Origin of the sequence: Streptomyces sp. NPDC002619, assembly GCF_042889305.1 — a bacterium.
Taxonomy (GTDB): domain Bacteria; phylum Actinomycetota; class Actinomycetes; order Streptomycetales; family Streptomycetaceae; genus Streptomyces.
Genome location: NZ_JBIAQV010000043.1, coordinates 1 through 52,943 on the forward strand (window position 1 = coordinate 1; position 52,943 = coordinate 52,943).

Annotated in this window: 38 protein-coding genes and 5 pseudogenes; 22 read left to right on the forward strand and 21 right to left on the reverse strand. The window is 68.2% G+C overall.

The genetic code is table 11. The features are described from left to right. The first annotated feature begins 435 nt into the window (after nucleotides 1-435). Nucleotides 436-2,304 carry a glycoside hydrolase family 3 protein gene (locus ACFYXB_RS37350; protein WP_389589454.1) on the forward strand — a complete coding sequence of 623 codons (1,869 nt, stop codon included), beginning with the start codon at nucleotides 436-438 and terminating at the stop codon, nucleotides 2,302-2,304. A gap of 276 nt (nucleotides 2,305-2,580) precedes the next feature. On the opposite strand, the gene ACFYXB_RS37355 is transcribed toward ACFYXB_RS37350, so the two are convergent. The 6 genes from ACFYXB_RS37355 to ACFYXB_RS37380 all read right to left on the reverse strand — a co-directional run bounded on the left by ACFYXB_RS37355 (nucleotide 2,581) and on the right by ACFYXB_RS37380 (nucleotide 10,795). After that, nucleotides 2,581-4,563: a glycosyl hydrolase family 28-related protein gene (locus tag ACFYXB_RS37355; protein WP_388507226.1), complete on the reverse strand. Its 1,983-nt coding sequence runs from the start codon at nucleotides 4,561-4,563 to the stop codon at nucleotides 2,581-2,583. A gap of 170 nt (nucleotides 4,564-4,733) precedes the next feature. Continuing rightward, nucleotides 4,734-6,335 carry a glycoside hydrolase family 13 protein gene (locus ACFYXB_RS37360; RefSeq protein ID WP_389589455.1) on the reverse strand — a complete coding sequence of 534 codons (1,602 nt, stop codon included), beginning with the start codon at nucleotides 6,333-6,335 and terminating at the stop codon, nucleotides 4,734-4,736. A 26-nt stretch (nucleotides 6,336-6,361) separates the two neighbouring features. Continuing rightward, nucleotides 6,362-7,228, reverse strand: coding sequence for a carbohydrate ABC transporter permease (locus ACFYXB_RS37365; protein WP_351365568.1), 867 nt, complete (start codon nucleotides 7,226-7,228; stop codon nucleotides 6,362-6,364). Further along, nucleotides 7,225-8,166, reverse strand: a complete 942-nt coding sequence (locus ACFYXB_RS37370; RefSeq protein ID WP_351365565.1) for a sugar ABC transporter permease — start codon at nucleotides 8,164-8,166, stop codon at nucleotides 7,225-7,227. The genes ACFYXB_RS37365 and ACFYXB_RS37370 overlap by 4 nt, the downstream gene beginning before the upstream one ends. A 51-nt stretch (nucleotides 8,167-8,217) precedes the next feature. Further along, nucleotides 8,218-9,576: an extracellular solute-binding protein gene (locus tag ACFYXB_RS37375; protein ID WP_389589456.1), complete on the reverse strand. Its 1,359-nt coding sequence runs from the start codon at nucleotides 9,574-9,576 to the stop codon at nucleotides 8,218-8,220. Nucleotides 9,577-9,775: 199 nt separating this feature from the next. Next, nucleotides 9,776-10,795 (reverse strand): LacI family DNA-binding transcriptional regulator, encoded by a 1,020-nt coding sequence (locus ACFYXB_RS37380; RefSeq protein WP_389589457.1) that lies wholly within the window; start codon nucleotides 10,793-10,795, stop codon nucleotides 9,776-9,778. Between the two features lie 452 nt (nucleotides 10,796-11,247). Between ACFYXB_RS37380 and ACFYXB_RS37385 the strand changes: the two are divergent. From ACFYXB_RS37385 to ACFYXB_RS37395, 3 genes and pseudogenes are all read left to right on the forward strand, one after another. Then, a pseudogene (locus ACFYXB_RS37385) lies at nucleotides 11,248-11,783 on the forward strand (coagulation factor 5/8 type domain-containing protein); the annotation flags it as partial. Next, nucleotides 11,784-12,362 (forward strand): glycosyl hydrolase family 28-related protein, encoded by a 579-nt coding sequence (locus ACFYXB_RS37390; protein WP_389589488.1) that lies wholly within the window; start codon nucleotides 11,784-11,786, stop codon nucleotides 12,360-12,362. Continuing rightward, nucleotides 12,338-12,476: pseudogene (locus tag ACFYXB_RS37395) on the forward strand (IS5/IS1182 family transposase); the annotation flags it as partial. The gene ACFYXB_RS37390 and the pseudogene ACFYXB_RS37395, both read left to right, overlap by 25 nt. A gap of 159 nt (nucleotides 12,477-12,635) precedes the next feature. On the opposite strand, the gene ACFYXB_RS37400 reads toward ACFYXB_RS37395, so the two are convergent. Together ACFYXB_RS37400 and ACFYXB_RS37405 are read right to left on the reverse strand one after the other, a co-directional pair. Then, nucleotides 12,636-15,776, reverse strand: coding sequence for a discoidin domain-containing protein (locus ACFYXB_RS37400; protein WP_389589458.1), 3,141 nt, complete (start codon nucleotides 15,774-15,776; stop codon nucleotides 12,636-12,638). A 235-nt stretch (nucleotides 15,777-16,011) separates the two neighbouring features. Then, nucleotides 16,012-19,623: a discoidin domain-containing protein gene (locus ACFYXB_RS37405; protein ID WP_389589459.1), complete on the reverse strand. Its 3,612-nt coding sequence runs from the start codon at nucleotides 19,621-19,623 to the stop codon at nucleotides 16,012-16,014. A gap of 432 nt (nucleotides 19,624-20,055) precedes the next feature. Here ACFYXB_RS37405 and ACFYXB_RS37410 point away from each other — a divergent pair. The 10 genes and pseudogenes from ACFYXB_RS37410 to ACFYXB_RS37455 form a co-directional block, all read left to right on the forward strand. Then, nucleotides 20,056-20,846, forward strand: a pseudogene (locus ACFYXB_RS37410) (integrase core domain-containing protein); the annotation flags it as partial. A 5-nt stretch (nucleotides 20,847-20,851) separates the two neighbouring features. Next, nucleotides 20,852-21,178, forward strand: a complete 327-nt coding sequence (locus tag ACFYXB_RS37415; RefSeq protein ID WP_389589460.1) for a hypothetical protein — start codon at nucleotides 20,852-20,854, stop codon at nucleotides 21,176-21,178. 206 nt (nucleotides 21,179-21,384) lie between these two features. Further along, complete coding sequence (locus ACFYXB_RS37420) at nucleotides 21,385-22,275, forward strand: ABC transporter substrate-binding protein (protein WP_389589461.1); 891 nt, start codon at nucleotides 21,385-21,387, stop codon at nucleotides 22,273-22,275. Further along, the gene (locus ACFYXB_RS37425) at nucleotides 22,275-23,879 is read left to right on the forward strand and encodes an amino acid ABC transporter permease/ATP-binding protein (RefSeq protein WP_389589462.1); all 1,605 of its coding nucleotides are present in this window, start codon (nucleotides 22,275-22,277) and stop codon (nucleotides 23,877-23,879) included. Before ACFYXB_RS37420 ends, ACFYXB_RS37425 begins: the two co-directional genes overlap by 1 nt. Beyond that, complete coding sequence (locus ACFYXB_RS37430; RefSeq protein WP_389589463.1) at nucleotides 23,876-24,307, forward strand: RidA family protein; 432 nt, start codon at nucleotides 23,876-23,878, stop codon at nucleotides 24,305-24,307. The genes ACFYXB_RS37425 and ACFYXB_RS37430 overlap by 4 nt, the downstream gene beginning before the upstream one ends. Continuing rightward, complete coding sequence (locus ACFYXB_RS37435; protein WP_389589464.1) at nucleotides 24,304-25,419, forward strand: acetamidase/formamidase family protein; 1,116 nt, start codon at nucleotides 24,304-24,306, stop codon at nucleotides 25,417-25,419. Before ACFYXB_RS37430 ends, ACFYXB_RS37435 begins: the two co-directional genes overlap by 4 nt. Nucleotides 25,420-25,529: 110 nt before the next feature. Beyond that, nucleotides 25,530-26,261: a FadR/GntR family transcriptional regulator gene (locus ACFYXB_RS37440; protein ID WP_389589465.1), complete on the forward strand. Its 732-nt coding sequence runs from the start codon at nucleotides 25,530-25,532 to the stop codon at nucleotides 26,259-26,261. A 175-nt stretch (nucleotides 26,262-26,436) separates the two neighbouring features. Beyond that, entirely contained in the window at nucleotides 26,437-27,831 is a 1,395-nt protein-coding gene (locus ACFYXB_RS37445; protein ID WP_389589466.1) for an acetamidase/formamidase family protein, read from the forward strand. Nucleotides 27,832-28,029: 198 nt separating this feature from the next. Next, nucleotides 28,030-29,688, forward strand: a complete 1,659-nt coding sequence (locus tag ACFYXB_RS37450) for an amidase family protein (RefSeq protein WP_389589467.1) — start codon at nucleotides 28,030-28,032, stop codon at nucleotides 29,686-29,688. A 363-nt stretch (nucleotides 29,689-30,051) separates the two neighbouring features. Then, a pseudogene (locus ACFYXB_RS37455) lies at nucleotides 30,052-30,189 on the forward strand (aldo/keto reductase); the annotation flags it as partial. A 161-nt stretch (nucleotides 30,190-30,350) separates the two neighbouring features. Here ACFYXB_RS37455 and ACFYXB_RS37460 read toward each other — a convergent pair. From ACFYXB_RS37460 to ACFYXB_RS37475, 4 genes are all read right to left on the reverse strand, one after another. After that, complete coding sequence (locus ACFYXB_RS37460; RefSeq protein WP_389589468.1) at nucleotides 30,351-31,136, reverse strand: fumarylacetoacetate hydrolase family protein; 786 nt, start codon at nucleotides 31,134-31,136, stop codon at nucleotides 30,351-30,353. Nucleotides 31,137-31,277: 141 nt separating this feature from the next. Continuing rightward, nucleotides 31,278-32,573: an MFS transporter gene (locus tag ACFYXB_RS37465; protein WP_389589469.1), complete on the reverse strand. Its 1,296-nt coding sequence runs from the start codon at nucleotides 32,571-32,573 to the stop codon at nucleotides 31,278-31,280. Between the two features lie 287 nt (nucleotides 32,574-32,860). Then, the gene (locus ACFYXB_RS37470; RefSeq protein ID WP_389589470.1) at nucleotides 32,861-35,791 is read right to left on the reverse strand and encodes an FAD-binding and (Fe-S)-binding domain-containing protein; all 2,931 of its coding nucleotides are present in this window, start codon (nucleotides 35,789-35,791) and stop codon (nucleotides 32,861-32,863) included. A gap of 34 nt (nucleotides 35,792-35,825) precedes the next feature. Next, complete coding sequence (locus ACFYXB_RS37475) at nucleotides 35,826-36,992, reverse strand: pyridoxal-phosphate-dependent aminotransferase family protein (RefSeq protein ID WP_389589471.1); 1,167 nt, start codon at nucleotides 36,990-36,992, stop codon at nucleotides 35,826-35,828. Nucleotides 36,993-37,081: 89 nt separating this feature from the next. Between ACFYXB_RS37475 and ACFYXB_RS37480 the strand changes: the two genes are divergently transcribed. Beyond that, entirely contained in the window at nucleotides 37,082-37,858 is a 777-nt protein-coding gene (locus ACFYXB_RS37480) for an IclR family transcriptional regulator (protein ID WP_389589472.1), read from the forward strand. A gap of 360 nt (nucleotides 37,859-38,218) precedes the next feature. Further along, entirely contained in the window at nucleotides 38,219-38,470 is a 252-nt protein-coding gene (locus tag ACFYXB_RS37485; protein ID WP_389589473.1) for a CoA transferase, read from the forward strand. 92 nt (nucleotides 38,471-38,562) lie between these two features. On the opposite strand, the gene ACFYXB_RS37490 is transcribed toward ACFYXB_RS37485, so the two are convergent. Both ACFYXB_RS37490 and ACFYXB_RS37495 read right to left on the reverse strand, forming a co-directional pair. After that, nucleotides 38,563-38,739, reverse strand: coding sequence for a hypothetical protein (locus ACFYXB_RS37490; protein WP_389589474.1), 177 nt, complete (start codon nucleotides 38,737-38,739; stop codon nucleotides 38,563-38,565). A 1,156-nt stretch (nucleotides 38,740-39,895) separates the two neighbouring features. Further along, a complete protein-coding gene (locus tag ACFYXB_RS37495) occupies nucleotides 39,896-40,168 on the reverse strand; it encodes a hypothetical protein (RefSeq protein ID WP_389589475.1) in 273 nt (90 codons plus the stop codon). 155 nt (nucleotides 40,169-40,323) lie between these two features. Between ACFYXB_RS37495 and ACFYXB_RS37500 the strand changes: the two genes are divergently transcribed. Further along, a complete protein-coding gene (locus ACFYXB_RS37500) occupies nucleotides 40,324-40,593 on the forward strand; it encodes a GntR family transcriptional regulator (protein WP_389589476.1) in 270 nt (89 codons plus the stop codon). Between the two features lie 201 nt (nucleotides 40,594-40,794). Here the strand turns inward: ACFYXB_RS37500 and ACFYXB_RS37505 are convergent, their stop codons facing one another. Then, complete coding sequence (locus ACFYXB_RS37505) at nucleotides 40,795-41,727, reverse strand: hypothetical protein (RefSeq protein ID WP_389589477.1); 933 nt, start codon at nucleotides 41,725-41,727, stop codon at nucleotides 40,795-40,797. 69 nt (nucleotides 41,728-41,796) lie between these two features. Beyond that, nucleotides 41,797-41,967: a hypothetical protein gene (locus ACFYXB_RS37510; RefSeq protein WP_389589478.1), complete on the reverse strand. Its 171-nt coding sequence runs from the start codon at nucleotides 41,965-41,967 to the stop codon at nucleotides 41,797-41,799. 43 nt (nucleotides 41,968-42,010) lie between these two features. On the opposite strand from ACFYXB_RS37510, the gene ACFYXB_RS37515 reads away from it, so the two are divergent. The 4 genes and pseudogenes from ACFYXB_RS37515 to ACFYXB_RS37530 all read left to right on the forward strand — a co-directional run. Further along, on the forward strand, nucleotides 42,011-43,255 hold the full coding sequence (locus ACFYXB_RS37515; RefSeq protein ID WP_389589479.1) for a DUF6880 family protein: 1,245 nt from the start codon (nucleotides 42,011-42,013) through the stop codon (nucleotides 43,253-43,255). A 169-nt stretch (nucleotides 43,256-43,424) separates the two neighbouring features. Further along, nucleotides 43,425-44,123, forward strand: a complete 699-nt coding sequence (locus ACFYXB_RS37520; protein ID WP_389589480.1) for a UPF0158 family protein — start codon at nucleotides 43,425-43,427, stop codon at nucleotides 44,121-44,123. A gap of 360 nt (nucleotides 44,124-44,483) precedes the next feature. Next, nucleotides 44,484-45,944, forward strand: a complete 1,461-nt coding sequence (locus ACFYXB_RS37525) for a recombinase family protein (protein ID WP_389589481.1) — start codon at nucleotides 44,484-44,486, stop codon at nucleotides 45,942-45,944. 53 nt (nucleotides 45,945-45,997) lie between these two features. After that, nucleotides 45,998-46,354: pseudogene (locus tag ACFYXB_RS37530) on the forward strand (integrase); the annotation flags it as partial. 73 nt (nucleotides 46,355-46,427) lie between these two features. Here ACFYXB_RS37530 and ACFYXB_RS37535 read toward each other — a convergent pair. Next, a complete protein-coding gene (locus tag ACFYXB_RS37535) occupies nucleotides 46,428-46,790 on the reverse strand; it encodes a hypothetical protein (protein ID WP_389589482.1) in 363 nt (120 codons plus the stop codon). 440 nt (nucleotides 46,791-47,230) lie between these two features. On the opposite strand from ACFYXB_RS37535, the gene ACFYXB_RS37540 reads away from it, so the two are divergent. Further along, the gene (locus ACFYXB_RS37540; RefSeq protein WP_389589483.1) at nucleotides 47,231-47,908 is read left to right on the forward strand and encodes a cupin domain-containing protein; all 678 of its coding nucleotides are present in this window, start codon (nucleotides 47,231-47,233) and stop codon (nucleotides 47,906-47,908) included. Nucleotides 47,909-48,027: 119 nt separating this feature from the next. Here ACFYXB_RS37540 and ACFYXB_RS37545 read toward each other — a convergent pair whose 3' ends face one another. The 4 genes from ACFYXB_RS37545 to ACFYXB_RS37560 form a co-directional block, all read right to left on the reverse strand. After that, complete coding sequence (locus ACFYXB_RS37545; protein ID WP_389589484.1) at nucleotides 48,028-48,594, reverse strand: integrase core domain-containing protein; 567 nt, start codon at nucleotides 48,592-48,594, stop codon at nucleotides 48,028-48,030. After that, nucleotides 48,560-49,819, reverse strand: coding sequence for a PP2C family protein-serine/threonine phosphatase (locus tag ACFYXB_RS37550; protein WP_389589485.1), 1,260 nt, complete (start codon nucleotides 49,817-49,819; stop codon nucleotides 48,560-48,562). Before ACFYXB_RS37550 ends, ACFYXB_RS37545 begins: the two co-directional genes overlap by 35 nt. Before the next feature lie 198 nt (nucleotides 49,820-50,017). After that, a complete protein-coding gene (locus tag ACFYXB_RS37555; RefSeq protein ID WP_389589486.1) occupies nucleotides 50,018-51,658 on the reverse strand; it encodes a SpoIIE family protein phosphatase in 1,641 nt (546 codons plus the stop codon). Nucleotides 51,659-51,832: 174 nt separating this feature from the next. Then, a complete protein-coding gene (locus tag ACFYXB_RS37560) occupies nucleotides 51,833-52,258 on the reverse strand; it encodes a Fur family transcriptional regulator (RefSeq protein WP_389589487.1) in 426 nt (141 codons plus the stop codon). Between the last annotated feature and the right edge of the window lie 685 nt (nucleotides 52,259-52,943).

The window sequence follows — 52,943 nt, forward strand, 5'->3', positions numbered from 1 at the left end:
CTTCCCGGTGACGCCCGCGACGCTGCTGGCATGGCACCGCAGACTGGTCGCGCGCAACTGGGACTACAGCAAGCACCGAAGGAGGCCCGGGAGACCGTCGACCCACGAGTCCCGCGACACCACCTGACGAAGATCGCGGCCGGGAGGTGAACGCCAAGATCAGCACATGTGCGGGCCTTTTGGCGCCCCACAGGCTCGTCATCGGGACGGGCGGCCACGTGGTCGGCATGCAGCGCCTCCCCTCAGCAATCCGCCGCCGATCCGAGTAGCGCACACACGATCACGGGCCAATCCCTACAGACGAGCTACACCCAAAAGACCTTTCCCGCGAGGACGAGACGGTCGAAGTTATTGACGCGGGCATGCCGGTGAGCGACAACGTCTGTACGAGTTCTGAACGTTCCCTGACGTCTTCCCGGGACGGAGACCAGCAAGGTGACGCTTCCCGCCCTACGGGGAGCCGGCCGGACGCCACACCGCCGTGCTCTCCTGCTCAGCGCGCTTCTCGTCCTCACCGCCGGCCTGCTCACGGCCGCGCCCACCCCACCCGCCGCGCATGCCGCCGCGGGCTGCACGTCCACCGCGGACTGCCTGTCCAAGATGACGCTGGCCGAGAAGGCCGGGCAGATGACGCAGGCCGCCAACTCCTACATCGTCAACAAGCAGGACATCGCCACATACGGCCTCGGCTCGGTGCTCAGCGGCGGAGGCGGCGGCCCGAACGGCGCGGGCGGCACCGCCACCCAGTGGGCCGACATGGTCGACAGCTATCAGAGCTACGCCCTCAGCAGCCGGCTCGGGATACCGCTGCTGTACGGCGTGGATGCCGTCCACGGCCACAACAACGTACAGGGCGCCACCCTGTTCCCCCACCACATCGGCATGGGGGCCACCCGCGACGCGGCGCTCGTCCAGCGCGTCGAGGACATCACCCGCCAGGAAGTCCTGGGTACCGGGATCCGCTGGTCCTTCGCACCCTGCGTGTGCGTCGCCCGCGACGACCGCTGGGGCCGCACGTACGAGAGTTACGGTGAGGACCCGTCGGTCGTCTCACCGCTCGCCTCGGCGGCCGTCACAGGTTTCCAGGGCACTGCGATCGGCCCGACCTCGGTCCTGGCCACGGCCAAGCACTACATCGGCGACGGCGGCACCACCTACGGCACCGGCAGCAGCGGCTACCTCATCGACCAGGGCAACACGCAGATCAGCGAGAGCGAGCTGCGCGCCGTCCACCTGCCGCCCTACCAGTCGGCGATCACGGCGGGCGTGGGGTCGGTCATGGTGTCGTACAGCAGTTGGAACGGCACCAAGATGCACGGCGACAAGTACCTGATCACCGACGTCCTCAAGACCGAACTCGGCTTCTCCGGCTTCGTGGTCAGCGACTGGGCAGGCATCAAGCAGCTCCCTGACGCCACGTACGCCGACCAGGTCGCGCACGCCGTCAACGCCGGTCTCGACATGATCATGGTGCCGGACGACTACGTGGGCACCATCAACGCCATCGTCACCGACGTGAACAACGGCAAGATCCCGCAGTCGCGGGTCGACGACGCGGTGACCCGTATCCTCAACGCCAAGTTCGCGCTCGACCTGTTCGACCGCCCTTACACCGATCGCAGTTACACCCCGCAGGTCGGTTCGCAGGCCCACCGGGACGTCGCCCGGCAGGCGGTCCGCGAGTCGCTGACCCTGCTGAAGAACGACAGCAGCGCGCTGCCGCTGCCGAAGACCGGCACGTACAAGATCGTGGTGGGCGGGAAATCGGCCAACGACCTCGGCAACCAGACCGGCGGCTGGTCGATCAGCTGGCAGGGCTCCAGCGGCACGCACACCACGGGCACCACCTTCTGGCAGGCACTCCAGCAAACCACCGCCGGCACCGGCATCACCCTGCAGAACGTCGGCACCCGCACCAAGGGCAACTACAGCGCGGATGTCGGCATCTGGGTGGGCGGCGAGACCCCGTACGCGGAAGGCAAGGGGGACTCCTCCACCCTCGCCTTCGGCAACGACAACTCCACCCAGCTCAGCGACATCTGCTCACGCGTGAAGACCTGCATCGCGATCCTCTACTCCGGGCGCCCACTGATCATCGGCAACCAACTCCCGAAGGCGCAGGCGTTCATCGCTGCCTGGCTGCCCGGCACGGAAGGCGCGGGGATCACCGACGCTCTCTTCGGCGCGGGTTTCTCCGGCAAGCTTCCAGTCACCTGGCCCACGGCGGTCACCGACGAGCCCATCAACAGTGGCGACGGCAAAACGCCCCTCTTCCCCCTCGGTTACGGCATCACGCCCTACTGACCCGGTCGGGCCGATCCGCACCGACGGCCTGAGACCGCCCCCGAAGGCCACCCGCCCCCCGCAGCCGGTGGCCTTCGGGCGGCCTCCTCGGGCCGACCCACCGGGAACCCGCTCACGCGCGTCCTCGCCGCCGCCCCGGGCCGGCAGCGACTCGGCGAGCCGGTGACGGACCCGGGCCGAGTCGTACGGGCGGTCCAGGGTCTCGCAGCCGGCCGCCCCGACCCCCGGAGCCTGGAGACCCGGGCAGGTGACCATCACATGGGATCCTCTGGACTCCTACGGCCAGGGGCTGGGTGCCGGTGGGGGCACCACCGCAGGCCGGTCGTCGCAGGTGATGGTGTTGGGCAGTTCCCACGGGACGAGCCAGGACCCGTTGCCGCCGCGGTCGGAGACGGAGAACTCCGAACCGGCAGGGGTGAAGTGGAAGGACCCGCAGTTGTTGACGCTCACCGCGCCGACGTTGCGGGCCTGCACGTCCTCGAAACTGGCCGACCCCGCGGCGCGGGCGCTGACCACGGACGTGCCCGTACCGTCGACCTTGATGTCCTTGAAGTGCACGTTGGTGATCGAGTACTTGTCCTTGACCGGCCAGTCGGCGACGAACATCACCGCGTTGTAGGTGTTGTCGAGGAAGGAGTCGCCCACCACCTCGACGTCCGCGCTGATGTCCTTCTCCAGGGCGTAGAACCAGATCGCCCCGAGCCCGATGTTCCAGTTGAGCTCGTAGGTGCCGGCACGCACCGTGGTGTTGTCGGTGATCCACAGGTGGCCGGTGAAGGCTTCGGCGCCGAAACGGGAGCCGACCTGGATACCGCTGCCCTCCCGGATGGGGTCCGCGACGAGGTTGCCGGAGACGGTGTTGTCCGTTCCGCCGTACAGCGCGATGCCGTTGGCCAGCACCGGGGTCTGCACGGTGTTGTGGTCGAAGACGTCGCCCGCGTCCTCCGTCTTCTCCGACCACATGGCCAGCCCGTCGTCGCCGGTGTTCCGGATGAAGTTGTTGGAGACGAGGGAGTCGGTCACTCCGGTGTGGAAGTTGATGCCGTCGGCGATCTGGTCAGCGATCTGGTTGCCGGTGATCCGCAGGTTGCTCATGGGTCCGTCGAACCACATGCCCACCTTGGTGTGGTGGATGTACAGGCCCTCGATGGTCGAGTCGCTCAGTGCCCCGCCGATGCCGTTCACCTGATCGGTGTCGATCCGTTCGCGCACGTCGCCCTCGATGGCGAAGCCCGACAGGTGCACGTGGTGGCTGCCGCCCGTCGCAGCGTCCTTGCCGTAGAAGCCGACGCCGGTGTGGACCGAGCCGTCCGGGGCGGGTGCCGCGAGGGTGACCTGGTGGCCCTTGATGATCGTGTACCAGCTGCCGGCGCCTTCGATCGTGATGTCGTCGACGATGATGTGGCGGCTGACCTGGTACGTCCCCGGGGGGATGTAGACCTTCCGGTGTGCTCGTCTGGCGAAGGCGATGGCCTTGTCGACAGCGTCGGCGGAGTCACGCCGTCCGCTGGGGTCCGCTCCGAAGGCCAGCACGTTGGCCGCGGATGGGTCCGCCTTCGGCGGAGCGACGAGTTGGGAGTCCATCAGGTCGATCACGGTGGTCGCGGCCTCGCTGCGCTGCGGCACGCGCAGCCGCATGTGTGCACCGGCCGGATAGGTACGGCCGAGCAGCAGCCGCTGCTCGTCGTAGAAGTGGTTCGGCCGGAACGGCTTGGGAATCACCGGCGCCGGGGTGGTGGCGTTGGGGACGCAGCCGCACTCGGTGATCCACCAGTCGGGGTGCAGCACGTCGGCGGTGGGGTCGTTGGTGAAGGGATACAGGTTGTACAGCCAGGCGTACTGCGAGGTCAGCGTCATGGTGCTGCGGTGGCGTCCGTTCACGCTGACGTCGAGCGGGGCGGTGATCCCGCCGCCGGTCGGGGCGTCCGGGATGCTGTAGCGCACGGTGATGGCGTTGGCGGCACGCGGCAGCGTGAACTCGACGTACTGGCCGGGCGCGAGACTGACCGCACTGCGGCCTGAAGCCTCGGCGGCAAGCGTGTACGCGGTGCGACCCGGCCCGATGACGGTGCCGTCGGTCGGGGCGTGCTCCGCCTCCTGCTCCAGGAAGCCGAGGTCGGCTCCGCGACCGGCGACCAGGGCGGGGTCGAGCCCGGCGCGGGTCACCGGCGCAGCCTGGGTCTCCTTGGCGGCACCGGCCGCCGCGGCATCGCCGGCCGGCACGGCGGTGAGGCCGACCGTCGCTGTCACGGCCGCCAGGGCTGCGGCAGCTCTTCGCCGCGCGCCGGCACGTCTGCTTGTGCGGTTCACTGCGCCTCGATTCTGTGGTGGAGGGCGATGGATCCTCGCGGAAGCCGTGGGAAGGGGCGGGCCGCGCCGCTCACCTCCAGGAGCGGCGCGGCCCGGGTGCGGTCGGTGCCGCGTCCGGGTCAGGGCAGGCGCAGCCAGACCGCGGTATCGGTGGGCAGTTGCCCGTCCGTCAGCGGTGCGCTACTCAGCAGGACCTGCCGGTGCGGTGGCAGCGGTGCCGGCTCCGGGCCCAGGTTGACGACGCAGCCGAAGCCGGCGTCGCGGGTGAAGGAGAGGACCTGGGGGCCGCTGGGAAGCCAGGTCATCTGCCCGTCGCCGAGTGCGGTCTCGCTCCGGCGCAGGCGCAGCGCCGTGCGGTACAGCCTCAGCATGCTGTCCCGGTCCGCCGCCTGCTGCTCCGCCGTCATCGCCGACCAGTGGCGAGGCTGGGGCAGCCAGGGCTGAGTGCCCTCGGGGCCGAAGCCGAACGGCGGGGCGTCGCCGCTCCACGGCAGCGGCACGCGGCAGCCGTCCCGGCCGGGGTCGGCTCCTCCGGTGCGGTGGAACATCGGGTCTTCGATGACCGAGTGCGGCAGGTCCTCGACCTCGGGCAGGCCGAGCTCCTCGCCCTGGTAGAGGTAGACGGAGCCGGGCAGGGCCAGGCTCAGCAGCGCTGCCGCCCGGGCGCGCCGGGTGCCCAGTGCGAGGTCGGTGGGGGTGTCGTGGGCTTTGGCCGCGAAGTCGAAGCCGGTGTCGGCACGCCCGTAGCGGGTGACGGTCCGGGTCACGTCGTGGTTGGCCAGCACCCAGGTGGCGGGCGCGCCGACGGGCGAGTGCACGGCCAGCGTGGTCGTGATTGCCTCGCGCAGCCGCGCGGCGTCCCAAGGGCAGGTGAGGAAGCCGAAGTTGAAGGCTGTGTGGAGTTCGTCGGGGCGCAGGTAGCGGGCGAAGCGCTCGGGGTCGGGCAGCCAGACCTCGCCGATCAGGGCGCGTGGCGGGGTGTAGGACTCGGCGACCTTGCGCCAGTCCCGGTACACGTCGTGGATCTCGTCGCGGTCCAGGTAGGGGTGCGGGTCCGCGCCGTCCACCAGGTCGGGAAGCGCCGGGTCCTTGATGACCTCGGCGGCGGAGTCGATGCGGACTCCGGCCGCGCCCCGGTCGAACCAGAAACGCAGCACCTCCTCGTGCTCCCGGCGCACCTCGGGGTGCTGCCAGTTCAGGTCGGGCTGGGCGGAGGCGAAGCGGTGCAGGTACCACTGGCCGTCCGGGACGCGGGTCCAGGCGCTGCCACCGAACTGCGACATCCAGTTGTTGGGAGGAAGTTCACCCCGCTCGCCTCGGCCCTCACGGAACCAGAACCGATCGCGCTCCGGCGAGCCGGGGCCTGCGGCGAGCGCGTCCTGGAACCAGCGGTGCCGGTCGGAGACGTGGTTGGGGACGATGTCGACGATGGTGCGGATACCCGACGCCAGTGCCTCGGCGATCAGCTTCTCGGCCTCCCCCAGGCTGCCGAAGGCCGGGTGGATGGCCCGGTAGTCGGCCACGTCGTAGCCGCCGTCGGCCATCGGTGAGGCGTACCAGGGGGTGAACCAGAGCGCGTCGACACCTAGTTCGGCGAGATACGGCAACCGGGACCGGACGCCCGCCAGGTCGCCCACCCCGTCGCCGTCCGCGTCGGCGAAGCTGCGTACGTAGATCTGGTAGATCGCGGCGCCACGCCACCACTCGTGGGGTTGGTGCACGGTAGAAGTCTCCTCGGGAGATGGTGTCAGCCCTTGAGGCTGCCGGCGGTGAGCCCGGACATGATGTTGCGTTGGAAGATCAGGAAGAAGATCACCGTCGGCACGGCGGAGATGGCCGAGGCGGCGATCAGCACGTTCTCCGGCACGCCCAGTGAGAGCGAGTAGATGCCGGCGTTGAGCGTCTGCCTGGTCGGGTCGGGCTCGGCCAGCAGCGGCCAGAGGAAGTCCTTCCACACGTTGACCAGGGCGAAGATGGACACCACGCCGATGATCGGCCGGGACATGGGCAGCACGATGGAGAGCAGTGTGCGCAGCGGTCCGGCGCCGTCGATGGCGGCGGAATCGAGCAGTTCCTGGGGCACCGAGTCGAAGAAGCGCTTCAGCAGGTAGATGTTGAAGGCGTTGGCCACCGACGGGAGCCAGATCGCCCAGGGGGAGTTGAGCAGGTTCTGGTGGATCAGCGGCAGGTCCAGCACCGTCAGGTACTGCGGGACGACCAGCACCATGGCCGGGATCATCAGGGTAGCCAGCATCAGGCCGAGGATCGCGTTGCCCAGCACCGGCCGTAGTTTGGACAGCGAGTAGGCCGCGGCGACGTCCAGGACGAGCTGGAAGGCGAGCGCCCCGAAGGCGTACCAGAGCGTGTTGAACAGCAGGTGGGCGATGTTGAGGCGAGTCCACGCGTCGCTGTAGTTGGAGGCCTCGATGTGGTGCGGGTAGAAGGTGGGCGGGGTCTGGATGGACTCGGTGGTGTCCTTGAGCCCGCCCGACACAAGCAGGTAGAGGGGGCCCAGGAAGACCAGCGTGAAGGCGACGACGATCAGGATCAGCGTCACCTGGTAGAGCGTGCGGTTGAGCTGGGCCGGATTGACCAAGGTGCGGGTGTCGCTCATGACTCCAGCCTCCGGTTGAGTCGCACGTAGATCACCGAGAACCCGGCGAGCACCAGCAGCAGGAGCAGCCCGAGGGCGCAGGCGGCGCCGTAGTTGGAGAAGTTGAAGGCGTACTGGTAGATCAGGTAGACGACGGTGGTGGTCGAACCCTCCACCCCCTGGCCGCCGTTGGTGAGGATGAAGGGCTCGACGAAGACCTGCATGGTGGCGACGATCTGAAGCATCAGCATCAGCGAGAGGATGAGCCGGGTCTGCGGGATCGTCACGTGCCAGACGCGCCGCAGCAGTCCGGCTCCGTCCAGTTCGGCGGCCTCGTAGAGCTCACCGGGTATGTTCTGCAGCGCCGCCAGGTAGATCAGCGTGGCGCTGCCCATGTTCATCCAGGTGGAGGCGATGACGACGGCGAGCATCGCCGTGTCCGGGGACTGCAGCCAGCCGGAGGTGGGCAGGTGCAGCAGCTGCAGTGACCGGTTGATCAGCCCGTATTCGGGGTTGTACAGGTACTTGAACAGCAGCAGTGAGGACACCGGCGGGAGCATCACCGGGAGGTACACCAGGATCCTCAGGTAGCCGCGCGCGTGCCGCAGTTCGTTCATCACCACGGCCGTGACGAACGGCAGCGCGAAGCCGAACAGCAGGGCCAGTCCGGTGAACTGGGCTGTGTTCCGCCAGGCCGGCCAGAAGCTGGGGTCGTTCACGATCTGGTTGAGGTTGTGCAGGCCGACCCAGGTGGTCCTGCCCGCCTTCGCCTTCTGGAAGCTCATGATCACTTCGCGGACCATGGGATACCACTGGAAGCAGGCGAAGCAGAGCACCGCGCCGATCAGGAAGCCGTGTGCGGCGAGGTTGCGCCGTACGGATGTGCGCAGTGCCCCGGCCCGACCAGCCGCCGTGGCGGGCGGCGAGTCGGTTCCGGAGGATGCGGTCGCGACCGCCATCGTCGATCTCCTTGGGAGGCTGCTCGTCCCGGGGCCTGGCGCCCCTTGCGGCTACTGGGCGTTGGCGAGGACCTGGTTGACCTGCTGCTCAGCGGTGTCCAGCAGCTTCTGCAGGTCGGCGTTGGAGTTCGTCAGCGTGGACGCCATCGTGGTGTCGAGGATCTTGTAGATGGCCTGGGCGTTGGCGGGCTCGGTGACGCCGGTGACGTTGGCCTTCACGAAGGGCTCGAAGGCCTTCACCGACATGGTGGCGTTGGCGGCCTTGAGCTGGGTGTCCTTGGCGGCGGTGGCGCCCTGGAACAGCTGCGGCTGGGGCAGTCCGACCGCCTGGCCGGAGGCCTTGGAGCGGGGGTAGTTGTACTGCTGGCCCTGGCCCTCCGTCAGCCAGAGGTAGCTGAGCAACTGGATCCCGGCCTTGATCTGCTCGGGGGTGTCCTTGACGTTGAACATGTAGTTGTCGCCGCCGGTGAGGCTGCCGACGCCGGGTCCGTTCTGGCCGGGGATCGGGCCCATGCCGAAGTCCTCGTAGTGGGCGCCGAGGCTCTGCACCATGTAGGTGATGTCGTCAGGGGCGGCGATGTACATCCCCAACTTGCCCGCGGCCATCTGCTTCTGGAGGTCGCCCCACTTGTAGAGCTGGGTGGTGCCCATGACGTTGTCGTTGAAGCGGAGCTTGTGCAGGTTCTGCAGCACGGCCAGGCCCTGGGGGTTGTTGAAGGCCGCCTTGGTGCCGTCGTCGCTCACCATCCGGCCGCCCTGGGCGTAGATCTCGGCGGTGAAGTGCCAGCCGCCGTTGTTTCCCGCGCTGTAGTCGCCGTAGCCCGCGATGCCCTTGCCCAGGGCGGCGATCTTCTTGGCGTCGGCCGCGACCTCGGCCCAGGTCTGCGGGGGCTGGTCGGGGTTGAGTCCGGCCTGCTGGAAGAGCTTCCGGTTGATGATCATGCCCATGGTGTAGTTGGTGCGCGGAATGCCGTAGATCTTCCCGTCGGCCTTCTGGGTGTCCCACACCGAGGACATGATGTCGTCCTTGACCGGCAGGTTCTCAGAGGTGACGTACTTCGTGATGTCGGCCGCCTGGCCGGCGTCCAGGACCTGCTGCTTGTCCGTGAAGTAGGTGTAGAAGACGTTGGGCTGAGTGCCGCCCTTGAGCGCGGCCGTGAACAGTTCAGGGGTCTCGCACGGGAACGTGTCGATGCTCTTCACCGTGATGTTCGGGTGCAGCTTCTCGAAGGCCGCGATGTCGTCGGCCCACTGCTTGCGCTGCGTTGGGCGGCTTTTCGGCGGGGCGCAGTCGATGGAGATCGTGACCTTGCCGTTGGTCGGCTTGTCACCGCCGGTGGAGGAGCTGGAACAGGCGGCAGCGGACAGGGTGAGAGCGCCGGCGATCAGCAGCGCTGCGGATCTGCGCATGGGTAGGAGACCCCTTCATGGGCGGGAGTGCGTGGGATGTGGCGCACCTCACTTAAGCACCGACCCGTCGGCACCGCAATATCTCGACGGTATTTTGCAAGAAGTCAACGCGGAACCGTGATGCGGCGAGCCACGAACAACGCAAGGGCCGCACCCCATAGGGGTACGGCCCTTGCCGGCGCTGCGAGTTGGCCCTCCGTCAGTGGCTGGGATCTTTCCATGCCAGACCGGTCGATCCGCGCACCACGAGCTCCGGCTCGAAGAGCAGCTCGTCGTGGGTGACCTTGGCGCCGGCCAGCTCTCCCACGAGCAGCTTCACGGCGGCGCGACCCATCGCCTCGATGGGCTGACGGATGGTGGTCAGCGGCGGATCGGTGCAGGTCATGAAGGAGGAATCGTCGTAGCCGATGATCGACACATCCCGAGGCACATCGAGCCGGCGCCTGCGGGCAGCGCGCACCGCCCCCAGGGCCAGCGGGTCCGAGGCGCAGATGATGCCGGTGACACCGCGCTGCAGCAGGCGCGCAGCCGCGGCCTGGCCACCCTCGAGGGAGAACAGCGCGTGTGCGACGTCCGCCTCCTCGAGCTCCAGCCCGGCCCTCTCCAGTACCGTGCGAGCCGCCGCCAGCTTGCGCCGCGACGGCATGTGATCGGGCGGGCCGAGCACCAGGCCGATCCGCCGGTGGCCCAGCGACAGCAAGTGCCCGGCGCCCTGTTCCACCGCGACCGCGTCGTCACAACTGACCTGCGGGAAGTCCAGGTCGGGTATGGCGGCGTTCATCAGCACCGTCGGCAGACCGCGGCGGTACAGCCGCTCGTAGTGCTCGTGCGGGGACTCGGCCTGGGCGTACAAGCCACCGAAGAAGATCACGCCCGAGACCTGCTGCTGGAGCAGCAGTTCCACGTAGTCGGCTTCGGAGACACCGCCCGCCGTCTGCGTGCACAGCACCGGCGTGAAGCCCTGCTGCGCCAGTGCACTGCTGACCACCTCGGCGAAGGCGGGGAAGATGGGGTTCTGCAGCTCCGGCAGGACCAGCCCGACCAGCCTCGAGCGCTCGCCCCGCAGCTGGGTGGGACGCTCGTAGCCGAGCACGTCCAGGGCGGTCAGCACGGCCTCGCGGGTCTGCTCGGAGACACCGGGCTTGCCGTTGAGCACCCGGCTGACCGTCGCCTCGCTGACCCCGACTTTCCTGGCCACCTCGGCAAGTCGTCGTGTCATGGCTCAACCCTAAGGCATGATCCGCAATCCACTTACAGCTCTGCGTAAAAATTCGTCAGTCTTTGCAGCAAGAACGTCGGGACAGCCACGGCAAGAAGGCTCCACCCCGGGGGGACGATCCGACGCCGGGGACAGAGGCGCCCCACCCAGGGGCGCAGGCCTTCTCCATATGCCGACGCGACCACGATGCTCGAGTTCGAGAACTTACAAGAAAAAGTAAGTTTGAAACAAGGCTTGGTCCGAATATTGCTCGTGTCTGTCCGAGCCAATACGGTGCTGCACGCGCCGCCGCCTGTGATCGGATCTCCCTCTCCACCTGTTCGTACCTGCTCCACCTTGCCCGGCCACGAAGGGCCGGCGAAGCGCTGCGTCGTGCCCAAGGGCACCTGACCTCGGGCACCCCACCCGACGGCGGCACGCCTCACGCCGGCTTCGGTCCCAAGGAGCAACCCTTGTTACAGTCCCTCCGCACACTCAGACGCGCGGTCGCCCTAGGCGGCAGTACCGCACTGCTGGTCGCCACGGGCGTCCTCCTGACGGCGTCCTCGGCATGGGCCGCCGCCACCGGCGGCAACGGTGCCGCCCTGCCCTATGTCGAGGTCCAGCCGGAGAACGCCGCCACCAACGGCAGCGCCATCGGTCCCAGCTACACCCAGGGCCAGCTGGCCGACGAAGCCTCCTACCGCAAGGCCGTGACGCTGCAGCGGGCGGGCAAGTACGTCACCTTCACCACCCCGGTGGCCCGAACTCGATCAACTTCCGGTACAGCATCCCGGACAGCTCGAACGGGACGGTCTACAACGCGCCGCTGTCCCTGAACATCAACGGCACCAAGCAGAGCAACTTCACCCTGACCAACGCATACAGCTGGTTCTACGGCAGCTACCCCTTCACCAACAGCCCAGGCAGCAACCCGCACCACTTCTTCGACGAGGCCCATCCCCTCTTCACGCAGACCTATCCGGCCGGGACCACCTTCACGCTACAGGTGGACCCCGAGGACACCGCATCGTCCTACACCATCGACTTCGCCGACTTCGAGCAGGTCGGTGCCCCGCTGACGCAGCCGGCCGGCTCGGTGTCGGTGACCAGCAAGGGCGCGGACGCGACGGGAGTCAACGACTCGACCAGCGCCTTCAACTCGGCCATCAGCGCCGCAGGCGCCGGTGAGACAGTGTGGATCCCGCCGAGCACGTACAAGATCCCAGGCCACATCGCGGTGAACAACGTGACGATCGCCGGCGCCGGCATGTGGTACTCGACGGTCACCGGGTCGGCGCCGGGCTTCTACGGCAACTCCGCGCCGTCGCCGAGCACCGGCGTGCACCTGGAGAACTTCGCGATCTTCGATGACGTCCAGGACCGCAACGACGGCGCGCAGGTGAACGGCATCGGCGGCGCGATGAGCAACTCCACCGTGTCCAACGTGTGGATCGAGCACGAGAAGGTCGGCGCCTGGGTGGACGGGCCGATGGACGGCCTGACGGGCACAGGTCATAGCGATCATGTGGTTGAGACGCTCTGTGATCACCAAGGGGGCCTGTGCCCGCGCTGCCATCATGGCTGACCGAACCACTCTGGGACCGATTCGCGGCGCTGCTGCCAGATCGGCCGGCGTTCCACCCGGACCATCCGCTCGTCTGCCATCGTCGGCGCATCAGCGACCGGATCATCTTCGACAAGCTGCTGCAGCTGCTGCGCTTGGGCTGTTCGAGATACGACGGAGCCACCGACTCGGCGGCATCCTCCACGAGTACCAACATTCGGCCTGAACTGGGCGGATGAGGTTTTCGGCAGGCGCAGGCACCATCAGGGACGTACCGGTGAGGTACCGGTCAGGTCAGGAGTTCCAGACCTGGAACTCCGAGATCTGTCCGGCCGGCCACCCGGTGTTCGCCGTAATGTTCACCCGGAAGTAGCGCTGGGCGGTGGCGGGGAAGGTAATCGTGACGGTGTTGCTGCCGGACGGGTCGAAGGTGTAGCTCGCCGACGCCTTGACCGTGGTGAAGGTGGAGTTGTCAGTGCTCGCGAGCAGGGACAACGTCTGGGTACGGGCGCCCCAGCCGGCGGGCAGCTGAAGGACGACGCGGGACGCGCTCTGGGCGGAGCCGAGGTCGACCTGGACCCATTGCGGGAAGGCGTTGTTGGCGCTTTCCCAGTAGGTGGACTGGTTGCCGTCGGTGACGTTCGACGCGGCGTACGTCTGGGTGTGGCTGGACTCGCTGGTGGCCTTGCCGGCGGCCAGGTTGGTGCTGGTGGTGGCGCCGGTGCCGGACAGCGCCACGGTGGTGGGGCTGTTGGAGGCGTTGCTGTTGATGGTGAGCGTGCCGGTGCGGGTGCCGGAGGCGGTCGGCGTGAAGGTGACGCTGACCGAGCAGGAGGCCCCGGCGGCAATGGAGGTGCCGCAGGTGTTGGTCTGGGCGTAGTCACCGGAGACGGTGACGCCGGAGACCGTCGCCGTCGCCGTGCCGGTGTTGGTCACCGTGACCGTCTGCGCGGCGCTGGTGGTGTGCAGCGTCTGGCCGGCGAAGGTCAGCGAGGCCGACGAGACCGACACCGTAGCCGACGGGGAGCCGCTCGCCGCGGCGAAGGTGAGGTGGTTGAGGTTCCAGCCGCCGTTGTCCTGGTTGAGCGTGAGGACCTGCCGACCGGCCGGGAGTGTGACGTCGGCGGTAACCGTGGTCCAGGTCTGCCAGCCGCCGGTGGCGGGGACGTCGACCGCTCCGCTGAGGTTGGTTCCGGATGCGTCGGACAGGTGCAACGCGCCGGTCACGGCGGCGGGAGCCGCGGTCCTCAGGCTGACGGTGTAGGTGCCGGCCGTGGCGACGTCCACGGTGTAGCGGAACCACTGCCCTCTGCTGGTCCAGCCGAGGTTGTAGCCGCCGCCGGTGTCGGAGGTGGTCTCCAGGTCGACGCCGTCGGAGCGGTAGGCAGTGCCGTTGCCGTTGACCGAGGTGACGTTGTAGGCGACGCCCTGACCGCCGGTGTCGTAGTTCTCCGCCTGCACGGTGCCCGGCACTGCGGCGGGAGTGCCGCTGTAGGGACCCTCGGGCGCGGGGTTCTGCCAGCTGTTGTTGTTCACCGTCGCGGTGAAGCCGCTGGAGTTGTTGGTGAACGCGGCGTTCCCCGAGTGCAGTCCGGTGAGGGTGTTTCCGGTGATCGTGGCGGATCCGCTGGGCGCCGGGTAGTACGGCGGTGCGATCACCACTGCGTTGCGACCGGGGTTGGTGATCGTGTTGTTCTGCAGCAGCGTGTTGGTCGAGGTGGAGAAGCCGATCGCGTCGTAGAGGGAGTCGGACACGGTGTTGCCGGTCACGGTGACGTGGTCGACGACGCCGGTGTTCTGGCCGTCGCCGCCGTTGCCGATGTGCAGCGCCGGCTGGCCCTGGCTGTAGGCGTTGCCGCCCGACCTGACGACGACGTTGTCGGCCACGGTCGCGGACAGCAGGTCGTTGCCGTTGACGCCGAAGCGGCCGGCGCCCAGGCCGATGTACCGCGCGGTGTCGCTGATGTAGTTGTTGCTGACCTGGTGGCCGCTTCCGCCGTAGATCCCGATGCCCTTGCCGCCCCACGGCGCGATCGCGGTGTTGTTGGTGAAGGTGATGTTGGTCATCGGGTTGTAGTAGGTCGTCGTGCTGCCGCTGGTGTTGTAGTTGACCGAGTTGATCGCCATCGCGTCGTCACCGGTGCCGCGCACAAAGTTGTTCGTGGCGGTCAGGTCGTTTCCGGTGTTCGCGTCGAGCGCCACGTTGTTCAGGTTGATCCCGTCGGCCCAGATCGAGGTCAGGCGGCTGTTCTGCACCTTTCCGCCGGTACCCGAGGCCCAGAAGCCGGACATGGTGTGCTGGGTCCAGATGCCGTCGGCCACCCAGTTGGTGCCGGTGGTGTCCATGGCGCCACCGTCGCCGCCGACGGTGCCGCGGCTGACGGCGTTGGCGTCGATGTGGAAGTTCTGTACGGTGCACGAGGTCAGGGAGAACAGCGCCGCCAGGGGGGTGCTGTTGGGCACCGGCACGTCACGGTAGATCGTGGTGTACCACATCCCGGCCCCGGCGATGATGATGCCCTGCGCGCGCAGGCCGGTGGTGCCCTTCACGTAGAAGGTGCCCTGCGGAATCCAGAGGATCTTTCCCTGGGACTGCGCCTGGTTGATGCAGTTCTGGATGGCGGCGGTGCTGTCCACCGACTGGGTGTCGGCGGACCCGTTGGTCAGGTTGTCGTCGGACACCGCGCCGCAACTGGTGATGGAGATCGAGTTGGCGGGTTGGGCGACCGGTGCCGGCGGGTTCTCCACGTCGATGGCGTCGACATCGTAGAACGACGCGCTGTTCGAGGAGTCCTTCTGCAGCGAGAAGGTGCTGCCGGGGGCGATGGGCGTGCCGGCGACGAAGGTGTGCGACTCGTCGAAGAACACCCGCGGAGAGCCGTCCGCCGGGTTCTGGTTGTCGCTGGTGTTGTAGTTGTTGTTGCCCTCGTACACCCAGGTCTGCTTGGAGTTGAGGTTCAACGCCTGCCGGAAGGTGCCGTTGACGTACAGGTTCAGCGTGCCGGTGGTGCCGCCGCCCGACGAGAAGTCGGGAATGCTGGCCCGGACGTTGATGAAGCTGATGGGTTGGCCCGTGTTGTTCGTCCACTGCACCGACTGACCGGTGGCACCGAGGTGGACGTACGCGTGCCCGGACGCCTCGAGTGCAGCGCTCGAGTACTGCGTCGTCGGCGCCGAGGTCAGCGACACCCTGCCGGCACCCCCGCCCAGGGTGCCGGCCTCGGCCTCATAGGTGGTGAACGGAGTGGTGGCGCCCGCCGCTGTGCTCGCGGCGGGCGCCACGTCGGCGGCCGACGACGGTGGGGCAGCCGCGGTGCGGGAGGCTGCACCGGCCGGCGCGAAGGACATCCACACCATGCCAAGCGCGGCGACAAGGGCCACAGCCAGGCGCGGGACGAGCCCCGTGCCGCGTAAGGGCCTTGGGATCTCACGCATTGGATGCTCCTTCAGGGAATGTGGGGGGACCGGCGCCCCGACCGTACAGAGCATGGCGGGACGCCGCAAGATTCCGATCTGATAAAGAAAATATTACTCAGAGCGTTGAAAGAAGGCGCTGTGCACAATGGCCCGGGGGCCGGCCCACGCGGTTGTGGGCCGGCCCCCGGGGATCCTGCACGGAGCTGGTTCTGGACGACTACTGACGGAGTCCTCGTCGGATGACGCGTTGCCGTCAGGGATTGACGTTGATGGTGAAGGTCGTGGTCGGGTTGTAGATGTCGATGTGGTTGTTGGTCTGGGTCAGGTGGTTGAACGTCGCCGAGCCCACGGCCGGGCCCTGTCCCGATTCGGGCATCGGATTGGCCCAGATGCCATAGCCGGACTTGGCGTCGTAGGCGTCTCCGCTCTGCTGTGCCCCGGTGATGGACGTGTTGGTGAAGACGGTGTCCTTGATCGGGTTGAGCGCCGTGCCGTTGACGTAGTCGGTTTGGAACATGATGCCGGCGTACGTCGGGTCGACGATGTCGGTGTCGTTCACCCGGATCCCCTGGAACGGCTGAGTCGCGGAGAACAGCCAGATCGCGGGGAACACCTGGCCGCCCCAGAAGTGACCACCGTCGCGCACCAGCGAGACGTTCTGGATGGTGGTCGGCTGGGTGCCGAATCCCTGGAAGGGATAGCCGAAGTTCAGCGAGCTGATGGTGATGCCCGCATAGGTCAGCGTGTCGGCCACGTACAGGTTCTGCAGGGTGTTGTTCTCACCGCCGTAGACGGCGACACCCGCCGCCCGCCACGGGGTCAGCGCGGTCAGGTTCTGGAAGGTGTTGTTGGTCAGGTCCGAGGAGTTGTGGTCCTGGGCCGCGAACAGCGCGAAGCTGTCGTCGCCGGTCGACCGGGCCTCGTTGTTGCTCACCAGGTTGTCCTGGCTGCCGTTGGTGAGGTTGATGCCGTCCGCGAAGGTGTCGCGGATCCGCATGTTCGTCGCCTTCAGCCCGTTCACGTGGGTGCCCCAGATGGCGCACACCTGGTGCTCGATCCAGACGTCGTCGACGGTGATGTTGGAGACGTCGGTCAGGTCGAAGACCTTGCCGGGCCCGTCGATGCGGGAGGTGTAGTTGCCGAACCAGCCGAAGCCCCGGAAAGTGGAGCCGTTGGCGCTGCTCTGCACCGACCAGCCGACGTCCGAGTTGTCCGACGTGGTGGGGGAGTTGAACTGGGTGTACCAGGGTCCTGCGCCTACCACCTTGACGGCCTTGCCGTAGACGTTGAACTTGCCGGTGGTCTGGTACTGCCCGGCGGGCAGGTAGACGCCGACGAGCTTGCCCGTGGTGTCCTGGCGGACGGTGTCGAGCGCCTTCTGCACGTCCTGCTGGCCGAAGCCGGCCGGGGTGAGGTAGGCGTTCGGGTCCGGGTTGGCGACCGGGGCGACCTGCTCGGTGTTGATGTAGTCGATCGCGTACTGCGAGGTGTTGGACGAGTCCTTCTGCAGCTTGATGACGCTGCCCTGGGGCACCGTCTGGTCGAGCATCACGTGCGCCTCGTCGTAGATGTGACGCGGCGATCCGGCGCTGGGGTTGTTGCCCGGGCCAGTCTCCGCGCCGTACAGCCAGGCGAACTTGGAGTTCAGCGTGATGGTCTGCCGGAAGGTGCCGTCGACATAGACGTTCAGGGTGGCCGTGTCACCGCCGCCGCCGGGGGCGTCCGGAATGGAGAAGCGGGTCACCAGGGTGTTGGTGCTGGCCCGGGTGGTCCACTGGACGTAGGCGCCGGTGCTGTTCAGGGTGACGGCCTTGCGCCCGGACGCCTCGCCGGCCAGGTCGCCGATGGTGCGGTTGGGGCCGACCACGGCGGCGCCGCCGCCGATCTGGCCGTCCTCGCCCTGGTAGACGTCATAGGGCATGTTGGCGCCGCGGCCGACGAACAGCGATATGTCACTGGTGTTGTTGGCCTGCTTGACCGACAGCTCGTTGGAGTCGACCGCGATCACGGTGTGCACCGTGTACTTGCCGTTGACGGCCGTCCAGCTGCCCAGGTTCACCGCGGGAGCGGCGGCGCCGGCGGCGATCGTGCCGGTGTAGGAGCCGGTGAGGGTGGTGAGCGTCTTGCCGGTGCTGTCGAGCAGGGTGAGCGTGACGCCGTGGGAACCGCTGCCCGAGGCGACCGTGCCCTGGTTCCTCAGCGTCACCGAGAACTTGACGGTGTTGCCCGCCGAGGGGTTGTTCGGGGTCCAGTCCACGGTTCCGACCAGGTCCGAGCTCTGTACCGGCGCGACGACGAGGTTGTTCGGGTTGGTGTAGGCGTTGTTGTCGTAGCCCAACTCGATGAAGCTCTTTGCCTCGTCCACCTTGGCGGTGAGCTGGTACGAACCGGCCGCCTGCGTGCCGATCACCGCGGACACCCTGGCGGAGGCGCCGGCCGCCAGCGCGCCGACGGGGGCGGTGCCTACCTTGGTGCTGCCCAGGTAGAAGTTGACGTTGGAGGCCGGAGAGGCCGCGGTGCCCACGTTGGCGACCGTGGCAGACGCGGTGACCGAGTCGGTCTCCACCGGGGCGGACGGGGACCACGAGGACGCGGAGACTGTCAGGTCGGGGTTCGGGGCCGGAGTGCCGATCACCTGGAGCTCGCCGACCTGGCCACCGGTGGCTCCGCTGTTGCTGGTGATGCTCAGCTCGACGTCCGCGACCGTGGCGCTCACCGGGATGGTGACGGTGTTGCCGGTGCCGGGGTCGAAGGTGTACGTCTGCGCGGCCGAGATGCTGGTGAAGTCCGTCGCGCTCTGCTCACGGCCGAGCACCTGGATGGTCTGGGTGCGGGTGGACCAGGCCGAGGCCGGGTTCAGCTTGACCACGACGGAGGTGACGTCGGCGTTCGCGCCGAGTTGCACGGTGAGCCGGCTCGGGTACGAGGAGCCCTCGAAGTACGTGGTGAGGTCGCCGTCGTTCGCGTTCGCCGGGGCGTAGATGTACGTGTACGGGGTACTGGTGACCGGCTTGTGCAGCGCCAGGTTGGTGCCGCTGCCGCCGGTGCCGGTGCGGGTGACGGTGTTGCCGGCGGGCGAGACGTTGCCGGCGGCGTCGCGCGCCTTGACGTAGTACGACACCGTCGCCGTGGCCGGCTGGGAGTCGGTCCAGGTCAAGGTGGTGCCGCCGACGCTGACGGCCAGCGCGCCGTTGCGGTAGACGTCGTAGGCGGTGACGCCGACGTTGTCGGTCGACGCTCCCCACGACAGGGCGATCCGACCGGCTTGCGGCTGGGTGTAGGTCAGGGTGCCGGGTGCGGTGGGGGGCGTGGTGTCGGCGGTGCTCGGCCCGTACACCTGGAACCCGGAGATCTGGGCCGCCGGCCATCCGGTGTTGGCCGTGATCAGCGTCCGCAGGTAACGGGTGCCGGTCGCCGCGAAGTTGATGGTGACCGTGCTGTTGGTGGCCGGATCGAACGTGTACGGAGCGGACGCCACGATGGTCGTGAAGTTGCTGCCGTCGGTGCTGCCCTGGACCGACAGCGTCTGGGTCCGGGCGGGCCAGTTGGCCACCGGCACCTGCAGCACGAGCTGGTTGACGCTGGTGGTCGCGCCCAGGTCGACCTGCAGCCACTGTGGGAAGGCGTTGTTGGCGCTCTCCCAGTAGGTGGACTGGTTACCGTCGTTGGCGTTGGCCGGCGTGTAGGTCTGGGTGTAGCTGCCGGCGCTCATGGTCTTGCCCGCTGCCAGGTCGGTCCCGGCGGCGTGGGCGGGTCCGGCCTGCAGCACTGCCAGCAGTGCGGCCAGCATGCTGAGCACTGCGACGACGGCGGTTCGCTGCCGGCCTGACGCGGGCAGCGCGGAGGATCTTCCGGTGGTTCTCATCCTCGTCCTCGGCTCCTTGGGGGGTGGGATAGGGATGCGAGGGTTGACGAACTCGGTGCGTTGGCGGCCACACCTGCGCGGAAAATTGCGGCGATGGTCTAGTTGAATGGCCATAGCCTGATGAAAAATTACAACAAGTAACTGAAAGGAAGTTACAGAGCAGCAATGCGCTCGTCAACGAATCCGGCAGCGCGGGCAGTTGCCACCCTCGCGGCGAGCCGGACGGCGACCGCGGCAAGCGTCACCCGGCCGTGACGTACACCGGTCCGGCCGGTATGCGTGCGGGTGCCGATACATCATCCGCGCAGGTGGCAGGCTTGATCGCTGATCTTGAGTCGTGCCGGTCGCCATCCGGCCATCTACACCTTGCTCTTGCCGAATACCTCATCCATGCAGGTGGGAGTAGCTGTCGCGGGTGTCTGAGCGCCATGGAAGCGAGGCGGCCGGCCGCGTACCGTGCATTCCATCCGAGCACTGGTACTGCGTCTGGCCAGGGAGAACCCGAACTAGAGTTATCGGCGCCTGCACGGCGAACTGCTCGTCCTCGGGGTGAAGGTGGCGGCGTCCACCGTCTGGGAGATCCTCAAGGACGCGGGCATCGACCCAGCGCCCGAGCGAGCCTCGAGTACCTGGGCGGGCTTCCTGCGTTCCCAAGCCGACGCACTGCTGGCGTGCGACTTCTTCGAAACGGTCACCCTGACCGGAGCACGGCTGTACGTGCTCGCGGTGATCGAGCACACGAACCGGCGCATACGGATCCTGGGCGCGACCGCGCACCCGACCGCCTCCCCGGTGACCAGGCCGCAAGAAATCTTGTCATGGACCTCGAGGACGCCGACTGTCGAGCCCGCTACCTGATCAGGGACCGGGACGGGAAGTTCCCCCAGCTGTTCGATGCGGTCCTCTAGGACGCCGGCATCGAGATCGTCCTCAGCGGCATCCGGATGCCCCGCATGAATTCGATCATGGAGCGGTGAGTGCAGACCTGCCGCCGAGAACTGCTGGAGCGGACACTGATCTGGGACCAGCGCCATCTCCTTCACGCCCTGCGCGAGTTCGAGATTTTCTACAACGAGCACAGACCGCACCAGGACCTCGCGAACGCCCGCCCTCTGCGTCCGTTGCCCGAACCAATCCACGATCCAGAGCGGATCGCGCGCCTCGACATACGACGACGCGCGCGGCTCGGCGGCACCCTGCACGAGTACGCGCGTCCGGCCTGACCAGCATGGATAAGGTATTCGGCAAGAGCAACGTCCTCGCCGAGTACGCCAAGCACTACAACCGCGGACGGCCCCACCGGGCCCTGCAATTTCGCGCCCCCGCCGACAACCCGGACGTCATCCCGTCCCCAGCCCAGCGGATCCACCGCCACGACATCCTCGACGGCCTCATCCACGAATGCCGGGACACCACCTGCAGAAGCTCGCGTCACGCAGCGAACACCCAGGTCAGCGCACATCCGGAGCTTTTGGAACCCTACAGGGAGCGCCGACGGGCACTGCGCAAGGCGGTCTGGGCATCGCCGTCCCGGATGGCCTCCGTCATCTCCTGAACTCCGACGCGGGCGGCGGTCCGGTTTCCCCTCAGTGTCCGGAACCTCCGGGGCGGCCGGGGTTTGTTGCATCCCTGTAAGAACGCCATGACGTTTACGTTCGGCTGCTGACGCGCTTGCGGGGGCGTTCGTAAGGTGATTCGGCTTGGTCGGACCATCCGACCAAGTCACTTCGCCCTGCGTCCGTGACCGAAAGGAATGCACCCATGCGCCACCGTCTGCCGATAGCAGCGGCGTCCGCCGCATCCGTCGCCTTCATGGCGGCCTGCGGCGCCGGGTCGACAACGAACGCCACGGCCCCCACAGCCACGGTTTCGCCCCCCTGCAAGAAGCTGCAGACCAGTCATCCGGATCTCAAAGGCAAGACGTTCACCAACGCGCTCAATCCGCACACACCCGGCTACGAGGCGCTCGACCCCAAGGATCCGAGCAGATACGTCGGGTTCGACATCGATCTCGGCGCCGCTCTGGGCGAATGTCTGGGCTTCAAACTCACCTACAAGCCGGTGGCCTTCCCGGCGCTACTGCCCACACTGCAGAGCGGCCAGGCCGACCTCGTCATCTCCGACATCTACGCCACCAAAGAGCGCGCCAAGGCGGCGGACTTCGTCACCTATTCGAAGGTCTACGACGGGGTGCTGGTGCGAAAGGGCAACCCGAAGAAGCTCACGGGCATCAACACCTCCTTGTGCGATTCCACCGCCGCACTCAACACCGGATTCGTCGAGGTGCCCCTCGTCCAGAACCTGGCCGACACATGCAAGGCCGCCGGCCGCCGCGCCCCGCAGGTGCAGCTGTACGACAACAACGCCCAGTGCATCCAGGCGATCCTCGCCGGCCGCGCGGACACCTACATCAACGACGTCAACACGGTGACCCAGGCGGTCAAGGCGAACCCGAAGACGCTGGGCAAGGCGACCGCCGTGACGCTGCCCTACTCCATCGGCATCGCCGTACCGAAGGGCAAAACCCAGTTCCGTGATGCCGTTCAGGCCGCCCTCGTGGAGATCCAGAAGGACGGCACCCAGACGAAACTGCTCAAGAAGTGGTCGCTCGAGACGGGCACTCTGGAGGCACCGCGGCTGGTGACGGGCTGATGTCCCAGTTCCTCCACTACCTGGAACTGCCGTATCTGCTGCAGGGCATCCTCATCACCCTGCAGCTGACCGGGCTGGGGCTGCTCGGCGGTCTGGTGCTGGGCTTCGTCCTGGCGAGTATGCAGCTGTCCCGGCACCGGGCGCTGTCCGTGGTGGCGCGCGGATACACGATCGTGTTCCGCGGCACCCCGCTGATCCTCCAACTGGTCTTCGCCTACGACGCCTTGCCGCACGCCGGGCTGACGCTCAGCCCACTGACGGCGGCCGGGCTCGCGCTCGCGGCCAACGAGGCCACCTTCATCGCGGAGGTCTTCCGGTCCGGCGTACTCGGGGTCGACAAGGGCCAGGTCACCGCCGGCCAGGCGCTCGGTATGACACCGCGCGTGATCATGAGACGCATCATCGCTCCGCAGGCGGTACGCCTCATGGTCCCGGCCCTTGGCAACGAAGCCGTGACGACGCTCAAGAACTCCTCGCTCGCATCCTTCATCGCCGTCCAGGAACTGACCCTGCGCAGCACCCAACTCGCCTCGTCCACCTTCGACTTCTTCTCCGTCTTCTTCGCGTCCGGCGTGATGTATCTCGTCCTCACCGGAGCCATCAGTGCCGTACAGCTGGCGGCCGAGCGCGCGCTCGATCTGGACCGCCCCGCCTCCCGGTCGTGGGCAGACCGGCTGCTGCCGCTCCGCCGTCCCGTCGCCGCACCCGTACCGGTGGCGGCAGCGGCGAAGGACGCCGTCGCCGACGACGAACCGTGGGCGCCTCCGGCCCCGCCCGAGCCGTGGGAGCGAGAAGCCCGCGTGGCCGCACTCGACGGTGCGCCGGCCGCCGTCGAGGTCCGCAATCTGCACAAGAGCTACGGGGAGCAGGTCGTACTCGACGGGCTGAACATGACCGTACGTACCGGCGAGGTCGTCGCCCTGCTCGGCCCCAGCGGATCCGGCAAGAGCACCCTGCTGCGCACCATCAACCACCTGGAGGACCTGGACTCGGGTGCCGTCCTGATCAACGGCCGCCGTCTCGGCTACCACGACGACGGCAAGCCGCTCTCCCCCGCGAAGATCGCAGACACCCGCGCCGAGGTCGGCGTCGGCATGGTCTTCCAGCACTTCAACCTCTTCAGGCACCTCACCGCCCTGGAAAACGTGGCGGGACCGCTGCGGTGGGTGCACCGGATGCCGGCCAAGCAGGCGGAACACAGGGCGGGCGAGCTGCTGGAACGGGTCGGACTCGCCCACCGGGCGGGAGCACTGCCGCGGCACCTGTCGGGCGGGCAGCAGCAGCGTGTGGCCATCGCCCGGGCGCTGGCGCCCAATCCCCGGGTGCTGCTGCTCGACGAACCGACCTCGGCCCTCGACCCGGAACTCGTCCACGAAGTACTCGAGGTGATCCGCGGGCTCGCCCGCGAGGACGGGCTGACCATGCTCATCGCCACGCACCAGTTGCGCTTCGCCCAAGAGGTCGCCGACCGGGTGGTGTTCATCAGCAACGGCTCCGTGACCGAAGAGGGGCCCGCCGAGGAGCTTCTCACACGCCCCAGGCACCCGGCCACCGCCCGGTTCCTGCGGGTCATGGGAGCGCAGAGCGTAGGAGGCGTCGCATGACAGTCCCGGCCGACGACTCGGTGGGGAAGGAGACCTTCGTCTTCTCGCCCGCGGACGGGGTGCCGCCGCAGGTCGGCCCCTTCGCCCACGCGACCCGCTTCGGATCGCTGGTCTTCGTCACCGGCCAGATGCCCACCGACCCGGCGACCGGGCGGTTGGTGGACGGCGACGTGATCGCCCAGGCAGAGCAGGTGCGCCGCAACCTGGAGGCCGTACTACGCCAGTTCGGCCTCACGCTCGACGACGTCCTGATGGTCCGGGTCTATCTGACCGACTTTGACGACTTCGACGTCTTCAACACGGCCTACGAAACCTGGTTCGACGGCCCTTTGCCGAGCCGCACCTGCGTCGGGGTGTCTGGCCTCGCCGTGGGGGCAGCCATCGAGATCGACCTCATCGCCGGAATCCCAGAGAGGAAGCATTCATGACTCTCCCCCTCCTTCAGCCCCACGAGGGGCCCATTCCGGGCCGGCATTACCTGGCGTCGACCAGCGAGACCGTCACCTGGGGCTGGCTCCCCGCCGAGGGCACCGCACCGGTCGCCGAAATGGGCTCCGGGGAGACGATCACCGTGGACACCGTCTCGCACGAGGGCATCCTGGAAGACCAGGGCAGGGATCCCGTGACCTTCTTCGGGCAGTTCGGGGTCGACCCTGCCGACGTGCTGCGTGACGCCGTCGACATCGCTGCCGGGCACCCCGTCCGTGACGCCGTCGGCGATGGGCCGCATGTCACCACCGGACCCATCGCGGTCAGCGGGGCCAGGCCCGGCGACGTGCTGCGGGTCGACTTCCTGGAGTTCGTGCCGCGCGCACCGTACGGAGTCATCTCCAGCAGACACGGCTACGGGGCTCTGGCCGGAGAGCTGCCACCCCTGCCGCACCTCGGCTTCGTGCCCGATCCTGGCGACCCAGAGAAGGCCGGCTCCGTCTCCACGTTCTGCCGGGCCTCGGCGGATCTGACCGGCACCCTGCCGGTGCCCGGTGGCCGGGAGCTGCGCTTCCCCCTCGCGCCTTTCCTGGGGCTCATCGGGGTGACTCCCAGTGGTGCGACCCCGCTCCACTCCGTACCACCCGGGCCGTTCGGCGGGAACATGGACGTCAAGGACCTCGTCACCGGAACCAGCCTGTATCTGCCCGTGCAGGTGGACGGCGCCGGGCTGTTCGTCGGAGATCCGCACTATGCCCAGGGGCACGGCGAGGTGGCCCTTACCGCGCTGGAGGCACCGCTGCGCGCAACCTTGCGGGTCGAGGTGCTGCCGTCGGCCGACAGCCGCGCTCTCCTGGGGTTGCTGCGCCGGCCCTTCGGTGAGACCTCGCAGCACTGGATCGCGCTCGGCCTGCACCGCGACCTCAACGAGGCGTTCCGCGAAGCCGTCCGCGAGGCCCTCCGGGTCCTCGCCGATCTGTACGAGGTGCCGACGGACATCGGGTACGCCTATCTGAGTGCCGCCGCGGATTTCGTGGTGAGCCAGGTGGTGGACGACGTCAAGGGCGTCCACTGCCTGATCCGCAAGAGCGACTTCGGCGCGTGGACGTGATCGTGGAAGACTGCCGATGCCGGACTCAGCCGTGGGTTGAAGCCCCGGCCCGGGGTGATCGGACACGGTACGCTGGCTGCACGTTCGGTGCGGAGGTAAGAGGTATGGGAGTGGCGAAAGTTCCGCCGCTGCGCACCCGTGCCCACAGCGTCAGCGACGCGCTGGTCGCCCATCTGGAACAGCTGATCGCGCTGGGCGAACTCGGTCCGGGTGACAAACTGCCGTCCGAGCGCGAACTGGCCGAGTCGCTGTCAGTCTCGCGGACCTCGCTCCGCGAGGCCCTGCATCAGCTGGAGGCCAAGCACCTCATCGAGCGGCGGCCGGGCCGGGGCACCGTGGTGCTGGCTCCGCCCGCCCAGGTCAGCGATCTCTATGCCAATCTGACCGAGTTGGCCGAGGCCGACCGGGAACTGGCCAATGTGGCCGAGCTGCGGACGGTCATCGAACCGAAGATCGCCGAATTCGCGGCACTGCGGGCCACCAGCTCCGACCTGCTGCAGATGGACGACATCCTGCACGCCACGGACGAGAACCTGCTGGCGGTCAAATCGCTGGAGCTGGACGTCCAGTTCCATCTCGCCTTGGCCCGGGCGAGCCACAATCCGCTGCTCACCGCGCTCACCACGATGGTCAGTTCATGGACCACGCCGGTACGCAAAGACTCCCACAGCACCCGGGAGGGCCGACGGGCGTCGCTGGCCGGCCACCGGGCGATCCGGGACGCGATCGAGGCCCGTGACCCGGCGGCGGCAGCCGAGGCGATGATTCTTCACCTCGCGGACGTCGACCAGCTGATCCGGCGCACGCGCGACGACAGCGCACCCTCCGCCGGCCAGGCCTGACCTTCCTCACCGCCGCGACGCCCCGTCACAGGGCGGCGCGATTCCCCCTGCAAGCCCTTCCGTACGCCCCTTCTGTTTGCACGGTTCCCCGATACGGCGCTGCTCACGTGGGCCCCAGCCTGCCGGGAGCCAGCCCGACGACAGCGCCGCCAACGACATGAACACAGGAGTACCCATGAACACCTCTGCCACGGACTCGGGTGACGCCCGGGAGCTGCTCATCTCCGGCCTCGGGCGGCGCGGTTTCCTGCGCGCCGCCACCGCCGTGACCGCGACGGGAGCTGCAGCGACACTGTTGTCGAACGATCCGGCGCAGGCGGCTGAGTCCACGAAGGCGCCCACTACCGCGTATCCGAAGGAGATCCTCCAGCCAGGTAAGGGACCGATCCACGGCAAGCACTACCTGTCCTCCCTTCCGGAGCAGGTCCGCTGGGGGTACGTCCCCTCGCTCGACAGCCGGCCGGTGCTGCGGATGCGTTCCGGGGAGACGGTGACCGTCGACACGGTCTCCCACGAGGGCCTCCTGGAAGATCAGGGACGCGACCCCGCCGCCTACTTCAAAGGCCATGGTGTGCCTGCCGATCAGGTGCTCGACGACGCCATCGCCATCGCCCGCGACTACACCCGCACCACCCGCAACTTCGATGTCGACGGCCCGCACGTGATTACCGGCCCGATCCACGTCGAGGAGGCGCAACCCGGCGACGTACTGAAGATCGAGATCCTCTCGCTCCTGCCGCGTGTGCCCTATGGCGTCGTATCGAGCCGCCACGGCAAGGGCGCCCTCGCCCGCCAGGCGGGCGGCTCGGCCCCTGCGGGGATCACCCTCGACGAGGTCATGCCCCCGGTGTCGACGGACGGGAGGTCCACCGGAGACCCCGTCCACTACGGCAACGTCTCGGTCTTCACGCCGGTCCGCCGCGGTGGCGCCGGGGTCCTCAACGGAGTGGTGCCGCTCGGCACTTCAGGTGAGGTCGCCTTCCCGCTCAAGCCTCACATGGGCATGATGGGCGTCGCCTTCGCCTCCGCGGATGCCCTCACGGCACCGGCGCTCAACTCGATACCGCCGACCCTCGGCGGCGGCAACATCGACATCAACCGGCTCCAGCAGGGCGCGACCCTCTACCTCCCGGTGTTCACCGAAGGCGCGCTGTTCTACACCGGCGACCCACACATGGCCATGGGCAACGGCGAGGTGGCGCTCACTGCCATGGAGGGTTCCCTGCGCACGACCTTCCGCCTGACCGTGTGCAAGCAGGGCTCCGGTGAAGCCCCGTCCGTCGCGTTCCACTACCCCTTCGGCGAGACTCCGGACGCATGGGTGGCCGTGGGCCTGTCGGATCCCGACGGCAGCCAGAACGGCCAGATCAACGACCTGAACATCGCGATGCGGCGGGCCGTGGTCAACGCACTGGACTTCCTGGAGCACGACCTCGGCATGGACCGGGCCGTGGCGTACGCGTATCTCTCGGCGGCCGCCGATTTCGAGGTGTCCCAGGTCGTGGACCGCACCGTCGGCGTACACGGCGTCATCGAGAAGGCGCACTTCACCGACCGGCACCACGCGTAAAGGTGCCGACTGCACTCCGACCGCACTCAGATGCCGGCCCGACGCAGTCGCCCGCACCCTCCGGTGACATGAGACACCGCCGAACCGATGACGGTAATCCCGTGCCCATCACGTCCGCGGCACTCTCCGCAGCGGACGCAACGCGAGCAAACACCTAGCTGCCGCCCAACGGCGGTACGAGAGAGGACCAGTGGACGCGTGAGCGAGCACAGCAACGTTAGCGAGCACGGCAATCTGAACAGACGTGGCTTCATCGGTGCCGTGGGCGCGATCGGCGCGCTGGGCATCGTCGGCGAAACCACGGGCCCGGCTTTCGCCCAGGGGGCGGCCTCCCCGAGGGCAGCGGCCGGTACGTCCCGGCCGCGGTCTCGCGCCCGCGGCTTCGAACTGATCGAGGCGACCGTCGCCGACATCCACGACGCCTACCTGCACGGCCGGCTGACCTGCCGGGAGCTGGTGCAGCAGTACCTCGACCGGATCGCCGCCTACGACCAGCGAGGGCCTGCCCTGAAGGCGATCATCACTGTCAATCCGCGTGCGCTCGAGGTCGCCGACGGACTCGACCGCCAGTACCGGCGTTCCGGCCTCACCGGCACGCTGCACGGCATCCCAGTGATCCTCAAGGACAACTACGACACCTTCGACATGCCGACCACCGGCGGCAACACAGCGATGCGTACCTCCGTGCCGCCCACCGACGCGTTCACGGTCGCCAAGATGCGCAAGGCGGGGGCACTCATCCTCGCCAAGGCCAACCTGCAGGAATTCGCCCGGGGCGGCAACTCGCTCAGTTCGCTGGGCGGGCAGGTCCTGAACCCCTACGATCTCACCCGGACACCGGGCGGCTCCAGCGGCGGCACCGGTGCGGCGATCGCGGCGAACTTCGCCGTCCTGGGCACGGGCAGCGACACCGGCCAGTCGGTCCGCTCCCCCGCCTCCGCCAACAGCCTCGTCGGAGTGCGCTGCACCAGAGGCCTGATCAGCCGTAGCGGCGTCATTCCGGCCAGCATCACCCAGGACGAACTCGGCCCCATCACCCGCACCGTGGAGGACGCGGCTCGGCTGCTTGACGTCATGGTGGGCTTCGACCCGGCCGACCCCGTCACGGGATACGGCGTCGGCCGCCCTCCGCGCAGCTACACGGATCGGTTGCGACGCGACGCGCTGCATGGCGCCCGCATCGGCGTGATGACCAACCTGTTCGGCACCGAGACGCGCCATCAGGAGGTCAATCGCGTGATGGAGGACGTCATCTCCACCATGCAGGCGCAGGGCGCGACCATCATCCGCTTCAGCCTGCCGGAGTACGACACCCTCCAGTCCATCGTGGTCACCTCCACATGGGAGGCGCGCACGGCCATGGACGCGTACTTCGCGTCACTCGGCCCGGACGCCCCGGTGCACACCTTCGACCAACTGGTCGCCTCCAAGACGGCGACGCCCGAGGCACAAGCGGCGCTCGAGACGGAGATCGCCATCGCCGACGGCCTGAACAACGCGGTCTACAAGGACCACTTCGTCAACCGCGAGAAGCTTCGGCTGACGGTGTCGGCCAAGATGGCCGAACTCGACATTCAGGCGATCCTGTACCCGCTGCAGAAGGTGCTCGTCTCCCCGGTCGGTGTACCGCAACCGGAGCGCAACGGCACCCTGTCGAACGGCACGGGGTTCCCGGCCGTCTGCTTCCCCGGCGGGTTTTCCACCCCCACATCGGCAGCTCCGATCGGCGTGCCGGTCGGCGCGGAATTGCTCGGGCGTGAATTCGACGAGCCGCTGCTCCTCTCGCTCGCCTATGCCTACGAGAAGGCCACGAAGACCCGGAAACTACCGCGCAGCACACCGCCTCTGGCGGGGTAACCGCAGGCGAGAGGCGCGCATGCGCAGTTCATCGCCGCGGATCATCTCGTCGCCGGCAAGACCATCGTCCATCCGACACGCCCTGAAGAGTCGCTTCATTTGGAAAGTCCGCGGTAGCAGATGAGGGCGGCGTCGATGCCAGCGCAAGCCGGACAAATGTCCGGCTTGCGCTCGTATCTGTGATGGATCCTGCCACAGCCGGGAAGCGCGACAATGGGGCGCTCGGATACCCGTCGGTGCCGGTCAGGCAGTGGGACCGACTCGGCGGAACCCTCCACGAGTACCAACATGCCGCGTGACCAGGCCGGATGATGTATCGGCACCCGCGCTGCTGTGCCCGCGCACCATCGCGGCCCCGGCCTCCGCCCGGAGCAGGTCCTACAGAACGTCGCCGCGCTGGAGAATCCTGACCTCACCAGCGATGAACTGGGCGAGATCGACAAGTACGCCACCGACGGCGGCGTCGACCTCTGGCGGGACGCCCGCACCAGCGACCTCGGTCGTCCATCTCCGGGCTCGTCCAGGTGCCACGGGTCGGACGCGCAGCGCTCAGTCAACCTGAACAATCACCTGCACGACGGTGCAGCCGGGCCGGCGGCTTCGCGGGCGGGCGTTGGGCCACAGGAGAGCGCAGACTCATCGGCCGGGGCGGGATCAAACGCTCACGTCGTGCCCGGCGCGCCGAGCGGCTCCGTGCCGACCACCGGATTGGACAGTGTCCCCACGCCTTCGATCCGGACTTCGACCCGGTCCCCCGGGACCAGCGGACCCACGCCGGCGGGGCTGCCCGTGAGCAGTACGTCACCTGGTTGCAGGGTGATCCAGCGGGTGACGAAGGCCAGCAGTTCACCCACGTCGAAGACCATGTCGGCGGTGGAGCCGTCCTGGACCGTACGACCGTTGACGAGGGTGTCCAGCCGCAGCGCTCCGGGGTCGGCCACGTCCGTTTCGATCCATGGCCCGAGCGGGCAGAAGGTGTCCGCGCTCTTGGCCCTGGTCCACTGCCCGTCCGCGCGCCAGTCGTCCGCGGTGATGTCGTTGGCACAGGTGTAGCCGAGTACGTAGTCGGCGAACGACGTCGCTGAGACGTCCCGGGCGGTGCGGCCGATCACGACGGCGAGTTCTCCCTCGTACTCCAGCCGCCGGAGTCCGGCCGGGTGGACCACCGCCGCACCGGGGCCGACCACGGCATTGGGCGCTTTGAGGAACAGGGGTGGCTGGGTCGGCCACGGCCGCTGCTTCTCCGCTATCTGTCCCGCGTAGTTGCTTCCCGCACACACAATGACCCGCGGGTCGCAGGGCGCGAGGAGCTCCACCTCGTCGAGCGCCGCGATCCTGGGTCCGGGCCGTGAGCTGCCGAGCGGGCTGTCGCCCACATCGTGGATGTACTCGTCGACCAGCGCACCGAATCCGGTGTGCTCTGCCTTGCGATACCTGATCAACCGCACCGCGCATCTCCCTTGTTGGCCCCTGCGGACCGTTCTTGACCTGAAAGCTGTCGAAGCCGGCTCCCACACCCATCGGGCCTGCGTGCCAGGCGGCCGGCTTCCGGCCGCCTGGCACACAGGGGAAAGGGCGAGAAGGAACTGTCAGGCAGACCTGACAGCGGGTGTTCCCTCCGCTCCCTCCGCTTCGGTACCGATGGGCGGGGCGCTCGTCGCCTCACGCAGCTTCTTCCGCAGCGTCAGGACGAGCAGCGCCGCCACCGCGAAGGCCGCGCCGAAGAACACCTGAGTGAGGGCGTATCCCCCGCTGATGTCCTTGAGCCATCCCCCGATGTAGGGCCCGATGAAGCCGCCGAGGTTGCCGACCCCGTTGATGATGCCGATGCCGGCGCCCGCGGCCGCTGCCGGCGTGAGCTTGGTGACGGTGGCCCAGAACGGTCCGTACCAGGCGATCGACGCAGCGGTGCCGAGGATCATCGCCCCCAGCACGAGCCACTTCTGCTGGGCAGAGATCAGGCCCGCCCCGGCGAGGACCACGGCTCCTACGCCGAGGACGGCGAACATGTGGGTGGTGTGCCTGCCGTGGCGGTCTGCGGACCTGCCGATCAGAATGATCGCCAGGCCGGCGGCGATCTGGGGCAGCATCGCGACGAGACCGACTTTCATGTCGGTGTGGAACGCCGTTTTGAGCACGCTCGGCAACCACATCGAGAGCCCGAGCAGACCCAGTTGGGTCAGCGTATAGATGAGGGCGAATTTCCACACGATCAGGCTGCTGAAAGCTGCCTTGAACGTCCCACGGTGCTTGAGCGGTTCGCCCTCCTCGGTGCGGGACTTCTCGATGTAGTTTCGCTCGTTGGCCGACAGCCACTCGGCTTTCGCCGGCGTGTCGCGGATGATGACGAGCCATGCGACAAGCCCGAGTACGAGTGGGGCGCCGCCCTGGATGATGAACAACCAGCGCCAGTCCGCGTACGTCAGGATGACACCGGAGAACGGCGCGGCGACGATTGCAGCGATCGGCGTGTACAGCTTGAAGATCGCGTATGCTCGGCTGCGTTCGGCGAACGGGAACCACGACCGGATGGTGGACATCAGCGCGGGCTGTACGCCGCCCTCGGCCACCCCGAGCAGGAAGCGGGTCAATACGAGTTCGGTGTAGTTGTGCGTCAGTCCTGAGGCCACCGCGGCCGCGCTCCACAGCACCATCAGGATCGCGATCCACCGCTTCGCGCTCCACCGCTCGGCCATGTATCCGCCGGGGACCTGAAGCAGCAGATACCCCCAGAAGAAGACACCGCTCGCGAAGCCCTGTTGTGCCCCGGAGAGGTGCATGTCCACCTGGAGGTGGGGCAGGGCGAAGCTGATGTTCGTTCGGTCTATGTAGCAGATGATGTAGACGAAGACGATGACCGGCAGAATTCTGGTCCATCGCTTCATGTCGGATCGGCGCCGGAATACGGATGTCTGCGTTGCCAACGACCTACCTCCTTGTAGGTGTAATGCCGGATCTCTCAGCGCACGGACTGCGCGAGAGACTCGTGGGGCGGGTTTCGTCGTCTCCTTTCCTGGTGTGCCTGCCGCTCGACGGTTTTCGCACAGGGCGCGGCCGAGGCCGGGCGGGCAGTGGCACGGCATACGGATGTGCTGGCCCCGGCGGCGGTGCTGAGCATCGAGTGCGCGCCGCCTTCGGGAGGAATTCAGCCGGGACCGCCCGGTCTGTCAGGTCAGGTGGTGTGGAGCGCGGAGCGAACGAGTTCCACCGGGTGGAGGGCACGGCGTCCGCCGCCATGGGAGATCTGCTGTCGGCAGGACACGCCGGTCGCCACCACGACGGTGTCTTCGGAGGCCGCCCTGATGGCCGGGAAAAGGCGGTCGTTACCCACGGTCATCGACAGGTCGTAGTGCTCGGATTCGAATCCGAAGGATCCGGCCATGCCGCAGCATCCGGCGTCTAGTTCGTCGACCGTCACACCGGGGATCCGGTTGAGCAGCGCGATGGTCGCGGTGGTGCCGACTTCGGCCTTTTGATGGCAGTGGCCGTGGTAGAGCAGCCTTCGCCCGGCGAGCCAGGAATCCGCGCGCAGCCGCAGCCGCCCGTCGTCGATGGCCTCCGCCAGCAGCTCTTCCACCTGCCTTACCCGGCCCGCGACGTCCTTGACCGCCACGTCGTCGGGCAGCAGCGCCAGGTGCTCGTCCCGCAGGGTCATCAGGCAGGACGGTTCGCAGCCCACGATCGGTGAGCCCGGTTCCCCGCGGGCGCTGAGCGTGTGGGCGAGTTCGCGGGCCTTGTGCTGGGCGTCATCGATGAGCCCTTTGGACAGGCTGGACCTGCCGCAGCAGCCGCCGGCCTCCAACTCGACCTGCCACCCCGCCAGTTCCAGCAGTTCGATCGCCGCCTGGCCGATGCCCGGTTCGGTGAACGTGGTGAAGGAGTCCGCGAGGAAGACGACCGTTCCCTGGGTGACGGGGTGTGCCGTGCTCGTGCGGCGGCGGAACCAGCGCAGCAAGTTGGCCCGCGTGAACCTCGGCAGCGGCCTGGCCGGGGTGATACCGATCAGCCGGTCCATCAGCCGGCGCACCGGTCGCATGCGTCCGGGCAGGTTGGACAGCGGTGCGGTCGCCGAACCCAGGCGGTTCAGCGACCGGATCGCGCCGAAGATCCGGGACCGCAGCGGGGTTCCGTGCAGGTCGTGGTGGTGCGACAGTGTCTCGCTCTTGAGGGTGGCCATGTCCACGCCGAGGGGGCATTCGCTCTTGCACGCCTTGCATCCGAGGCAGAGGTCCAGGATCTCGTGCAGCCGTTCGTCGCCGAGCGCCGTCCGGGGGTCGGGCTGCGACAGAGCGTTGACCAGAGCGTTGGCCCGGCCGCGGGTGGAGTGCTCTTCTTGAAGTGTGGCCATGTACGAGGGGCACATGGCGCCGGCGGCGCTCTTGCGGCAGAGCCCGATGTTCATGCAGCGGTCCGCGGCGCCGCGCATGCCGCCGACCACTTCGAAGGACAGCCGCGTCGGGAACGGGGTGGCCGGTGGCAGTGCCGGATCCCGCAGGTTGTCCGTCATCGACGGGGCATCCACGATCTTGCCCGGGTTCATCCGGTCCTCCGGATCGAAGACGCGTTTGACCTGGCGCATGGCCTCGTAGAGCCCGTCGCCGAAGAGTTCCCGGTTGAACTCGCTTCTGGCCAGCCCGTCGCCGTGCTCGCTGGAGTTGACGCCGCCGTACTCCCTGACCAGGTCCTTGATCTCCTCCGCGACCGAGCGCATCGTGTGCACCTGCGCCGGATCGGTCAGATCGAGGAAGGGGCGGATGTGCAGGCAGCCGACCGAGCAGTGCCCGTAGAACCCGGCCGTCAGGTCGTGCCGGTCCAGGATCGCCTTGAAGCGCTGGGTGTACTCGGCGAGGTGCACGGGATCGACCGCGGTGTCCTCGATGAAGGCCAGCGGGCGGCGTGAGCCCGCGCTGGCGGCCATCAGCAGGCCCAGGCTTGATTTACGTACCTTGAGCAGAGCCGCCTGCTGGTCGGCCGTGACCGCCTCCAACGTGTGGTAGCCGTGGCCGTGGCGCCGCCACAGCGCGGTCAACTGGTTCAACTGGCCGACAAGCCGGCGCTCGTCGTCCCCGGAGAAGGTCACGAAGAGCAGCGCCCCGGGGTCGCCTTCCAGGATCGTGCCCAGCGAGGCGTACTCGATCTTCTGCCTGGACAGTTCCAGGATCGTTCGGTCCATCAGCTCGACGGCGGCCGGATCGCAGGAGAGCGCATCCTCGGTGGCCGCGATGGCGGCGGGCGTCGAGGTGAAGTGGCCGACGGCGATCACCGTACAGAGCGGCTTGGGCACGAGGTCGACCAGGGCCTGGGTGGCGACCACAAGCGTGCCCTCCGAGCCCACGACGAACTTCGCCAGGTCGAACGGTCCGTCCCCGGCAAGCCGGTCCAGCCGGTAGCCGCCGGCCCGCCGCCAGAACTTCGGGAACCCCTCGGCGATGGCGGAGGAGTTCCGCCTCAGGATCTCGGGCAGCTGCCGGTAGATGTCGCCTTCGAGGGTGGCCGCCTGCGCCCGGCGTGCTCGCTCTGCCTCGGTCACCGGTGCCAGGTGGGCGAGGCTGGCGTCGCTGAGCACCACGTCCAGCTCTCGTACGTGATCGATGGTCATCCCGTAGCGGACCGATCCGCTGCCCGCCGAGTTGTTTCCGATCATGCCGCCGATCGTCGCGCGGTTGCTGGTCGAGGTGTCGGGGCCGAACATCAGTCCCAGCGGGGCGGCGGCCCGGTTGAGCTGGTCCTGCACCACGCCCACCTCGACCCGGGCCGTACGGTTGTCGGCGTCGATCTCGAGGATTCGGTTCATGTGCCGGGACAGGTCCAGTACCAGGCCGGGCCCGATGGTCTGGCCGGCGAGGCTGGTGCCGGCCCCGCGCGGGACCACCGGTACACGGTGTTCGGCGGCCGCCGCGACCGCGGCTGCCACGTCCCCTGCGTGGCGGGGGAACACCACGCCCATCGGAGTTATCGAGTACATACTCGCGTCCTGCGCGAATAGGCGCCTGGTGTAGTCGTCGAAGGCGACCTCACCGTCGAGTTCCCGCCCAAGCTTGCGCATCAGGTCCTGCGAGGTGACGTGTTCGCCGGCGGTTCGGGAACTGCTGACCGTGGTCACTACTCGTTTCCTTTCGAGCGTTGCTCAGGGCTGTTCACTCGGCGCGCAGCAGGTCCAGTGCGGCACTCAGGCCGGCCGGGTTGATGTCCACCCCTGCCAGTTGGAGCCCCATCTGGACACCGGCGAGCGTTCCGGCCAGGGTCAGGTCGTTGAAGTGACCGAGATGGCCGATCCGGAAGGCCCGCCCCGCGAGCTTGCCCAGGCCGGTGCCCAGCGACATGTCGAACCGGTCCAGGATGATGCGACGGACCTTGTCAGCGTCGTGCTCCTCGCCCAGCAGTACCGCGGTCAGGACACTGGAGTACTCCCGCTCGTCGGCGCACAGCACCTCCAGGCCCCACCCCTGGACGGCGGCCCGGGTGGCCTCGGCATGACGGTCATGCCGTGCGAACACGTTGGGCAGGCCCTCCTCTTCGAGCATGATCAGGGCCTCGCGTAGCCCGTACAGCATGTTGGTGGCCGGGGTATAGGGCCAGTAGCCGTGCTGGTTGGCCTCGAGGATGGGTGTCCAGTCCCAGTAGGACCGCGGCAGCCGCGCCCGCCCGGCGGCGGCGAGTGCCTTCTCGCTGACCGCGTTGAAGCCGAGCCCCGGGGGCAGCATCAGGCCTTTCTGCGAGCAGCTGATGGTGACGTCGACGCCCCACTCCTCGTGCCGGTAGTCGATCGATCCCAGCGAGGAGATCGTGTCGACAAGGAGCAGGGCGGGATGGCCCGCCTCGTCGATGGCCGCCCGGATCTCCGGCACGCGGCTTGTGACACCGGTGGAAGTCTCGTTGTGGACAACCATCACCGCCGCGATGGAGTGGGTCTTGTCCTCGGCCAGCCGCTCGGCGACCACGCTCGGGTCCACGCCGCGCCGCCAGTCCCCGGGGACGAAGTCCACTTCCAGCCCGAGGCCTTCGGCCATGCCGCGCCACAGGGTGGCAAATTGGCCGGTCTCGAACGCCAGCACACGGTCGCCGGGGCTCAGAGTGTTGACCAACGCCGCTTCCCACGCCCCGGTCCCCGAGGAGGGATAAATGACGACGGGACCGCTGGTGCCGAACACCGGCTTGACTCGTTCCAGGACGTCCAGTCCCAACTCGGCGAACTCCGGCCCGCGGTGGTCGATGGTCGGTTGTGCGATGGCCCGCAGTACCCGGTCAGGAACGCTGGTCGGGCCAGGGATCTGGAGGAAATGCCGCCCACTGCGCGTCGTCATTGGAGACCACTCCATCTTCCGTGCCGTAACATGGCACACCGTGCCGTAAAAAGGTATGGTGATGTTAGGATCGAGTGATCAGGGAGTCAATGGAGATGCAGAACGTCCTCAATGCTTTGCGCATGCTTGAAGAGGTCGCGACGCGACAGCCGATCGGCGTCGGCGAGCTGTCACGGGTTCTGGGGATACCCAAGAGCTCCGTACAGCGTGCGCTGCAGACCCTTAACGCGGCGGGCTGGATCCGTCCCGCGGGAGGTGAGATCACCCGCTGGGTGGTGACGACCAAAGCGCTGGACGTGGGTCGGCATGCCAGTGGCGACCTCGGTCTGCGCGACGCGGCTGTGCCGGTGATGGAGGAGTTGCGCCGGCGCACCGAGGAGACGATTCACCTCACGGTTCCGGAGGGGAACAAGATGGTGCTCATCGAGCGGCTGGAGACGTCCAAGCCAGTGCGCACCAGTATGTCCTTGGGGCATTCCCTGCCCCTCCACGCGTCCGCCAACGGCAAGGCGGTGCTGGCGCACAGCCCTGCCGAGGTGATCGACCGGCTGCTTTCCGAGGAGCTTGCGCGTTACACCGACACGACCGTCACCGACCCCGACCAGTTGCTCGCCGAGCTGGAGCGGATACGAGCACAGGGCTATGCGACCAACAGGGGAGAGTGGCGATCCGACGTCGGCTCGGTCGCAGCGGCCGTCATGGGTGAAGCCAGGGAGCCGATCGCGAGTCTCAGTGTCAACATCCCGATGACCCGATTGACTGACGAATCCCAGTCCTTCTTCGGCGCCGTGGTGAGCGAGGCGGCGAAGACCCTCTCAGCGCGCCTCGGGCACTCGTCCGGTCTCACTCCGCCCGCATCCGCATGACGTCATCAGCGGTGCGGCCGTGCCGGACCTACTCGATGCAGCGCACCGCCACGCCCGGCGCTTGCCTCGGCAGCCTTCGCCCGCGCTGTGCCCCCGTTCGCCGGGCCTCTGAGGGCCTTGCCGGCCCAGCCCCGCTGCGCCCTGGCCGGACGCAGGCAGACCTTGCGTTCGCGGTCGGGGTCGGCGGTCTTCCCTTCGGTGGGGGAGCGTCACCAGGCTGGTGGTCCCGGCGTCGAGCGGCGCCTGAGCGCCGGCTTCACCGGCTCGCCCCCATTCGGCGTCCGACCAGCCGATCCTCAACTCGCGCACTGCGTGTCCGTTTCCTCCCCCATCCGGGGATTTCCATGCAGGGAGATTGGGATGAACGGTACTGTCGCTCGTCCGCTCGAGCCCGTCGCACCGCTGACCGGTGTCCGAGCACTGGAGATCGGGGCGTTCATGGCGGCACCCTTCGGCACGATGCAACTCGCCGACCTCGGAGCCGATGTGATCAAGGTGGAGAATCCTGACGGTGGGGATCCGGTCCGTACGTGGCCGGGCAGAGTTCCCGGACCACCCCATCCGGGCCTTGGTGCTATCGAACACGTGCCACCGACTGCAACGACACGGTAGCCGCTGTCTCACCTTGATCCGCTCACCGGCGGCCAAGGACCCCAGTTCGGCGGCGATCACGCGGACCGTAGCCTTCTCCCGCAACCGATCGGCTATGTGGAGGCGATCGGCTTCACACAGGTAGCGGCAGGGATCAGAAGGAGCGGCACCTCCTGGTAGATCGGAGGTGCCGCCTTCTTCCGGCCGAGGTGAGCATGTGAACCGTTGCGCCACTTCTTGCCGGACCGCACGTCGATGCCGACGATCCGACAGGCTTCCCGGCTGCTCACACTTTGCTGCATGAGTCAGAAGTATGCCTCCCGCTCCCGGGTCAGCTTCTTCGGCCCCTGCCTCCGGTCGAGCGAACTTCGGCCAGGCCTGCGCGGCCCAGAGATCGTGCGCAATCACCTCCATGACTGGCGCCGGGGCAGTGCGCAGAGCCCACATCGTGCACCGCGCTCACCGCCATCCACGTGGCACGCCCCCTCCGGCCGCTGTGACGATCAGTCCCTTACGTGGCTTGGTTGGGGCGATGGTCGGGCCGGCCACAGGCCCAACCATCGCCTGTGTCCCCCACGGTGACCTAACTCGGACCGCGGCTCGGGCCAAGCCGGCGGCCACCACCCCCGGTCGAGGGTCTTGCGCAATCGGCTGGTGTGAGCGGTTGCGCAGCCAAATGCGTGGCTTCGGATCTCCGGCTGCGCAGTCTGGGATGCCAGGGGTGCGTGGCTGGCTTCTGCCGCTGGCCCCGGGCCATCTGCGCAACGGCGGGCGAGTCACGTCGCCAGGTGTGGAACAGGCCCCCGGGGGGGTTCTCTCCGGCTGTGTTGAGTACGTCGGCGTCCATGCGAGGCCGGATCCGCGGTCGGGCCGACCGCGGCCCTTGTGTCCCCATCGTCACCGTGGTCGGGCTCGCATGGTCGGCAGCGGACCCGTCGGAGACGAAGGCGTTCGGTGAGAAGGCGGCCTACTTGGCCCTGTGAGACTCCCAGGGAGCGACGAGAAGCCCTGTTGACACCTACGAATCTCGCAGGGCGCCCACAGGGCTTCGTGTCTTTGAGGACTAATGGAGTTGCTACGCGCCTCCGCCGCCTCCATTCGCTGACTCCGCGTCAGAGCACGAGCGCTTCAGCGCCTGGCTCAACACCTCTGCCGCAGTTCCTGAGAGCGGTTGGTCCGGCAGGCCCAGCCGCTGGCTACGGGACTCCGCCACGTCTAGCGCGTCGCGGAGGCATTCCGCCGTACGTCGCAGCATGTACATGGCCTCATCAGCGGTCAAAGTCGCGTCTAGCATGGGGCGCACCAGCCCCAGCACCGCTGCGCCTACCTCTAGTTGTTGTGCCTCGATGGCGTCTGCGAACAGCGAGAGCGGACCGTCTGGGTTGTTGGCGGGGATGTACGCGGGCTTGCCTTCCGGCCCGTTGAACGGGAGGCGTCGAAGGCGGGTCATTCGGTCACCGCCGAAACGTAGTCCTGCCCCACGACGGCCAGTACTGCCGCGCGACGCCTCTCCCGCCGGCGCCGCCTTTCGTGCGCCTGCCCGTGCACCACCGGGTACGGCCTCACCAACAGCAGGAAATCCGCCTCGATGACGTCCGCCGCACGCTGGCAGCGCGGAGCGAGAAAGGTTCGTATCGGCGCCGTCGGCGCGGTTTCCGCCCGGCTCTTTCCGAGGGCGGCCCGCAGAAAGCCGAGAACCAGCGCCAGTAGGCTTCGCATTGTCGTTCGCTCCTTTTCAGCGATCGGCCACGCCCCGGGGGTGTTCGCCGCACCCGCCGGGCCTCTTCTGTCTACATATGGTAGCGACTTGTATCGCTACGTTTCTAGACGTATCTCAAACTGCCGACACGAAGGGGTACGCCTAGCTTCGAGCCATGGCCATTGACCCAGATGCGGAGATTGATCACGGCGCCCCGCTCACGCCGTACCGGCAACTCGCCGAGATTCTGCGTGCGCGCATCCGGCGAGGAGATTGGGCACCAGGACGCGCGATCGCGTCTGAGACTCAGCTAGTGCAGCAGTACGGGCTTGCGCGCAGCACGGTACGGCGGGCTATCGCTGTCCTGGTGGAGTCCGGTGAGGTCTTCACGGTGCCCCAGCGCGGCACCTACGTGGCGGAAAAGCCCAGTTCAGAGGCCGTATAGCCCTGCAAGGGCGCAAGGTCTACCGACTCGTGGCCGTAAAGGAACTCCGCGTCCCAGTCGCCTTCACGACCACTTCGCACGGGCGGCCCCACTCGACCGGGGCGAGCCTCAACTCCGGACCGAAGCCGCCCGGCCTAGTGGGTGGCTTCGGCGCACACCCATGTATGAAGGCGCCTTGGCTCGGCTCGCCCAGCCGGACGGTCAAAGGTTGGGGAAGCCCAGGGCGTCGAATCGGCGCATGAGCGAGGGCTTTCCTCGGTGGGCGGTGCGCAGTTCGCCGGATCTGCGGTCGAAGTCGGCGGCGCTGCCCTGACGTGCGTGGAGTGCGCGCAGGTCGCTAAGCAGCGCGACGGCCTGGTCGTAGGCGGCCGGTTTGCGCTGGGCGATGAGGTCGTCGATGGTGCGCCAGGCGGTCGCCTGGTCGCGGGCCAAGTGGTCCAGGCGCGCGTCGCGGGCCTCGGCGACTGCCCGTACTCGCGCTTGCTCCGCCGCCCCGCGTGCGGCCCGCTCCCGCTGGGCGCGCACGGTGCGGTGGCGGTGGGCCGCGTCCAGGAGCTGGGCCGCGCTGCGGCGTACCCCGGGGCCGCCCTCGCTGGTGCGCAGGGATTGCCGGAAGCGGGCCAGGAGTCCGGGGCCGAGCTGGGGGGCTGTGCCGAGGGCTGCCTGGAGCAGCAGGGTGTCCTTCTCGGGTGCCGGAAGTCCGGCGATGAAGGCGGCGAGCCTGTCCGGGGCGGCCGCCGACTCGGTGGCCGGAGCGCTGTCGGACGCTGCGACGGCGAGCAGGTCCTGCGGGACGCGCAGGAAGTCCGCGAGGGCCCGCTGCGGCCCGGTCAGCTCGGCCAGCCCGGCGGGGACGGATGGCTCCGTTTCGCGCTGGTACTCCTCTTCGTCATCGTCCGCGAGCTCCCAGACGGCGACGGCGGCCAGCCAGCCCAGGTACAACGGGCGAAGGTCCCCAGCCGCGAGCTCGGCGCGGAGCCCGGCGAACGAGGCGAGCTCGAAGGAGGTCTCGAAATCCCCCTCGCCGCTGTCCTCGGCGCTCAGGGAGAAGTCCAGCAGGGTATGGCCGCCGCGCGTCCACACCGCGAGTGTCTGCTGAAGCGCGTAGCCCTGCGCGGTCTTGGCCGGGAGCACGGAGGCGGGGATACGCAGCAGAAGACGGCGGCTGCCCCAGTTCGCGTAGTACAGGTGGGCGTCGTAAAGCTACTCGACGAGCTTGGTGGGATCGCCGTGGAAGTCACCCCAGTGATATTCGTTGACGAAGCTGGTGGAGGTGATCCGGGCCCGCGTAGACAGCGCTCTTACCTGGGCGATCTCGGCCTTGGTCAGCGGGCGGTCGACGGCCAGGAACTCGTAGTACTGGTACTCGCTCACGGCCCGGCAGCCTACCTGCGCGGCGGTTTGATGGGATGTCCGGATGAGCGAGGTTGAGGAGCTGGCCGGGCTGGTGGACGGGCTGCGCCGGGACAGGCGCCGCGGCCCCTACGCCGGGCACGGCGAATACCTGGATACGGCCTGGGCCGTCCACGAAGCGGCCGAGCGGCTGCTGGACGGCGGGCTGGCGGACCAGGCGGCGCCGAAACTGCGCACCGCGGTGGACCGGGTGGCGAAGGCGTTGATGTACCTGGATGACTCCGGCGGCACTGTGGGCGACGCGTTGCGTGCGTTGACGGTCCTCTACGCCAAGGCCGTCTGTGCTGCGCCGCCGAGGCGTCCGCAGACGTTGGCCACGTGGATCGACAAGACCAAGTTCGACGGGCCCGGCTGGCCCGACCTCCAGCTGGCGGATTTCGCTGCCGGCCTCGGGCCGGTCGGACTGGCGCACCTCGCTGACCTGGTCGAGGACCGGGCGTCCGGCCTTACGGATGAGGACCGGTACGGGGCCGCTTTGCACATTCAGGATTTGCGTGAACAGCTGGCCGCGAACGTCGGCGACACGGACCGGTACATCGGTGTGGTGGCGCGCGACCTGCGCACCCCGGGCCAGTATCTGAAGATCACCGAGGCGCTGCGGGACGCTGCCCGCACCGAGGAGGCGACCGTCTGGGCGCGCCGCGGTCTGGCCGCCCACCCCACCAGCCCTTACCTGCCGCCGCTGCGCGATTCCCTGGTGGACCTGCTCACACGGGCGGGCAACGAAGAGGAGGCACTCGCCGTGCGCCGCGCGGCCTTCGAGCGCACCCCCGTACACGCGGTATTCCATCCGCTGCAGGCCACCGCCACCCGCATCGGAAGTCCACAGACCATTCAGTGGGCGCTCGGCCTGCTGCGCGAACGGCTGCCGGCCCACCCCGCCGGCGCCCGGGAACTGATCTTGTGCCTGCAAGAGACCGGACAGCACGATGATGCCTGGCAGGTAGCCGTCGACCACCTTGACGACCTGGGTAAGTACCTGCTCCAGGACCTGATCGAACAACGGCGCACGACGCACCCGGCCGACGTGACCGGCCCCTACCGGCGCTTGATCGCCGGGTATCTGGCGGAGACCGGCAATAAGTACCGCTACCAGTACGCGGTACGCCACCTCAAGGCGCTGCGTGCGCTCCACCAACAGCTCGGCACCCCAGGCGAGTTCGCCGACTACCTGCACGCCCTGCGTGCCGAGCACAAACGTAAGACCAGCTTCCTCGCCCAGCTGGACAAGGCCGGACTCGGCGGTTGACGGCGGGTACGCGAACGTCGGCGGGCTGCGGGTGCGGCGGCCGGACACGGATCAGCCAGCCGCGCCACGGCGTCGTGCCGTGATGACACCTGCCACCACTGGTCCGCGGGCCAACCTGCGCGGCACTCCCTGCGTTCGCCTGCCAGCCGGGGAGGCTATGGTCAACACCATGGCCCAGGGGTGGAGCGAGGACGATGTGCGGGCAGTGCGCACCGCGATCCACAGCGCGGACGGGTCGGCGCTGCTCGCAGCGTTGCGGAGCCGACCGATGCGGTCGGTGCTGCAGTTGGCCGGCGACGGCGTTGCGGCCGCGGCCGCCCGACGGGTGCCGGGCGCGGACGCGGTGGCGGCCGAGTTCCTCGAACACCTCACCGCCCGCGGCTGGGACGGTGACGCGGAACTGGCCGACCGGCTGCGCGACTCCGCCGAGGGGGGCCCGGCACCGCTGTTGCGCCCGCTGCCCGTGGACCTGGAGGAACTCGCCACGCTGCTGGAAGGCGACCTGATGTATGGCGGCGGCCATCTCGACCTGACCACCGGCGACTGCTACCCGCAGGCGATCGAATGGCTCGAAGGCGAAGCCGACGCCTGGGAGGATGACCCCGACCGCTGGCTGTACGTGCCCTGCCACGGCTCCCGACCGGGCTACCGGGACATGGAGCTCTTCATCGAAACACTCGACGATGACGATCTCGCCGAACGGCTGCGCATCGCCATCACCGGCCGGGGCGCCTTCCGCCGCTTCAAAGATGTCTTGGCGTCAGGCGACCAGGCATGGCGCGACTATCACCGGCTGAGTGACGAGCGGCAGCGCGGCCGGGCCCGTGCCTGGCTGGCCGACCAGGGCTACTGCCCACGACTGCCTTAGGAAGCCGAACCGGCCGGCCCACGGCTCCCTGACGCCTCCCCGGCCCCGCTCCTGAACTGAAGCGAACACCTCGGATGCGCCGGTGCGCTGGTTGTGCTCCCGCACCCCAACGGGCATCCCAGCCACAGGCGAAGCCATCCCGGACGAGACGCGCGGCCGCACGCGCTCTCCGTCCAGGGCCGACCGAGCCCGACCGGCGGCCTCGTACGCGGGAGGTGCGACGAATGGCGGGGCGAACCCTCGCTCTCGACACCGATCAAAGCGTCGGGCGATCCGGCATGCTGGCCACCTGGGCGAGCGAGACCGCCCGGCTCCGAACCCGGTGCGCCTGACGGGCTGCGCTTCGCGTTCTACGGCCGGGTGTCCACCGAGGACCATCAGGATCCGGAGACATCCCGGGGTTGGCAGCTGCTCCGCGCACAGGCGATCACCTCCGGGTACGGGCGGGTGACGGCCGAGTTCTTCGACGTCGGGCATAGCCGCGTCCTGCCCTGGACCCGCCCTCCGCGGGCTGCCGCGCTCGTGGCCGCCCTGGCCGATCCCGACCGCGGCTTCGACGCGATCGTCATCGGCTCCAGCGAGCGCGCCTTCTACGGCAACCAATTCGCCGCACTGGCGCCCTTGTTCGAGCACTACCGGATACCGGTGTGGATCCCAGAGCTGGGCGGACCCCTCGACCCCAAGATCCTCGCCCAGGAAGAGCTGATGGTCCTGCTGGGCATCCTCTCCAAGCGCGAGATCGCCCGCACCCGCATCCGGGTACACGCTGCCATGACCATCCAGGGCCGCTACCTCGGCGGACGCCCATCGTACGGATATCGGCTGGTGGACGCCGGCCCGCACCCCAACCGGGCCCTGGCCCGCCGCGGTGTCCCCCTCCAGCGCCTCGACCCCCACCCCGAGTACGCCCCCATTGCGAAATGGATCTTCGCCCAGCGTCTGGCCGGACACAGCACGTCCCGCATCGCCCGCGCCCTGAACGACGCGGACATCCCCTGCCCGTCCGCCGCCGACCCTCAGCGCAACCCGCACCGCACCCACCGCCAGTGGACCCTCACCACCGTGCGCGCGATCTTGAGCAACCCCCGCTACACCGGCCGCCAGGTCTGGAACCGCCAGCGCACCGACCACGTCCTGCTCGACCCGGACAACACCGCCCTCGGGGACCGTGACGTGATGCGCTGGAACCCCCGCGACGAGTGGGTCATCTCCCGCCAACTCGCCCACCCGGCGCTGGTGAACGAGACGGAGTTCGTCCGGGCCCAGTCCATCCGCGCCACCGTCCAGACGCCCGGGCACACCTACCGGCTGGCCGGCCTGCTCACCTGCGGGATCTGCGGACGGCGGATGGAGTCCTGCTGCGCCCACCAGCATCCCGCCTACCGGTGCCACCACGGCCACTCCAGCACCACCCCACCGGACACCACCCGGCCACGCAACGTCTACGTCCGCGAGGATCGGGTCTGGGCGGCCCTGCCCGCCCGGCACTTGCGCACCACCGGAGCCCCGACAGCACCGCCCGCCGAAGCAGCAGCCACATATCTGCGCGAGCACCAGATCGGGCTCCTCTTCGACCCGGCGGCCCGGACCATCACCGCCCAAACCATCAGAAAGGAGCGCATACACCTCGACGGACCAGGCAGAGATCCACGCGAGAACGGAGGCACACGGCGAAAAGCACCCGCCCCGGCCTCAGGCCGAGATCGGGTGCCGATCGACGCTGCCCGGAAAACAGGCCGCGTGTACAGAAGGTGTGTCCGAGGGGGACTTGAACGATTCGCCAACGAGCGCTGGGCGACCGGCGAAATGGAGATCTCATAGTCAATTCAGAGGCGGCGGCAGGGGACGATGGGCGACCAACGTCTCTCGGCGACATTCGCGGCTGTAGTAGTGCTCGGGGGGCTGTCCTACAGCGGCAGACCGACAGGCCGCGCATCACCCTGACGGACCGCGCACTCCTGGCCGCGCTCCTCCATCGGCTCCCCAGGCCGAAGCTCCGGCAGTTACATCTGATCGTCTCGCCGGAGACGGTTCTGAGGTGGCACCGTGACCTCATGCGCCATCGTCACGCAGATGCCTCCCGTCGCAGGCGGTCTGGCAGGCCGCCGACCCGTCGCAGCATCCAGGCCCTTGTCCTGCGCTTGGCCCGCGAGAACAGCTCCTGGGGGTATCGGCGCATCCACGGCGAACTCGCCGTGCTCGGCATCAACGTGGCGCCCTCCACGGTCTGGTAGATCCTGCGAGCGCACGTGCTCGCTTCCCGACCGGATCGTCCGCCGGCCGTGGTTCGTCTCCATACGGTGGTCAGACCCGGCGGAACAGAGCGGCGAGGGCCCGGCCGCCGCCGATGCACATCGTGACCACACCCAGCTCCAGGTCACGGCGGACGAGGTCCTTGGCGACCCTCAGGGTGAGGATGGCGCCGGTGGCGCCGACGGTGTGGCCCAGCGCGATGGCTCCGCCGTATGGGTTGGTCTTCTCGGGGTCCAGTCCCGCGTCGCGGATCACCGCGACCGCCTGCGCGGCGAAGGACTCGTTGAGTTCGACGACGTCGAGGTCCGACGGGCGCAGGCCGGTCATCCGGAACAGCTTGTGCAGCGCGGGGACAGGTGCGTACCCGATCAGCTCGGGCTCCATCGCCGCGGTCGCCACCGCCTCCAGTGACACCAGGGGGACAGCCCGCGTTCGGCGGCCACCGGCTCCCGGGCACTCCCCCAAAGATCAAGGGGAGGCTCGGGGGCTGTCCGGCTGCCACCGGGTTTCTGCGGGTGGTCGCGGCAGACACGCGGCGAAGTTGCTGGGCTCTTCCGGCGAGGTTCCCTACTGCTCGCCCTGCGCCTCGTGCTCGCGGCCAGTGCAGCGGAGCCACTGGTTGTAGCGCCACCTGAGGGCATCCTGGTGAGGGAGACGCTGTGGGCACCTGCCTCTTCCTCGTCCTGTCAGGAGCACCCGACTGCCGCTGGGCGCCGACGCACGGGCCGCCATCGGCCCGGACGGACTCAGTCTCTTTCCCACTCAGCTCGGCGTATGCTCGGGTTCTGGACCACTTTCTGGCCAACTGTGCGGGGAACTGGCCCCGGCGACTCACGCCGACGAGGAATCGCGCCTTGCGCATCCTCACCACACTGGCGCTCGCGGTCCTCACGTTCACGATGTACTACCGCATCGTCGTCGGCCACGTCATCCATGAACCGGCCCTCGCCCCCGGGATCGCGGGCAACGCACTCGGCTTCATGGACCCGGCCATCGTCTGGGTCCTCCTCTTCGCAGTAGGGGGAGAGTCCTGGCCGCTGGCCCGAACCCACAGCACACCCCGAACCGGAGAACGAATCCTCATGGGCGACACGCACTCCGACCCCCAGGTCCGGGTCGCACACCACGATCAGCTCGACGGCAACACGCCCCAGACTCGCGGGCTCATCCGAGAGGTCGCCTTCGACGGGCGCACACCCGGCTCGGCCCACCTGTCCGCCTTCCGCAGTAACGTCAAGCCGGGCGCCGCCACCGGCGCCCACCACCACGGCGACCAGGAGACCGTCCTCTACATCATCAGCGGCGCGGCCCGCTTCCGGTGGGGCGACAAGCTGGGGAACGTCGTCGAAGCCGGGCCCGGCGACTTCGTGTTCGTCCCCGCGCACGTCATCCACCAGGAGATCAACGCCTCCCCGGAGTTCGAGACGGTCTGGGCCGTCGTGCGCTCCGGCATCGACCCCGTCGTCGTGAACCTCCCCGAACTCGACCAGTACATCGAGCACCCGGTGGTCGATTACGCCGATCCGGAGTAGAGCCGCTCCGACCGGCGGCGCCTGCCAGAACGACAGCCTGGGCCGAGCCGAACCTGTGGGGTGCCAAAAGTCCCGTAGGTGTGCTGGCCTGGGCGTTCACCTTCCTGCCGTGATCTTCGTCAGGCGGCGTCGCGGTACTCGTGGATGAGTCCGCCGAGGACGTTGTGGCGGCGGATCCGCTGTGCTGGGAAGGGGATGACTTCCGCGTCGTCGTCAGGAGCGCGAAGCTGCAGCGCTCGGTGGGGTCGGCCGGAGTTGTAGTGCTGGGCATACTGGGCCAGAACGTGGCGCAGGTGCTGCTCGTTGTAGATCAGCAGGCGGTCGGTGCACTCGGCTCGTGCAGTGCGTATGAACCTTTCCGTGTGGGCGTTCATCCGCGGCGCCTGCGGCGCACTTTTCAAGATCTCGATGCCGCTGGCGGTGAAGACGGCGTCGAAGGCGTGGGTGTAGCGGCTGTCGCGGTCGCGTAGCAGGTATCGGAAACCGGGTGCGCGATCGCCGAGGTCGGCCATGAGGTTGCCGGCGAGCGGGGTGGCCCAGGCAGCAGTGGGGTGGGCGGTGACGCCGAGGATGTGCACGGTTCGGGTACCGACCTCCATGACGAAGAAGACGTACAGCCTGGTCAAGGCCGCGGTGTCGACATGGAAGAAGTCAGCGGCGAGCAACCGGGAGGCCTGGGCGCGCACGATCTCGCGCCAGGTCGGCGTTCGGCACCGTCCTCGCAGCTTTCTCCCCTCGGCCGCCCGGCGCGACGCGATGGGCAACCAGGGCCGTGAGGTCGTCGTCGCGGGCGCCTGAGACGTAGGCGCACAGGTCATGCTGGAGGTGGTCTAGGAGCTGGCGGGGAGTTGCCGAGGACCATCGGCGGATGCGCTGGCTGAGAGGGTAGAAGGTCCCGGTGAGGTCGCGACTCTCGCTGACGCCGTCGGTGTAGAGCAGCAGTCGATCGCCGACGGTGAAGGGGACGACGTCGACCTGGTAGTGGGCGCCGAGCAGGGCAGCCATGTTGACGGGCGGTGACGGCGCGCTGGATTCCACCTCGCGCACTTCTCCGCCGTGCAGCAGCAGCGGAGGGGGGTGTCCGCAGTTGACCAGGCGGGCGATGGGCTGCCCAGCGGGGATCTCGACGAGCAGGGTGGTGACGAAGCGCTCCATCGCGTCCTCACTGGCAAGGTCCTCACAGTATTCGTTCATGCTGGTCTCCAACCGGGCTGCCAGGTCCGCCAGGTCGGGTGCCTCGCGCACGTTCACCCGAAACGAGCTCAGTACCACGGAAGCGGCCTCGACGGCGGGAAGCCCCTTGCCGCGCACGTCGCCGATGATCAGCCGCACCCCGTGCTGGGTCTGGCGCGCTTCGTAGAAGTCGCCGCCGATCTGGGCGTGCGCGGCAGTGGCCTGGTAGAGGAGTTCGATGTCGACGGACCCGAGGTGGCGCGGTAGCGGACGTAGCAGCACCTGCTGCGCGGTCTCCGCTACGGTGCGAACCTCGGCGAGGGTGCGCTCCCGGTGCTGGCGTACCCGGCTGGCGTAGGCGGCGGCCAAGGTGATGGCCGTGATCGCCAGCAGGGTGAACAGGCTCGGTGTCTGGCCCAGGTCGTGGTTGGCGGCGGCCGAGAGCCCGATGGCGGCGATGAAGGCCAGCAGCCCGATGGCCAGCGTGCCGGCCACTGGCCACATGGCGGCGGCCAACGCCGGCGCCGCCCCCAGCAACCGGTTGAACTGCAGGTGGGGCGTGAGGACGTCCGTCACCCCGGTCAGCGCGATCACCAGCAGTGGCGCAAGGAGCATCCACTCGAACGGCTGGCCCACATGCCGCATCCGCCGAAGGAGCCGCTTCGGGCTGATCCGCTGCCGCAGCGACCGAAAGGTGATCCTCCGGGGTGTCATGGGCTCCTTGACGTGCACACTCATGTCTGGGCTCCTTTGATGGGGATGGCACGTAGCTGCGCGCGTTCGTGGAGCGAGTAGAGGTCGGCTTCCGGGCCGGACTGCGCAGACTTGGCCTGGGCAGCTGCCGCCGGGCCCGGTGCGGTGGGCTCGACTTCGACGCCTGCGACGGCCGGCGACCAGAGGGCCCCGAACGAGGGTGGCGGCTTTCGGGATGCGGGCTCATGTCGGAAGGTCTTGTTCGGTCCAGACGGTCTTGCCGGAAGCGGTGTAGCGAGTCCCCTGATGCTGTGTGAGCTGTGTCACGATGGACAGGCCACGGCCGCCCTCATCGCTCAGCTTCGGCTTTCGCAGATGGGGAGCGGAACTGCTGGTGTCGGAGACCTCGCAGATAAGTGTGCGGTCGTCATTGATCAGGCGGAGTTCCACCGGCCCCGTGGAGTAGCGCATGGCGTTCGTCACGAGTTCGCTGACGACCAAGGTGGTGGTGTAAGCGAGTTCGTTGAGCATCCATCTCGCCAACTGCCGGTTGGTCCACCTGCGGGCGGCGGCGACAGCGGCGGCGTCAGGCGGCAGACTCCGGGTCGCCACGTTCTCGGCGCCGAACGCCCGGGTGCGAGTCACCAGCAGAGCCGGCTCGCGTCCGGGAGACACGCGGACACCCTCAAGGATCTCCTGCGTATCCGGTCCGGATCGGCTCAACACCTCGTGGAGGCGTTCTGCCGTCTCCTGTGCATCGGAAAGCGGGTCGTCACCACCGCCGCTGTTCAGGAGCAGGATGCTGCCCGAGTGTATGTCGATCTCGGTGGCCTCGAAGGGCCGCCCACCGGCGCCCAGGGGCGGATGGGATGCCAGGACGGGGGCGCTGACGGTGCCGTCCGGGTGGACGACCACGAGGTGAGCATGCCCCGCCCGGGACAGGGAGCAGTGCTCGGTGACGGGGTCGTAGACCACACATATGCAGCTGGAACCGACGTACTTCAGGCCGAAAGGGTGCCGGCGTGGAGCCTCGTGTTCCCGGTCCAGACGGGTCGCCACCTCGTCCAGGCACGAGAGTATTTCTTCGGGCCCCAGGTCCTGCAGGGCGAGTGTGAGGATCATCGCTCTCAGCTGGCTCATGCCCACCGCAGTGTCAGCGTCCTGCCCTTCTGTTACGCCCACCACCAGAGCCACCCGCGCACCGGACAGAGGGATGATGTCGAACCACTCGCCGCCGGAGCCTTCCACCGGGACGTGACTGCGGGCAGCCTCAAGTGCGCTGAAGGATGGAAGCACCTCAGGAAGCAGGGCCCGTTGCAGGAGCCGGGCGCGGGCGCGCTCTTGGATGCGGCGGCGGACGAGGTCGATGCACAACGCAGCACGTTCCGCGAACCTGGCGGCTGCTTGAAGGTCGTCCACGTCATAGGGAGCCGAGTCGGCCCGGCGATACAAGGCGACCAGGCCGAGAACAACGCCTTGCACAACGAGGGGGACCACCATGAGGGAGTGCACCCGCGCCTCCCTCATGACCCGTGCGCGCGCTGAATCATGGGCGAGCCACTGGCTGTCCTCGTTCAGGTCGCGGATGAGGCGTGGGCACAGATGGGCAAGGCTCAGCCGGTAGGGGGTCGTCGACAGGATCGGGCTCACGTCACCGACCGCATACGCGGGCCGGACCCCACTGGCTCCCCGCAGGGACTGGAAGGCGGCACGCCGAAACGGCTTGCTTCCGCAAAGGGCACCGGGCGGGGGCGCTTCGCCACGCAGGGTCAGCTCCAGCAGCTCCACGGTGACGATGTCGGCCAGCTCGGGCACTGCGGCCTCGGCGAGCTTGTCGGCAGCGCGGAACACGTCCGTGCCGGTGCCCCTCGCCAAGTTCTTCATTTCTGAATGGGTGCAGGCAACCACGGTAATCGTCCTATACGTATGGGCAGACCTTTGAGGTGAAAGTCCCGAGGCCACGCCATGGGTCTCCGAGACGGTGCTGCCGGTGAATCGGCCTCGGGTGATTCCGTGAGGGATCTCCGCTCACCGGACGGACGCCGTGCCGCGCAACGATCATCCGTGCTCGGCGGGGGCGCAGCGCGGGCACGCACCCCAGTAGGTCACCGCAGCCTCGTCCACCCGGTAGGACTCGGGCAGGTCGGCCTCAAGACACGGAGCCTCGCCGATCGCGCAATCCACGTTCATGACGTCGCCACAGAACCGGCACACGAAGTGGTGGTGATTGTTGCGCCGATCGGCCTCGTACCGGGCCGGATGACCGGTGATCTGTGTACAGCGCACCAGGCCGACCTCCGTGAGCACGCGCAGAACGTTGTAGACGGCCTGCGGGGGCAGCCCACCCGTGACCTCTTGTGCCCGAACCCGGACGGAATCGGCGTCGGGGTGGCCGCCCAGTTCCTCGATGGCGGTGAGCACCGCCATGCGCTGCACGGTCACCCGAAGCTGCGCCTCGCGCAAGCGCGCTGCGGCTCGAGCCATGGGCTCGTGCACATCTCGATCCTTGCCTGCTGTCCCGGCCCGATGGGTGTCCTGATGCTCAAGACCTGCCGAGCCTGCTCGAAACTTAGCCATCGTTTCTCTTCAGGGTGAGTAGGAGCCCGGCGGCCTCTCCGCGCCGGTTGCGGAGCCGCTCAAAGGTCGTGAGGTGGTGATCTCGGCGGCGTCTGGCCTTGGGCCACATCGGCCGTTCGGCCTGTCTCGACCCACGCTAGAGCCTTGAGTGATTCAAGACAAATGTGCACATATATTCTTACCGTCTCTTAATCGCCTTTAATGGGTCTAGTCAGACACGAGCCCGGAAAGCTCACCCGACCTTGTACGTGCCGGATATTGCATCCGTGCTGGTCACAGGACTGATGTGGGGTCAGTAGTGCGCGGCCGACCGGTCATCCTCCCGCGTAGGAAAGGGCCGCTTGGAGCAGGCCTCGGCCGACGGCGAGGATGCTCGACTGTGCTGTTGCGACTGCCATACCTCGCCCTGTCGACCGCCTCCAGCTTCATGCGGCTGTTGCCGTGGCGATCGGGCAAAGGATCTGGAGATCCTCGCCCTGCGCCACCAACTCGCCGTGGTCGGGTCGCCCGGGGGATTCTCACCCCCGGGCTCCCACGGAACCGTACGTGACAGTCTCCCGTCATACGGCTCTTGTCGTTCTGGGCCTCGCCC

Excerpts from the sequence above, each read along its gene's own strand:
- ACFYXB_RS37420 (WP_389589461.1), top strand. The coding sequence starts at position 21,385 with ATGCGCCACCGTCTGCCGATAGCAGCGGCGTCCGCCGCATCCGTCGCC.
- ACFYXB_RS37520 (WP_389589480.1), top strand. The coding sequence starts at position 43,425 with ATGGCCCAGGGGTGGAGCGAGGACGATGTGCGGGCAGTGCGCACCGCG.
- ACFYXB_RS37480 (WP_389589472.1), top strand. The coding sequence starts at position 37,082 with ATGGAGATGCAGAACGTCCTCAATGCTTTGCGCATGCTTGAAGAGGTC.
- ACFYXB_RS37515 (WP_389589479.1), top strand. The coding sequence starts at position 42,011 with ATGAGCGAGGTTGAGGAGCTGGCCGGGCTGGTGGACGGGCTGCGCCGG.
- ACFYXB_RS37560 (WP_389589487.1), bottom strand. The coding sequence starts at position 52,258 with ATGGCTCGAGCCGCAGCGCGCTTGCGCGAGGCGCAGCTTCGGGTGACC.
- ACFYXB_RS37555 (WP_389589486.1), bottom strand. The coding sequence starts at position 51,658 with ATGAAGAACTTGGCGAGGGGCACCGGCACGGACGTGTTCCGCGCTGCC.
- ACFYXB_RS37475 (WP_389589471.1), bottom strand. The coding sequence starts at position 36,992 with ATGACGACGCGCAGTGGGCGGCATTTCCTCCAGATCCCTGGCCCGACC.
- ACFYXB_RS37445 (WP_389589466.1), top strand. The coding sequence starts at position 26,437 with ATGAACACCTCTGCCACGGACTCGGGTGACGCCCGGGAGCTGCTCATC.
- ACFYXB_RS37435 (WP_389589464.1), top strand. The coding sequence starts at position 24,304 with ATGACTCTCCCCCTCCTTCAGCCCCACGAGGGGCCCATTCCGGGCCGG.
- ACFYXB_RS37465 (WP_389589469.1), bottom strand. The coding sequence starts at position 32,573 with ATGAAGCGATGGACCAGAATTCTGCCGGTCATCGTCTTCGTCTACATC.
- ACFYXB_RS37380 (WP_389589457.1), bottom strand. The coding sequence starts at position 10,795 with ATGACACGACGACTTGCCGAGGTGGCCAGGAAAGTCGGGGTCAGCGAG.
- ACFYXB_RS37500 (WP_389589476.1), top strand. The coding sequence starts at position 40,324 with ATGGCCATTGACCCAGATGCGGAGATTGATCACGGCGCCCCGCTCACG.
- ACFYXB_RS37370 (WP_351365565.1), bottom strand. The coding sequence starts at position 8,166 with ATGGCGGTCGCGACCGCATCCTCCGGAACCGACTCGCCGCCCGCCACG.
- ACFYXB_RS37400 (WP_389589458.1), bottom strand. The coding sequence starts at position 15,776 with ATGCGTGAGATCCCAAGGCCCTTACGCGGCACGGGGCTCGTCCCGCGC.
- ACFYXB_RS37405 (WP_389589459.1), bottom strand. The coding sequence starts at position 19,623 with ATGAGAACCACCGGAAGATCCTCCGCGCTGCCCGCGTCAGGCCGGCAG.
- ACFYXB_RS37550 (WP_389589485.1), bottom strand. The coding sequence starts at position 49,819 with ATGAGTGTGCACGTCAAGGAGCCCATGACACCCCGGAGGATCACCTTT.
- ACFYXB_RS37425 (WP_389589462.1), top strand. The coding sequence starts at position 22,275 with ATGTCCCAGTTCCTCCACTACCTGGAACTGCCGTATCTGCTGCAGGGC.
- ACFYXB_RS37375 (WP_389589456.1), bottom strand. The coding sequence starts at position 9,576 with ATGCGCAGATCCGCAGCGCTGCTGATCGCCGGCGCTCTCACCCTGTCC.
- ACFYXB_RS37485 (WP_389589473.1), top strand. The coding sequence starts at position 38,219 with ATGAACGGTACTGTCGCTCGTCCGCTCGAGCCCGTCGCACCGCTGACC.
- ACFYXB_RS37365 (WP_351365568.1), bottom strand. The coding sequence starts at position 7,228 with ATGAGCGACACCCGCACCTTGGTCAATCCGGCCCAGCTCAACCGCACG.
- ACFYXB_RS37415 (WP_389589460.1), top strand. The coding sequence starts at position 20,852 with ATGGATAAGGTATTCGGCAAGAGCAACGTCCTCGCCGAGTACGCCAAG.
- ACFYXB_RS37430 (WP_389589463.1), top strand. The coding sequence starts at position 23,876 with ATGACAGTCCCGGCCGACGACTCGGTGGGGAAGGAGACCTTCGTCTTC.
- ACFYXB_RS37495 (WP_389589475.1), bottom strand. The coding sequence starts at position 40,168 with ATGCGAAGCCTACTGGCGCTGGTTCTCGGCTTTCTGCGGGCCGCCCTC.